This is a genomic window from Moraxella sp. TY6, from assembly GCF_048551375.1.
Classification (GTDB): domain Bacteria; phylum Pseudomonadota; class Gammaproteobacteria; order Pseudomonadales; family Moraxellaceae; genus Faucicola.
Genome location: NZ_JBLYZJ010000004.1, coordinates 1 through 57,671, shown reverse-complemented (window position 1 = coordinate 57,671; position 57,671 = coordinate 1). Strand labels below are relative to the sequence as shown.

Sequence of the window (57,671 nt, the reverse complement as noted above, 5' to 3'; positions counted from 1 at the left end):
GTGTGATAGCTGTCTGCCCAATGGCTTGACCACCACTTCTGTTCGTGAGCCTTCAAGGGCATCCACTTGCAATGCCATTCTTTGCCCTGTTTCGGTACGAATGATGATAATCGGTACACTCACCGCATGTTGACGTACGGCCTCTAATGGGTCACTACCAAATAAGATTTGGTTGAGGTAACGTAAACGATACTCTTCACCATCAATATCTAGTGTTGTGGCTTGCAGACTATGGAATTGGTAAATCGTTTCAGCATTGATACGCACCACACGTTCAATCTGCACCAGTGGCACGGCAAAATGTTTATCGCCTGCTTTGACCAATAACGCATCAGATACCGCCACGGTTAAGGGCAAACGCATGGTAAAGCGAGAGCCTTTGCCTGCTTCGGAGTCGACCAACACCACACCACCCAGCTGTTTGACCTCACTTTGTACCACGTCCATGCCCACGCCTCGCCCTGAGATTTGCGACACGGCTTTGGCAGTCGATAAGCCTGCATTGAAGATAAATTGCATGATATCCACAGGTTTTAGTGAGGTATCATTGGCAGAAATCAGACCTTGTTCGATGGCTTTTTTACGTACCGCTTCAACATTGATACCTTTACCATCATCCGTCAAGTGAATAACAATTTCACCCCCTTCACGCACTACCTCAAGGGTAATCAAACCTGTTCTGGATTTACCTGCTTCGATACGTTCTTGGGTTTTTTCAACACCGTGGTCAACCGCATTGCGTAGCATATGCTCAAGCGGTGAGGTGATACGTTCTAAGATATTACGGTCAAGCTCGCCGTCATCATTTAAGATACGCAATTCCACCGATTTACCCAACTCGGTCGCTGTTTGACGAGCGATACGTTGTAACCGTGGGGTAATTCGAGAAAACGGAACGGTTTGTGAATTCATTAAGCCATCTTGTAATTCGGCTTGGGTACGAGAGAGTTGCAATAATAAATTTTCTGTATCACGAGTGGTATCAAGCATGGTGGTTTTGATATCCACCAAGTCCGAGGCAGACTCGGATAATGACTTAGATAATTGGTTTAGGGCAGAATATTGGTCCATTTCTAATGGGTCAAATTCTGTATCAATTTCATCACCGATTTGGGCGAGAATCTGAATCTCAAGCTCCGTTTCCATACGGCGAAGTTGGTCTACCAAACGTTGGGTCGTGCCACCCATTTCCTCAAGGTTATGGGTCAGACTGGTCATCCCCATTTCAATTCGAGCTCGGTTAATCGCTGACTCACCTGATAAGTTAATCATGCGTTCCATCAAACCTGCGGAAATCCGTAGCATCTCAGCATTGGCATTACCTTGGTCTTGTTCGTGTTCAAAGTTGCCACGCATGGAAGGAATCTGTGTCAAATCACGTACTTTTTTATCCACGCTTTCTTCATTCAAACTGCTTTTATAAATATCAATCTGCTCAATCTGATTGGCAAGCGAAGCGGTTGGAATTTCTTTTAGGCTATCAGGATTATGTGAAAAATCTTGTAACGCACGAATTAATGGGGTTGGTGTTTGTGGATTGTATTTATTTTCAAGGACATACAATGAGCTTGCCAACCAGTCGTGACAGGTTGCCAATAGATTACCAATCATCCGTGTGGCTGGCTTACGGCGACTGCCTAACTCTTCATAAATGGTTTCCATCTCGTGAGCAAGGTTTGCCAAGCCTTCTGCACCGACCATTCTTGCGCCACCCTTGATGGTATGAAGCTCACGTTGCAACGCCTGTAACGCAGACACATCGCTGTTATTATTACGGAAAGCTTGCAAATTTTGGCTACTGCTATCGACCAGCTCTTTGGCTTCTTCCAAGAATACCGCCAAAATATCCTCATCAGGCTCATGCCCATGCCATGTATCGAGTCGGCGTTCTTCAAAGTTATTGATAATCTCTTGCACATACATGGCATCAGAAACAGGCGTGACCGAATCATCACCACCACTGGCTTCTGTATTGGTATTGGCAAGCTCTTCTTGACTGGTTTCTACAATCAACGGCACAGCAGGAATAATATCTCGTGCCACCACCTTGCCTGCTAAAATCGCATCAAGCTGGGCAATCAAATCATGGGCAAAGAACGAACGTTGATTTTGGGTCACCTGTTGCAACTGAGCCAACAAGGTTTCATGGGTCTTTTGCATCACCAACGCAATGTCGGTATCACTTGGAATACGTGCGGTGGCAATCCTATCGTATAAGTATTCACCACGCTGGGCAATACTGGCAATACTATTAATACCCACCATGCTCGCCCCACCTTTTAGGGTGTGATAATGACGGCGTAGCTCACTGACGCCCTCAAGATTGGTAAGGTTGTTTTGCCATTGGTTAAAGTATTTTTGCATCTCAGGACGAACCGACTGGGTTTCATCCAAGAAAATTTCCAACAACTCGATATCCGTATAAATCGCTTCATACTCAATCGCATCCATCTCAGCATGGTATTGTTTATCTGCCAATAGTTGCTTGATTTTGCTGATACCATCGACATCCACCACCACACTCAGCCCTGCCGCAATCGCATCAAACATATTAATCAACTGTTGATGTAAAGCGGTCAATTGCTCAACTACCTGTGGGTCTTTGACAAACTGTGGATAATGAATCAGTTTGTTATACACAATTTGCAACGTTTCAGGAATCACCAAATAACTGACCCCCACACTGGCATTGGCAAGCTTTTCTGCTTGGCTTTCTAGCAATGTGGCATACTCAGCGACTTCATCATTCTGTTGGGCAAATTTATCCGCAAAATACTGGTCAGCATCTAATAAATCATCAATACCTAGCTCTAGCAAAGACTGGACAGTAGCATGGGTATTGCTTGCATAACGCTCGGCATTACTCATCAATTGTTGCGTAATATCATGGATATGCTCATCATCGTCATGTTGAGGCCGTACCGAATGTTGCGATTGATAATCCACCAAATATTGTTGTAAATCTTGCGTGGCTTCTTGCAATACCGCCATTTGCTCTTGCGTCAATGGGACTTCTTTACGCAATAACTCTGCCAAACTTTCTTCGACCGCACCACTCAATTTATAGATACGTGGCAACTCGGATAACCCTGCACCGCCTCGCAAGGTATGAAATGAACGTACCAGTTCATCAGAAATATTTACCGTATCTTCATCGTTATGCGATTCAATAAAGGTGTTAATTTTGGCAATCAATTCTTGCGATTCTTCCCAAAATACCTCATTGATTTCCTCATTGTCGGTATCTAGGCTGTCATCTGAAGACGCTTGAACGCTTGGCACATTGTCTAAAGGATTGGCTGACGCTGAACTGGCTTGAGCCTGCGTGGTAGCACTCGCCCCCATGATGGCATGATAATCAAAGCTATCGCCATGTTTTTTAGTGTAGCTATTGGCAATTGCTGACCAAATTTTTAAGGTATCTGGGTAATCGGTACGGTTTTGGGCAAAAATATCCACCAATCCCCCAAAAGCATGAATCACATCGCCAACCAATGCCACCACGCCCTCATTGGCGGTGATGGTATTATCTAGCACACGATTGAGCATACTTTCAATCGACCACGCAAGCTCGCCCAATTGGTTCGCACCCACCATTCTACCTGAGCCTTTTAGGGTATGAAAACCACGGCGAATTTCTTTTAGGGTATCAGTATCACTGGGATTGGCTTGCCATGTGTCAAATAAAGGCGTGATGGTTTCAAGGACTTCTTGGGCTTCTTCGATATAAATTTCTTGAATATCTGGATCAATCACCGAATCAGTGACTTCGGTCAATTCGTCATATTGTTGTTGCACCACCGCAGGTAACACGATGCTTTGGCCCATTGGCAAGCTAGTCTTTGCGATGCTCGTAGCTTGACTGGCAGTAGCTAACTCAGTGCTATCTGCCTTGTTAACATCGTCAGCATCTGCTTTTTTTTCGTCTACTTTGTTGCTACTTTCAGTCATGTTGGCTTCGGCAACGCTGATTTCGGCATCACTGGTTTTGGCATCTCTGACGTTATCAATACGATTTTCAACAGTTTCAACGGTTGGAAGCCCTGTATTAATTGGCTGACCTTGTAGCAGATTATTGGCTTTAAGAATGGTCACTGCAGGGTCAAGGCGTGGCTCACGTTGATTAGCAAAATCTTCCACCAAAGTAGGAATATTTTGTCGAGTTTCACTGATAAATCCAACCACCTCATCCGTGATAGGCAATGTGCCATCTAGCACACGGTTTAGCATATTTTCAACCGCCCAAGCCATTTCACCGACTTGGAATGCCCCCACCATTCTGCCAGAACCTTTTAGGGTATGGAAGTTACGGCGAATTTCTTTAAGCGAAGCGAGGTCTTGTGGGTCTTGTTGCCATGTGGGTAAATTGTCATCCATCTCACCCAACACTTCTTCGGCTTCTTCGATAAAGATTTCTCGTATCTCATCGTCCATGCTATAGTCATCAGGTTTTAATAACTGGCGAGCCGTGAGGTAGGCTTCTGACAAGATGGCTGGCTTAGGTGTCAAGGTGTGTGGGGTATCAGCATCCGTGGCAATCACGTCACGATTGGCTTCAACATCAGCTTTCGCTTCAATGTCATCCATACCCGCCACGTCTACCACGTCAACAGCCGTGATTTCATCGGTATTTTCTGTTGCTTCTGGTGACTCTGTCACCGCTTGTGATTCTGCCACAGACTCAAGCACCACTTCCCCATTGTCATCATACACCACGGTTTTGGCTGGGAAAGTTTTATGGCGAGAAGGTAATTGTGTTTTATCCAGTGGCGTGTCAATCAAGCGTTTTAGCAGTAAATTAGCACGGTTAAGCTGTGACTGCGTCACATCAAGTAACTCATCACTGACACTTTGATGGGATAGGTAATCCAAAAATAGCTCAAGTTGAGCAATCATTTCGGCAATTAAATCATTGGCTTCCCAAGACAATACATCAATTTTATTTTTGTGAATACGGTTAAATAATAGGCGTAACTGCTCCATCAATTCTTGTGGGCGTGTCAATCCTAACAACCCAAATACTTGAATAATCGCCACCATATCATCATTGACTTGCAAGGCTTGATGGTCATGGCTTTGACTATAGTTATTATAGGCTAATTTAATATTTTCTAGATGCACACGGGTGGTTCTCACCGCCTCTTGCTCAGGGTTCACCGCATACGCAAAATGGGCAATCCCAATCTGGGATTCCAAAGTCGACAAGGTTTCGAGCAATTGGCTATACAAATCTTGTAATTGACGCTCCACTTGCCAAGCAAGGCTACTTGCCATCATGTCATCAGCCAGCATAAACTGTGTATCAGCAATCACTTGCTCCAATTGTTGCTGATAAAACGCCCAGCCACGGCTTGCCAATGTCGCTTTGATGCTTTCTAAAACAGGCAAAATCACCGCAGGCTGTTGTATTTGATAAATTGCACGTTCAAGTTTGGCTAACAATTGGCTAAACAAAGTATCGTCATTGGCATTTTTGATAAAATCCAAATCATTGAGCAGGTTTTTGGTATCGTCCGTTTGATGAGTCAATTGGCTAAGATTTAACAAAATATCCATTGCCAAACGACCTGTCGCCAAATCAGGCTCATCATAGGTGTCATCCATCAACAATCGTTCTAAATGCTCCAATAGCATCACATACTGACTGGGCGTGGGTTTTTCATTGCGAGCCAAGCTATCTAGCCATAAACTAACCAAATGCCAAATTTGACGCATCGCACTATTTAGGGGGGAACTGGCAAGGTATTTCGCCACCTTCGCAAGGTGTGCGAGCATATCAGGGTTGTTTTGGTCTTGCTTTAATAGCTCAAGCGTGGAATAACGCCATAAAATCAACAGTTTACTCAGATAAGCCACAGCGGAAGGTTGTGTCACCAAAGGAATGGGAATATTGGGTAACAAAGGCAATGTGGGAGTGATAGCCCCATCGACACCCTGATTGGCTGAATGGTCAGTCGCTGTCGCCAATACATAAGGTGGCTCACCGACCATCGCCCCAAAATAATTGATACGGTCAACCAACCATGTATCATGCAATTGTTGTTTGCTTTGCAACTGGGTAATTTCATGCTGTAACAGCAACACCGCTTGTTTTAGTTCAAACAGCTCAAGCCCTGTCAGCGATTGCTGTTCAAGCCCTAACACCACCTGCTCTAAGATGTCCGAAAACTTCGCAAGCAACGCTTGATTACTAAGCTTTAATGCCCCTGTAATTTGGTGCAACGCTTGCCCTATCTCAGCCCAAGGCATTGGTTTTTCATCGTGTTGCAACAAACGGTTTAGTTCATCAAACACGTCTTGCAACACTGGCATCAACCAATCTAAAGCGATTAAGGTGCGTTGTTTACTCATACCCTGTTCCTAGTAATCTAACGGCTCATATTATTGTGAAAATTATTCTGTGATTTGGTGCTATTTTTTTAAGCTGATTGACGCATTGCCCTTGCCTCAACACCCACCTATCATAACATTCAATGCTTAACTTGTGTAGCATTCAGCCATATTTTGTTTGTTAGTCACGAAAGCTCATTGGCTTATGTATATTTTGTTGTATATCTTGTTTTAAACGTTGCTTTAACCACGCTGGGGCATTGACCTTGCGATAGCCATTGATGTGTGATAACGGTAATTTCACCAACTGAGGATGGTTGAATTGCGGTAACTCCCCCACCCCTAACAACAAAATCCCATCATCCGCCAAATATTCAAGCAAAAATTGTACCACATCACGTTGTTCAAATTGTCGAAAATAAATTAACACATTATTACACAGGATTAACTGGCACTGCTTGGGTAGCACAGGCATGGTTTGCTCATAATCCACCAAATTTTTACTAAAAAACTGCAATTTAGCACGCACACTATCAACGACCTGCACCTTACCAAGGGTCACAAACTTGAGCCACGCATGATATCGCTGTGGGATATAAGCCGACTCAGCAATCTCATATAGCCCTTGCCTAGCATAAGCCAATGCTTGCTGATTAAAATCTGAACCATATACCTTAAAGCGTCCAGACTCACCCAACTGCTTGGCAATGCTCAACGCCACTGACACCACTTCCTGCCCTGTGGCACAACCCACACTCCAAGCCGTCAAAACAGGTGAAATCGGTAAATTGGACTTTGGCGGTTCATCATTTGCCAACGCCCCATGCCCCCAATATTGCTCTCGCCAATTGGCAACATAATGTTCAACAAAGTCAAAGGTGGGCAAATGCCGAAAAAATTGCGTATGTGGAATTAAGATATCATCAAATAGTTGATGGTAAAGCTGATTGTCATTGGTAATTTGCTGTAAAAACTCGGTACTGGTTACTTGCTGTGCCAATAAATAACGCTCAATAATCCCTTTCACCCAACTCACTTGCTGACTGGGTAAAATAAACCCCACTTGGTGTTCGATATATTTGAGCCACAAGCTAAGTTCGTTAGCCGTCAGCGAATATTTTTTCATAAATAATCTCAACGCTTTACACAGCCAAACAAGCCACAAAAACAGATAAAACGAAGGGTGGTTAAACCACCCTTGATTATCATGCTTGTATCTTTGAAGCAAATCCTAAAATTTTGAACAGACCCCAAAACATTGGTCAACATATTAGGCATGATGGAAGGCTTCATCAGGTAACTTAAAGCCAGATACCGACTCTTGTAACGCTGCCGCCATCTCATTGAGCTGTCCAATCGAACGAGCAGCTGCCAATGTACCAGAGGTCGTCTGTGAGGTAATATCTTGAATAATGTTCATGGTATTCGAGATATGACCTGCGGAAGCTGCCTGTTGACGAGCAGCATTCGAGATGCTCTGAATCAGCTCTGCAAGGTTATTTGATACTGATTGTACTTCTTCGAGTGCCTCACCTGCGTCTTTGGCAAGTTTTGCACCACGCACAACCTCAGCGGTGGTAGATTCCATCGACATAACCGCTTCGTTGGTATCCGCCTGAATGGTCTTAACCAGTGTTTCAATCTGTTTGGTCGCTGTGGCTGAACGTTCTGCAAGGCGTTGTACCTCGTCCGCAACCACCGCAAAACCACGACCTGCTTCCCCTGCCATCGATGCTTGAATGGCAGCGTTTAGTGCTAGAATGTTGGTTTGGTCAGCAATGTCATTAATCAATCCAACGATATCACCAATTTCTTGTGATGACTCACCCAAACGTTTGATACGTTTTGAGGTTTCTTGAATCTGGTCACGAATGGTATTCATACCGTCAATGGTACGCTGTACCACCGTTGCCCCGTTATAGGCAATGGCTACCGAACGGTCAGCAACCGAGGCTGATTCAGACGCATTTGATGATACTTGGTCAATCGACACTGCCATCTCATTAATCGCAGCCGAAGCCCCAGCAATCTCTTGGGCTTGGCTTTCAGAAGCCTCCGCAAGCTCAACTGCAGTCGCCTGTGTTTGGTCAGATGCACGAGCGACTCGCTCTGCGGTGACGTTAATTGCCGATACTAACTGACGTAATTGGTCAATCGCAAAGTTCACTGAGTCGGCAATCGCCCCTGTAAAGTCTTCTGATACAGTAGCATTGACGGTCAAGTCACCCTCTGCCAAGTCACCCAACTCATCGAGCAATCGCAAAATCGCCATCTGGTTACGTTCATTTTCTTCTTGAATCTTTTTGGCACGGTCAGATTCAAGCTCCATCTCGTGGCGTTGGCGTTGGGTTTCACGCTCACCCAATTTGCGTTCGGCTTCGGTTCTGGCTTTGAGCTGACGATTCAAGAAGTAAATGGCGAATAAAAAGCCCAACAAAATCGCTACCGCAGGTAACCACACATACAATAAATTATTTTGACCACTGGCTTGGGCAGTCGCCACAACGTTTGAATGCTGTTTGGCAAAATTATCGACCGCAGTCGCTTGTTGGCGAATTTGGCTATTCAAATCACTGGCTTGACTGAGTTTATCGACCGTTGGCTTGATACTGGTATCATAGGTTTTCTTGATTTCACTCAAGTCTTGTAATAACGCCCCATTACTCACTCGTTCAATCGCCTGCGTGCCTGTCTGCTCGGCATCTAAGGTCGCACCCATCAATTGGGCATCTTGCACCAGTTGTTTTAGGTCAGTGGCTTGCCCTGCTTTTAATTGGGTGATAGTGTGGCTAATTTTTTCACTGAGCCAAACTTGGTTATTGGCAATGGCAACTTGATTAACACTGGCACGATTGACCAGCATCTTTTCGGCTAACTGGCGATATTGGCGTTGAATGGTATCCAAATTGGTATCTAAGTCATTCAATGATGTACCGACTTCCACCAATTGTTGTTTGTTTTTTAGGATAAAGTCGATTTTTTGTTTGTTTTCCGCCCAGCCTGATACCAATTCTGGGGCTTGGCTAGCGACACTGGCATCTTTGATGGCATCATCAATGGCAGTCGCATTGCTTTGTAGGCTTGTCAGCCCTTGCTCAATACTGGCTTTATCTTTGCCTGCCAATGATTTATTCAAATCTTGGCTAATCCCTTGGGTTAATGCACCAATATTACTGCTAGTCCCTGTAATGGGGGCTTGATTTAACAAATGATAAACTAAGAAAATAAACGCACTTAATGCAATGACGGCACTCAAAATCGCCCAATTCATCCACTTTTTGGATTCACGATTGGCTTGATCAAGGGTATTTTTTTCTGATGAAATAATCACAGGAGAATTCGTACTGGTGTTGATACTCGTAGTTTTGGTATCCATGGACGATCATTCCTCTACTTATAAATTACGGATTAAATTGGTTATTGTTTATAGTGCCGCTTCTAAATAATGGGGGTCTTCCGCCAAAAGACTTGGCATAAAAATATACCATTCTTGGTTATTGTGCCGAAAACGTCCATGCGTATAAGCAGAAAATGGCGAATCCTCGGGCATTGCCACTGCTTCATAGTGGCGTTCATTGAACGTCTGAATGCCTAATACCTCATCGACCAATAGCCCACTAAACACCTTGGGCTGGTCAATGACTAATAATTTATGCTCTAAACTGTGCGTCTTGGCTTGCGATACCCCAATAAATCGCCCTAAATCGGTAATCGGTAACAAGCGTCCACGCACGTTGGCAATCCCCATCAGCCACGGTTTGGCAAGGGGTACAGGGGTAATCTCAGGTACAGCTAACACCTCGGCAATATCACCCAATGGGGCTACGAGTTGTTGCCCATTAACAATAAACGCCACGCCCAGCCATTGCATTTTACCTGAGATATGCTGACCTTTTTGGCGTTTGATGGCTCTATCAGATAGGCGTAAGAGTTCGATAAATCCATTAGAGGCCACAGGTGTATTACTCCATCACTGAATGGATAACTTGGATCAGCTCATCTTCGGTAACAGGCTTGGTTAGGTAGTCTTTTGCCCCTTGACGTTTGCCCCATACTCGGTCGGTTTCTTGATTTTTGGTACTAATAATCACCACAGGAATGTGGCTAGTGGCGGGATCACGGGTAATTTTACGTGTGGCTTGAAAGCCATTCATTTCAGGCATCACCACATCCATCAAAATCACATCAGGTAGAAGTTGAATGGCTTTTTCAATACCTTCTTCACCTGTGTGTGCTTCAATGATTTCGTGTTGGTTACGAGTTAATATGTCACGGAACTTCGCCATTTCTGAGGGCGAGTCATCAACGACTAAAATTCTTGCCATAATTTTATCCCTTAATTGTTGTTTGAACGATTTGTGTCGCTAAGGCTCGCTTGGTTTAGATGGGCTGAATTTAACCCAGCCTAACTTTAGCTGACCTAAACTTAGCTTATTTAGTTAGGACGATAGCGATTAATCGCATCAAACAATTCTTCTTTACTAAAAGGCTTGGTAAGATACTCATCAGAACCTACAATACGTCCACGAGCTTTATCAAATAGACCGTCTTTTGAGGATAGCATGATGACTGGTTTATTGGCGAAATCGGCATTGTTTTTGATTAAGGCACAAGTTTGGTAGCCATCTAGACGTGGCATCATAATGTCAACGAAAATCAAATCAGGGTTAGAATCTGCAATTTTAGCAAGGGCATCAAAGCCATCGACAGCAGTAATCACTTGGCAACCTGCTTTTTCGAGCAAGGTTTCTGCAGTACGGCGAATGGTTTTTGAGTCATCAATAATCATGACTTTTAGACCGTCAAAATTGGCATCCATATATGTATCCTAATTTTTTTTGTTAAAACTTTTTTGTTAAAAGCTATTGGCTATTGTTAGGTTATGTTTATCAACGTAAACTGTATTGCACAATTGTTAGCATACCTAAAGTAAGGCATGCGGTCAATACTGACATTATGAACTATGAGTATTAGGCGACAAACAACCACTTAAATTTTTACCCAATCTGAGTGTTGTGTGGCTTTTTTGATAAACAAGGGTTTTATTTACAGCTAAAAAAATATTAGCACATTTTTGGTGACTAAAGAACCTTTATCAGAACTATTTTGTGCTTTGATAGAATAAAAGGTATCATAAGCATTATTTATGTTGAATTAAACCAGATAATGATACGTTGCGATTTTTGGCGTAGACATTACGCCCCTACTAAACTGTCTTATTTTAAAATTTAAACGACTCTATTGAAACTGACGCTATACTCGACAGCCAATGACAGGACTTCTGATATGGATTTTTGTGCCGATACCACTTCGCCATGTGCGATGTTAACCAACAAAGCAACCCCTTCATTACGCCCCATGCGACTGTTGATTTGTGCCATTGGTTCAATACTTTGGTTGACCGCTTGCCAACAAAAACCTGATAATGCCTCAAATTCGAATGCTTCCAATACCGCCAAATCAAGCCAATCCGCCTCTGCCAGTGCCACCGCACCGCTTGCCAATGATGAAATTCAGCTACTTGCCAGTGATGTGATGACTGCCAAAGCCGAACGCTATCAGCCCAAAGTCCCTGTCACAGGCACATTACAAGTGGTCAACCAAACCACCGTGCAAGCCACGGTCAATGCTCAAGTCAAGCAAGTATTGGTCAAAATCGGCGAGCGTGTGACCAAAGGACAGCCTTTGGTACTGTTGGACATTCAAGACAGCCAAAACCAACTGGCTCAAGCCCAAGCCGACCTTGCCTCCACCCAAGCCCAAGCGGTGATTAGCAAAAAACTCGCCTCGAAAAACAAAATCTTACTCGACCAAGGTTTTGTATCGCAAATTGAATATGAACGCAGTGTTGCGGAAGCCACTGCCCAACAGGAAGCCATCAAAGCCAAACAAGCCCAAGTCAATATCGCCAAAAAAATGTTTGGCGACACCACCATTACCGCCCCCAGTACAGGCATTGTCAATGCTCGCAGTGTCGAAGTCGGTCAAATGGTCAATCCCAATCAACCATTAATGGAAATTGTTGACCCCAATAGCTTGCAGTTTGTCGCCAATGTACCAAGCGAAGCCCAAACCCAGCTCCGAGTGGGACAATCCGTCCCCTTTACCGTGGGCAATAATCCGACCCAGTTTGTCGGACAAATCAGCCGAATCGCCCCCCAAGTTGACCCTGTCACTCGTCAATTAGCCATGTATGTCGATGTCACCCCCAACCAAAACAACAGCCAACTCAAATCTGGTATGTTTGCCACAGGTCAGCTAAATTATGGGCAAATCCAAGTCGGCGTGCTTGTGCCGATGTCTGCGGTGACGTTAGACAGCACCACCTCGCCTGCCAGTAGTATCACAGCCACCAATCCTGCCAGCCCAAAAATTGATGCACCAAGTCGCCAAATGGATGCGTCACAAACCTTACCCTCAGCCAAAGTATGGGTAATTGGGGCAGACCATCGTTTACGCCAAATGCCTGTGCAAGTGGTACATCGTTATGATGATTCGAGCCAATATTTATTGACTGGCATTGAGCAAGGGACAGTGGTAGTCGTGACCAATTTAAATGAACAAGATGCCAATAAAAAAGTGGTGTTGAAATAAACCTATTTTTTAGTGTTTAGGTAGCATAGATTAGCATCTTGCTTGAACAAGTGAGTTGGGAAAGTGCTATAAGTACCGAAACAAAATCATCTTATAACATTCAATATCGTAGGGTGGGTTAGCGAAGCGTAACCCACGGAAAATTAGGTTATAATTTAAATTTATTCAGCTACTTAGTAGCAAGTTTTAGAGTTAGAAAAGTTTTAAGTCAATTGAGGAATATATGATTACACAACAAAATTTTATCAATGTATTAACACTATTAGATTTTCAACAAAATGGTAAAAAGTGGACGAAAACTTTTTCTAATCACGCCCAACTCCAAGTGGATTTTGATAAACAGCTACTTATCTATCCTGAAAACCTCGGTATGGTAGTTAATGGTCGACAAACATGTAATTTTTCGAGCAATGAAAACTTTGTCGTCTTTGAATGTGTCCACCGACTACTAGAAAAGGGCTATCAACCCAAACATATCGAACTCGAAAAACTGTGGTCACTGGGGCATTCCCAAAAAAGTGGGCGAGCCGATATCTGCGTATTTGCCGATGATGCCAAAACGCAAATGCTATTCATCATTGAGTGCAAGACTTATGGCAAAGAATATACCTATGCAGTAAAAATTTTGCATGAGGATGGCGGTCAACTGTTTAGCTACTGGCAACAAGACCGTAGTACCAAATGGATTGCCTTATATGCCTCTGATATTATTGACGATAAAATCAGCTATAAAAATGACATCATCCACTGCCTTGACGATAATAACTTAATTGAAGTTGCCAAGACAGATACCAGCGTTCGGCTATATCGTGACGCTCACACCAAACAAAACTTGCACCAAATTTGGCAAGAAACCTATGGTTCTCATCTACATGACAATTTATTGTTTGGTGAAGATAGCACCGCCTACCACATTGGCATACCGCCATTACGCAAAAAAGCCCTCAAAGACTTCGCCCCCGATGACCGAATCATCAACCAATTTGAAGAAATTTTACGCCACAATGCGGTATCCGATAAAGAAAATGCCTTTAACCGATTGATTGCGTTATTTATTTGTAAATTGGTGGACGAAAAAAACACCGATGAGCATGATGAAGTCAAATTTCAATACAAGGTGGGGCAAGACACCTATGAAAGCTTGCAAGACCGTTTGCAACAGCTTTATAAAGACGGCATGGAAAAATTTATGAAAGAAGAAATTTTTTATGTGCCAAATGGCTATGCTCAAGATATTTTTTCACGCTATCAAGGCGGTGACCGCAAACACGCCATCAATGAGCTTGAAGATACCATTCGCCAACTCAAGTTCTATACCAACAATGATTTTGCGTTCAAAGATGTTCACAACAAAGAGCTATTTTTACAAAATGGCAAAATCTTGGTGGAGATGGTGCAGTTGTTTGAAAAATACCGCATTATCTACCCAGCCAAACATCAATTTTTGGGTGATTTATTTGAGCAACTACTTAATAAAGGCTTCAAGCAAAACGAAGGTCAATTTTTTACCCCCAGTCCGATTACTCGTTTTATTTGGGATTGTTTACCCTTACAACAGCGACTAGCTGAACAAGATGACTTTCCAAAAGTGATTGATTATGCCTGTGGCTCTGGACACTTTTTGACAGAGGCAGTCGAAGCCATTAATGCGGTCAAAAAACCTGCTAATAACGACTGGGTGAGAGACCATATTTTTGGGGTTGAAAAAGATTATCGCCTTGCTCGGGTATCGCAAGTATCCATGTTTATGAATGGGGCGGGTGATAGCAATATCGTGTTTGGTGATGGCTTAGACAACCACGAACGTATCAAAAATGAACAATTTGATATCTTAGTCGCCAATCCCCCCTACTCGGTATCGGCTTTCAAATCTCACCTAAAACTCAAAGACAACCATCTTAATTTACTCAATTTTATCAGCAATAATGGCGGTGAAATTGAAGTGTTATTTTGTGAGCGTATCGCCCAGTTGCTCAAGTCTGGCGGTATTGGGGCGGTGATTTTACCCTCCAGTATTTTGAGTAATGAAAGCAATAGCTATACCGCCGTTCGCTCACTGATATTATCTGAGTTTTTGATTCGTGCGATTGTGACCCTTGGTAGTAAGACATTCGGAGCGACAGGCACAAACACGGTGGTGTTATTTTTAGAAAAAATGAATTATCCACCAAAAGCCAGCAGTTTTGCCAAAGATTGTAGCGAAGCGATTTTTAGCCAAGCGGATTTGACACACTGGCAAGATAATGCGGTGTATGAGGCATATTGCAGTTTTGCCAAAGATTGTAGCGAAGCGATTTTTAGCCAAGCAGATTTGACACACTGGCAAGATAATGCGGTGTATGAGGCGTATTTACGACAAATTGCCGTACCGATGGCGTTGTACGATAAGCTACGTCTAAAGCAAGTGTCTTGGGACGAGTTACAAGCCATTGATAATGAGTATGTCAGCTTACACCGTACAGCGATTGTTGCTAAGGTCAGCTTTAGCAAAACGCAGGCAGATAAACTAACAGATGATGAGAAAAATGCCATCCGCTTGAGCGAATTTTTGGATAAATTTGCGGTAATGGAGCAAGAAAAGCTGTATTTCTTCTTTTTGACCTATCGCCAAACTACCCTTGTCATCAATGCCCCTAGCGATAATGCCAAACAAAAAGTGTTTTTGGGTTATGATTGGAGTAACCGCAAGGGGGCGGAGGGGATTCAGATTATCAAGGCAGGTGGGGTGTTGTATGATGATAATGACCGTTTTGCCAAGAATACGTTGGCGAGTTATGTGCGTGGGATGTATGAGCAGGTGGGATTTGAGATTAGCGATACGTTAAAAGAATATGCGTATCAAGTTAATACGGCTGATATGTTGGATTTTAGTTTGGTAAATTTTAACAAGGCTATTCGCACCTCGGTGCAAAAGAAAGTTGATATTGTTAGTAAATTTAATTTGGTTCGTTTGAATACTATCATTAATATTACTCGTGGTGTGACTTATGCTAAAGATGAACAAGTAAATTATCCTACCAAAAATATTATTTTACCTGCGGATAATATTTCATTAGATGGTCGACTTGATATCTCCAAGATGATTTATCTTAATGAAAACACAGAAATAGACATCAATAAAAACTTAAAGGCAAATGATATTTTCATTTGTTTTTCAAGTGGTAGTGAGAAACATCTTGGTAAACTGTGTTTAATTGCCAATGATACAAACTATTATGCTGGTGGATTCATGGGCATTTTAAGAGTTAGTAATAAGGCTATTAATCCTAAATATCTATATAATATCTTAAACCAAGAACATATGAGAAATATTATTCGTCAATTAAGTAATGGTTCTAATATCAAAAACTTATCCAACTCTATCGGAGAAGTCAAAATTCCCTTACCGCCATTAGACATCCAACAAAAAATCATTGATGAATGTCAAAAAATTGATGACGACTGTAAAAATAGCCGAGTCGCAATTGAAACGTATCGTAACAATATCGCCCAAATTTTTGATAACCTAGAATCAAACAAAAATTTAACAAATCCAAGCTATCAACTATCCAAACTCAACTCATTGTGCCTTACCAATCCTTCAAAGGCTGAAATTCGTCACCTACCAAATGAATTATTAGTTTCTTTTGTCGAGATGTCTTCCGTCAGTAATGATGGCTATATTGCAAATAAAGTGGACAAACCCTTAGGGGAATTAAAAGGTAGCTATACATACTTTGCTGAGAACGACATTATTCTTGCTAAAATTACCCCCTGTATGGAAAACGGCAAATGTGCATTAGCAACTGGTCTAACAAACCACGTTGGACTTGGTAGCTCTGAATTTCATGTTTTTCGAGTAAATAGCCAACAAACTAGCCCTGCATTTTTATTCTATTTTCTAAATCGTGAAAAAATTCGTAAAGAAGCTGAAAAAAATATGACGGGAGCAAGTGGTCATAGACGAGTACCTATTGGTTATTATGAAAATCTAACTATTCCCTTACCATCTATAGATGAACAAAAGCGAATCATACAACAGATTGAAGCTTTAGAGGCGAAAATCATCCAAGCCCAAGCCATCATCGACCAAACGGCTGAACGCAAACAAGCCATCTTACAAAAATACCTGTAAACTTTATGACCTAAGAGAGAACCCCCCTCATGTGGCTGACACGAATTAGCATTAACAACCCTGTCTTTGCGACCATGCTGATGCTTGCCTTGATGGTAGTCGGCTTGCTTGCCACCCAACGTATGCAAATCGAAGAATTTCCAGATGTGGATTTCCCCTTTGTGGTGGTCAGTACCGTGTATGCAGGGGCTTCGCCTGAAGTGGTCGAAAGCGATATTACCAAAAAAATCGAAGACCAAGTCAATACCATCGCTGGGGTGAAAGAAGTCACCTCGATTTCACAGCAAGGTTTATCGCAAGTCATCGTTCAGTTTGACCTCAATGTATCATCCGATGTCGCCGCCCAAAACGTGCGAGATAAACTCGCCATGGTCACACCCACCCTACGAGATGAGGTGCAAGACCCTGTGGTCGCTCAATACAATCCTGCTGATACGCCTGTGGTATCGGTGACTTTTCAGTCCGACCGCTTGTCGATGCGTGAGCTATCGACCTACCTTGACAATACCGTTAGCAAGCAATTACAAACCGTGACTGGCGTGGGGCGTGTCGATATGTTGGGCGACCAACAACGCCAAATTCGCATTGTGCTAAACCCCACGCAAATGAATGCTTATCGTGTGTCAGTCAATCAAATTATTAACGCCTTGCGTAGCGAAAATGTCGAGCTACCTGTCGGCACGCTGAATAACCAAAATCAAGAAATGGTGGTACAAATCAATGGTTTGGTAAAATCGCCCAATGAATTTAACCAACTTATCGTTGCCCAAAACCGTGGAGCAACAGGCAGTGTCCCTGTATATCTCTCACAGGTGGCTCAAGTGGTTGATGGGCAAGTTCCCCTTGAATCCATCGCCCTACAAAACGGCAAACCTGCCATCGCCATGGATATTGTCAAAACCTCGGATGCCAATGTCATTGATGTGGTGGATAATACCAAAGCTCGCCTTGAAGAAATCAAAGCCACCCTACCCACAGGCGTGACCATGACCGTGGTGGCGGACAGTGCCAAAAGCATTCGTGGCTCGCTCAATAACGTGGTACGCACCTTGATTGAAGGGGCGATTTTGGCGGTGTTTATCGTGTGGTTGTTTTTGGGGTCGTGGCGTTCGACCATCATCACAGGTTTAACTTTGCCGATTTCGTTGCTTGGTACATTGGCAGTAATATGGACGCTGGGCTTTTCGATTAACATGATGACCTTGTTAGCATTGGCATTGTGTATTGGGCTATTGATTGATGATGCCATCGTGGTGCGTGAAAATATCGTGCGTCATGTGGCGATGGGTAAGCACCATCGACAATCCGCCCTTGATGGCACAAAAGAAATCGGCTTGGCAGTGTTAGCAACCACCTTGGTGATTGTGGCGGTATTTTTGCCTGTTGCCTTTATGGGTGGGATTATTGGGCGATTTTTTTATCAATTTGGTGTGACCGTATCGGTGGCGGTATTATTGTCGATGTTTGTCAGTTTCACCCTTGACCCCATGTTGTCTTCCATTTGGTATGACCCAGAAGCCTCGCATCAGCATGATAGATTGAGCGAAAAAGTCCAATTCACTCGCCGTCCGATTGCGTGGATTTTGGATGGGTTTCAGCGACTGTTGGATAAACTCACTCGGCTATATGGCAAGATTTTGGCATGGGCATTACGCTTGCGTTGGTTGACCATGCTGATTGCGGTGGGGTCGTTGGTGTTGGCATTTTTTGCCGTGAGCCTTGTCGGTAAAGAGTTTGTACCACAAGCGGATTTGGGTAATATTAATGTCAAATTTGAAACACCTGTCAACGCAAGCCTTGATTACACCCAACAGAAAGCCACGCAAGTCAATGCGATTATTCAGCAGTTTGCCGAAGTCACGAATACTTACGCCACCATTAACACCATGGCATACAGTGGCAAAAACCGTGTGCAAATCGGTGTCACCCTCAAGCCCAAAGACCAACGTGGCAAAGGGCTAAACGAACTGACCCAAGCCATGCGTCAAGCGGTGCAAAAGGTTGGCGGTATTCAAATCACCTCAGTTTCCACTGCCGATGTGGCGGTGAGTGGTGGGCTAAAGCCGATTTTAATTTCGATTAAAGGCAATGATTTAAAAGAATTACAACGCATTTCCAATGACTTTATGCAACGCTTGAGCAAAGTCAATGGTTTGGTGGATATCGAAAGCACGCTAAAACAACCCAAAGCCATGGTGGCAGTACATATCGACCGTCAAGCCAGTAATGACGCTGGGCTGTCATTGGGACAAATTGGGCAAGCATTGCGTCCGCTGTTGGCAGGGGATAATGTCACCACCTTTAAGGATGAGCAAGGCAATAACATTGATGTCAACGTGCGACTGGCTGACCAAGACCGCACCAATATCGCCAAATTACAAGCCATGTATTTGCCATCCAATAAACTCGATGCCAACGGTCAGCCGATTTTGATTCCATTATCGCAAGTGGCAAGTTTTAGCGAAGACATGGGAGCGCCGCAAATCAATCGCCGAAACCTATTCCGTGAAGTGATGGTACAAGCCAACACCGAAGGGCGACCTGCGGGCGACATTGGCGAAGATATTGCCAAAATTCAAAATGACATGAAAAAAGACTTACCTGCAGGCTATAGCTTTGAGGTACAAGGCTCAAACAAGGACATGGCAGAATCCATCGGCTATGCGGTGACGGCATTGGGCTTGGCAATTATTTTTATTTATATGCTACTTGGCTCACAATTTAACAGCTTTTTATACCCTGTGGCGATTATGGCTTCCTTGCCGTTGTCGCTGATTGGGGTGTTTTTTGCGTTATTTTTATTTGGCTCAACACTGAATATGTTTTCCATCATTGGTATCATCATGCTGATGGGGTTGGTGTGTAAAAACGCCATTTTGCTGATTGACTTTATCAAAGAATCGCTACACAAAGGGCTGTCACGGCATGACGCTATCATGTTAGCAGGGCAAACTCGCTTACGTCCGATTTTGATGACCACAGCAGCGATGGTGATGGGTATGATACCGTTGGCACTTGGCATTGGCGAGGGAGCAGAGCAACAAGCCCCCATGGCTCATGCCATCATCGGTGGGGTGATTACCTCAACTTTACTGACACTCATTGTCGTACCTGTGATTTATACCTATTTGGATGACATGAAACGTCTCGTGTTTGGATTGTTTGCCAAAAAAGTGGTTTAAGAAATAATTTATTACAATTATCAACAGGCTAAAAAAACTTAAGAATCAGTTGGTCGTTACAATGCCACTATCAGACAAGCAAGGATGAATTGATTCAGATTCCTGTTTGATTTAATTTGATTTAAACAACGTTATTGGGATGACACACATGAACTTATTTACCAAATCTACCTTAGCAATTTCAACCAGTATTTTAGGCTTAACCCTTGCCACGGCTAGTTTCGCAGACAACTCAGTAAACACCAAAACTGTGGCAAATACCGCCGTTCAACAAGCCAAAACCTCTGCCCCTCAAGGTAAAGCATTTGGCTGGAAACAGGGTAAAGGCGATATGAATAAAACTGAAAAAGGCGTAAAAGGTGGTAAAGGCAATATGATGGCTCGCCACATGGATGAGCTTGGCTTGACAGATGCCCAAAAAACCCAACTAGAACAGCTTCGCACCCAAAACCAAACCAAAATGCAACAGCTACATACCACGCTTCAACAGTATGATGACAACATCGCCAAACAAAAGCAAGCAGGGGCAAGTACCGCTACCCTATTGGCATTGCATAAACAAAAACAAGCCGTGATGGAGCAGTTTTTTAGCCTACATCAACAACAACAGCAACAATTCTTGAACATTCTTACGCCTGAACAACAGTTAAAATTGTATGAAAGCCAAGGCATGAGAAAAGGTATGGCACAAGGTCGCTAATTGACCGTTAAACCACACCATCATTGATACGGCTTACCTTGATAATCAAATGATTATGAGGGTATAGCCGTTTTGTTGTATAAAAAAATAAAATATCTAATTTTTGGAGACCACAATGGACGACAGTAGCACCAAACGCATTTTACTCATTGAAGATGACCCAGATTTGGCAGAATTAATCAGTGAATACTTGAGCATGAATTATTATGAAGTGGTACACGCCCCCACCGCTACCGAAGGGCTAGAGCGTCTAAACGGTCAAACCCATGACATTGATTTATTGATTCTTGACTTAATGCTTCCTGATATGGATGGTATGCAGGTCTGTCAAAAAATCCGCCAAAACAAAGACAGCCGTTTGGCACAGCTTCCCATTATCATGCTCACCGCCAAAGGCGATACCACTGACCGTGTATTGGGCTTAGAAATGGGAGCGGATGACTATATCGCCAAGCCATTTGAACCTCGTGAGCTATTGGCTCGGATTCGTGCGGTACTACGCCGTCACGACTTACCATTACACCAATCTAAAGAAGATAATTTGGTATTTGGTCGCCTGAAAGTCTATCCAGATAGCCATGAAGTCACCATTGATGATGAAGCGGTACGCTTGACCACGCACCAGTTCCAGCTATTGCATTATTTTGCCACCCATTCTGGTAAGGTATTAAGCCGTGAACAACTGTGGCACGCCATGCCCAATGATGACAGCAGTGACAATATCGACCGAGCGATTGACGTGCATATTTCACGTTTGCGAGCCTTGATTGAGGACAACCCTCGCCAACCCAAACGCATTATTACCGTGCGTGGGGTGGGTTATCAATTCGCTACCGACCAAGTATAATAGAGTCGTTTAAATTAGAATTAAGAAAAATTTGCAGGGGCGTATTGCATACGCCCAAAATCTCAACGTATTATTTCTGATTTAATTCACTATGGTAATGATAAAAACAACTTGCCTCGGATAATTTGTGAAAAATCGTTTGTTAAAATTTGACAGTGTGTTTATCAAACTCTTTGCCAGTGTGATGCTGGCATTGATTTTATTTGCCTTTGCGATGGTGATTTTGACCCATCTTGTGCATGACACCTCTGCCAATACTCGCCATCAGGTCATCGCCAGTCAAGTCACTCAGCAAATTGAGCCGTTATTACAAGAACTGCGAGAAAGCCAACAAACGGGGCAAAACCTAGAAAGTCGTTATCTCTTGGCGTTGATACGGCGTAGCTTTGGTGTATATAGTGAATCGCTGAATGCCAAATTTGGCTTATATGATGCCAACACTCAGCAAGCGATTTTGCTGATGCACGGTTTACCGCCAACATTACCGCCAAAACCGCCTTTCCTGTCTACCCTACTCCCCCATGATGACCCCAATTTACCCACGCAAGTTCAAATCAATAGTCAATCTGGCTATGTGCTGTTTTACCAATCCAATCTCAGCAAAAAACACCCTATTTCGCCTACCATTAATCTGATTACAGGCACATTATTATTATTGCTAATTATGTCAGGGATGCTGTGGGTGATTGCTCGTACTATGACATGGCGGATTAACCAGCTCAGTAAACAAATTACCCAACTGGGCAATGGGGATTTTTCGGTGCGTGTGACCCCTGTCGGCAATGATGAAATCACCATTTTAGCCAGAGGCTTTAACCAAACTGCAGAACGTATCGAAACCTTGATGAATGCCAATAAACTGCTATTGGCTCACGCCTCACATGAAATTCGCACGCCCATCACTCGCATTCGGCTACAAGTGGAAATGATGAGTATGCTTGCCCATCAACTTGACCCCAAAGCCCAAGAAAAGTTTGACAAACGTGCCACCGCCATCAACCGTGACTTGACAGGCTTAAATGATTTGGTCGAAAGTATCTTGCTAGTCAGCCGTATGGACGCAGGTCACGCCATCGAAAAAATGGCACAAGTCGATTTATACCAACTGATTAAAAATGAAGTACAGCATTACCCACAAGCCAGTTTTAATGGCTCGCATCTACGCATTGAAGGACAATCTGGGCTACTCACCCACATGATTCGCAATTTATTAGACAATGCCCATCTGCACGGTGTCCCACCTGTGGCGGTTGAATTATATGCCATTGATGAGGCAGGCAATATCCTTGACTTACCAATGATGACGTATGACAAAGGGGCGGATGAAGATAAAGCTGATGAGGATAAAACTTATGAAGAGAATGACACCACCCTTACCCAGTCTGAGCCTGTATCATCGACAGATATTGAACTGGTAAACTCTGAGCCAACTGTGCCAACTGCCACGGATATCACAGACTCAACAGACAACACCGAGTCAGAACCATCTCAAGACCCAACACTGCAACAAGATAAAGCAGATAAACATACAGAAACTGACACACTAAATCTGCCCACAACCACCAAATCCACCAAAGAAACTCGGCTGGATAAACTATTGCCCAAAAGCAAACCCATCCGATTTTCTCGTAAAAAAGTCGACACGCCGACCCCACCCAATTATCAACGCATTCGTATTGCGATTATTGACCAAGGCACAGGCATTCCGCTCGAAAAACGCCGTGAGATTTTTAGCCCATTTGTGCGATTGCAACAGGAGAAAAAAGGCTCTGGTTTGGGATTATCGTTGGTATCACAGATTGTCACTGCCCATAACGGTACGATTATCACCGATACCTTAAACGGTCATACTCGGTTTTTGATTACCCTACCTGTCAAACAACAACAGATGGTAAAAAAAGGTGGCTAATTAAAATCAAGGTTGGGATAACCCCAACCAATCACTAACTTAATCGCACCACCAAATAAAACAACATCAGCGGACACGCCATACTTAACGCCCAAATCACCGAGCGAAAGGTTGACCAATTGGCAATATACGCCAAGCCATAGATGACACGCAGTACCACATATAGCCACGCCAACTTCGCTACCACTGCCAACGGTACAAAAAACAACAACGCCACCACCACCGATGCTAAAAATATTGGCAAACTTTCATAGCTGTTTTGTTGGACGGCATTGGCACGAGCGGATGCCCCTGTCAAATTTGCCATAAATACCCTTGGATTGGTATTATCTGCTGGCTTAAAACCGCCCAAACTTTTGGCAATAATGGCAAATACAATTGGTAAAAGACACGCCACCACCATCGCCAAAATCACGCTACTATTCGTTGCAGGCAACCATGAAAACATAATGTATCCTTACGCTTCGACAATTTCATAATCATGGGTAATCTTGACACCGCCTGCCTCCAGCATTTTGCTTGCCGAGCAGTATTTTTCGGCAGATAGCTCAATGGCTTTTTTGACTTTGGCTTCATCAAGGTTTGAGCCTTTAACGATAAAGTGCAAATGAATATCGGTAAACACCGCAGGAATCGCATCGGCACGTTGGGCGGTGAGTTCGCATTGTACATCAGTAATCGCTTGACGACCTTTTTTGAGGATGCTCACCACATCATAACTGGTGCAACCGCCCACGCCCATCAAAATCAGCTCCATCGGTTTTGCCCCAAGTTTCTGCTCGGCGTCCATGATGACGGTATTGCCTGTTTCATTCACGGCTTCAAAATTAATTGCCTCATTATTTAACCATTTGACATGGGCTTTCATAATTTTCCTTAAAATTTAGATAAAATTTTAGCCCTATTATGCCTTTTTTATCGCTGTGAAACAATTTATCGCAAATAAACATTACACTTTTGGGCAAAAAACTGGTTTAATAGACAGCAATAACGACAGTGAAAACATTGTCCCTGTTTTTTCGTATAATAATAAAAGCATGTAGGTTCGTAGATGATTTTTATGATGCAACTTAACTAAACTTAAATAATGTTGGGAAACTCCCAACCAAAAAACTTAGATAATGTGATTACCTGTCTTTTTTAACATTAAAAAAGGTAATCGTCATGATTGATGCAGAAGGCTTTCGAGCCAATGTCGGTATCATCTTGGCAAATACACAAGGGCAAGTGCTATGGGCAAAGCGTGTCGGACACGATGCTTGGCAGTTTCCGCAAGGTGGCATTGACTATGGCGAAACGCCAGTCGATGCAATGTATCGTGAGCTGTGGGAAGAGGTTGGCTTGTATCCAGAACATGTCAAACTGTTATCACAAACCCAAAATTGGCTACGTTATCGCTTGCCAAAGCGATTCGTGCGTCAAGGTCAACAGCCGTTGTGTATTGGGCAAAAACAAAAGTGGTTTTTGCTTCAGCTAGATGAGAAAAATGTGCAGTATATCCGTTTTGATACGGCAAAACCCGAGTTTGACCATTGGGAGTGGGTCAGTTATTGGTATCCGCTCAATCAAGTGGTGGCGTTCAAACGCAATGTGTATCGGCGAGCATTGCTTGAGTTATCGCCTCAGTTACCGTTGAAACGAGAATTGTTATTGCCAAAAACGGCGTTGATTTATTAAATATGGACTTACGCATTTAACCAAATCGTAGGTTGGGTAGAGCTTGCGATACCCAACAATTTGAATGGTTTATGTTGGGTGTCATTCTTCCACCCAACCTACAAATGGTATTGTTGCGTAAGCCCTAAAATAAAAACCCCACTAGCAGTGATGTTAGTGGGGTTTTTATTGTGGCTAGTATTTTGCCAAAGCCGAGGCTTATTTTTTTGCACGACCTGCAAACGCACCAAAGCGTTTGTTGAAGCTGGCAACACGACCTTCGTTTTGGGTTTTGCGTTGTTCACCTGTGTAGAAAGGGTGTGACGCACTTGAAATATCAAGGGCAATGTATGGGTATTCTTTGCCTTGGTATTCACGAGTGGTTTTCGCTTTGATGGTAGAACGGGTTAGGAAGTATACATCAGCGTTGGTGTCGTGGAATAATACTTCATGGTAATCTGGGTGGATATCTGCACGCATGGTCATCATCTCGGTTAGTATCCTGCCAATTAGACTGCGGTTTTTGGTGAGCGATTTGGGTTAGCTATAAACAATTTAATTAAAAATAAGACTTCGATGCTTGATAATAGGATGTATGCAATACGCCCCTACAAACGCTATCTTATTTTTATTTGCTATAAAACTCAAAACTACCAGTTTAACCGATTAAGCCAACACAGGATTAAGGAATAAAAAGTAACGGATAAAATAGAAGCAAAATTTTACCCAGTTATGCTCAAAAAAGCAAGGTGATTTTTTGATAATAGTTACTTAAACAACTTAAACTCGCAATAACAGGCATACTACTTACGCCCAAAATTCTAGCATTTCAATTTTGGATTTAATTTGGATTTAAGTCACTCAAGTTAAAAAATAAACTTGGCAATTAAAAACTATTATCGAATAAATGGCGTTTTCATACCGTTTTTTTGCCCTATTTATCAAAAAAGGCTTTATTTTTCTTAAAAAATCGGTATGATGCCCCCATATAAAAAACGTTATATCAGCAACTGACAAATGCAAGTTTGAGAAGTGGGGATATAACGTTTTTCTTTGAGCGTCAAAAAATCTGCCTAGCGGTATTTTTTGACAATTAATTAACAATGTTCGAGAAAGATAGCCCAAAAACTAACTTATTCAACGCTTATCTGAGATGGTAATCCGATATGAGCCAAATGCTTGCCAAATTAGCAACCCCTGTTAATCCTATTTCTTCTGCCACGAACGACTACTACTTGAGCCGTCAAAACTCGATGGAATCCAATGTCCGTAGTTATCCTCGTAAACTTCCCCTAGCGATTGCCAAAGCCCATGGTTGTATTGTGACCGATGTTGAGGGCAATGAGTATCTTGACTGCCTTGCAGGTGCAGGTACACTGGCACTGGGGCATAACCACCCTGATGTGATTGGTGCGATTCAAGACGTATTGACCAGTGGCTTACCACTGCATACGCTGGATATCACCACGCCTTTAAAAGATGCTTTTACTGAGCAGTTATTGTCATTTTTTCCTAAAGACCAGTATGTCTTACAGTTTTGTGGCCCAACAGGTGCGGACGGCACAGAGGCAGCGGTGAAACTTGCCAAGACTTATACAGGTCGTGATAATGTGATTGCCTTTAGCGGTGGTTATCATGGTATGACACATGGTTCGCTGGCGATGACAGGTAATTTATCTGCCAAGGAAAAAGTCGGTAATTTGATGGCAGGCGTGCAGTTTATGCCGTATCCGCATGAGTACCGTTGTCCGCTTGGATTGGGTGGTGAAGCAGGTGTGGAGGCTTTGACCTATTACTTTGAGAACTTTATCGAAGATGTCGAAAGTGGCGTGGTCAAGCCTGCGTGTGTGATTTTGGAGGCGATTCAAGGCGAAGGTGGCGTGGTATCTGCCCCTGTCAAATGGCTACAAAAAGTGCGTGAAGTCACTGCCAAACATGGTATCGTGCTGATTGTCGATGAAGTGCAAGCAGGGATTGGTCGCTCTGGCGATATGTTTGCCTTTGAGCAAGCAGGGATTTTGCCTGATATCGTGGTGATGAGTAAAGCGATTGGTGGTAGCTTGCCGTTGGCGGTGCTTGCGGTGAATAAGCAATTTGACGCATGGCAACCTGCAGGACATACAGGCACGTTCCGTGGCAACCAAATGGCGATGGCGACTGGGCTTGTGGTGATGAATGCCATCAAAAATGGCGGTGTGCTTGATAATGTCAAAGCTCGTGGCGAACAGCTAAAAACTGCCTTTAATGAGCTTGCCAAAGCGTTCCCATGTATCGGCAATGTGCGTGGACGTGGCTTGATGCTTGGGATTGAGATTGTCGATGAACGTCAGCCAAAAGACCGTATCGGCTCGTATCCTGCGGATTCTGCGTTGGCGGCGGCGATTCAAACGGCGTGCTTTAAGCATAAATTATTGCTTGAAAAAGGCGGTCGTGGTGGTACGGTGATTCGTTTGTTAGCCCCATTGGTGATTTCTGAGGCGGAATGTGATGAGGCGGTGAAACGCTTTAAATTGGCGTTGGTGGATGCTCTGAAAGCCACAAGGGGTTAAGAGATAATTGCTGAGGGGTGTATGCTAGTTTTTTAGATTAGAAATAAAACCGTTTGGTAGGGGCGTATTCAATACGCCCCTACATTTGCAATTTTTAAAATTTAAAATGAACACACGCAATACACCCCTACCATTATCCCATTTACCAAATTCAAAATAGGCAGATGCAATATTCCCCTTACATGGGATTTACCATAGATATTTTTTTGGATAGGTCATCATGGCATACAATCCAGAGATTCATCACCGCCAAAGTGTCCGTTTAAAGGGCTACGATTATGCGTCAGTCGGATATTACTTTATCACGATTTGTTGTGTTGAACGTATGCCGTTATTTGGTAATATTCGCAATGGTCAAATGTGTTTAAACCATCATGGTTTAGTTGCTCATCAAGAGTGGCTAAATACCATTGAAAAACGCAAAGACTTATTGCTTGATGAATTTGTGGTAATGCCAAATCATATGCACGCTATTGTTCATATTCAGCAAAACCTAACATCAACAACCCCCAATACCTTACAATCCCCTTCCAATAACCTAGGAGCAATTGTTCGAGGCTATAAATCTGCGGTGACAAGTCAGTTAAAATCCACGTTAGGGTTTTCACCTTGGCAACGAAATTATCACGAACACATTATTCGTAATGAAACCGCCTATCAAACAATAGCCCAATACATTGTCAATAATCCCTTAACTTGGCAAGATGATTGTTTTTATACTGAATGTTAAATTGGGCATGGCGACTTTACCCTTATACCAAACCCAAAAGTTAAAGCCGTAGGGGCGTAATGCTTACGCCCTATTTAAGATTCTAAATATTGGGCTTATGCAATAAGTCCCTACAATACGAGATTTATTGGGTTTGGTATTATATTTGTTGTTGAAAAAAAGGCAGACTGTAGGGGCGTATTGAATACGCCCAATGTTTAATGTGTTATTCCTAATTGATTGTCAATGAAATTTAAACTAGATTATTTGTACTAGGGCGTATGCAATACGCCCCTACGATTACCACCATTTATCAAATAATTAAAGGGAAAAAGATGTCAAATTTATCAAACCACCAACAAGCCTTACTATGTCGTGATGACAAATCTATCAACGACTACCAAACCGCCATGAATCAAGCGGTGCAAGCCGTCAGCAACTGGCTAAAAAACGACAAAATGTACACAGGTGGCTCAATCCGTGAATTGCGTCAAGCGATTAACTTTGAACCATCAAAAGACGGCATGGGCATGGATAAAGCCCTTGAACGCATGACTGAGCTGTTTTTAAATAAAAGCCTAAAAGTCCATCACCCATACTCACTGGCTCATTTGCACTGTCCGACCCTTGTCACCAGTCAAATCGCCGAAGTGATGATTAACGCCACCAATCAATCGATGGACTCATGGGACCAAAGCCCAGCAGGGTCATTGATGGAAGTGCAACTTATCGACTGGTTACGCCAAAAAGTCGGCTACGGCAAAGGGCAAGCAGGCGTGTTTACATCGGGCGGTACGCAGTCGAATCTGATGGGCGTGTTATTGGCTCGTGATGCTTGTATTTCAAAAAACTGGAAAGATGATAATGGTCAAGCATGGTCGGTACAGCGTGACGGTATCCCAAGCGATGCGATGAAAAAAGTCAAAGTGCTATGCTCTGCCAATGCTCATTTTAGCGTGCAAAAAAACATGGCGATGATGGGCATGGGCTTTCAATCGGTGATTGCCGTACCTGTCAATGACAACGCCCAAATGGACGTTGCCGAGCTTGAGCGTATCATGCAGGAGCAAACCGCCAAAGGCAATATCATCGCTTGTGTGGTGGCGACTGCTGGCACGACTGATGCAGGGGCGATTGACCCACTCAAACAAATCCGTGAATTGACCAACCAATACAACACTTGGATGCACGTTGATGCGGCGTGGGGCGGTGCGTTGCTATTGTCAAATGACTATCGCAACTGGCTTGATGGCATTGAATTGACCGATTCGGTGACGCTTGATTTTCATAAACATTATTTCCAAAGTATCTCGTGTGGGGCATTTTTGCTCAAAGACGAAGCCAACTACCGCTTTATGCACTATGAAGCGGAATACCTCAACTCGGCGTATGATGAAGAACATGGCGTGCCGAATTTGGTGTCAAAATCCCTGCAAACCACTCGCCGTTTTGATGCGTTAAAATTATGGTTTACGGTAGAGGCATTGGGCGAAAGCCTGTACGGCTCGATGATTGACCACGGTGTCAAACTCACTCGTGAAGTGGCGGACTATATCAAGGCAACCGATGGCTTGGAGTTGTTAATTGAGCCACAATTTGCCTCAGTGTTATTCCGTGTCGTGCCAAACGGCTATCCAACGGAGTTTATTGACAGTCTAAACCAAAACGTAGCCGATGAGTTGTTTGCCGAAGGCGAGGCGAATATTGGGGTTACTCGTGTGGTGGATAGTCAGCGTGATGTACAATCGCTCAAAATGACCACGTTAAGCCCAATTGCGACTTTGGATAGCGTTAAAGCCTTGCTTGCTCAAGTGTTGGCAAAAGCCGATAGCATTAAAGACAGCATTGCCAAAGGTGATTATCAACCTGCGATTGCGTAATCAATCATGGTGTCTTGGTAAGTTGGGTTGAGCATGCCAGCCCAACACTTTTGCTAATCAGCTCGCCAATACACCTTAACAACCATATTTTCACGGTGCATCTGCAAAACATCACACAGCATAGGGCGTAGTTTTTTGGTGGTTTGTGCTTCCAATCCGCCCCATACGCTGTCGATTTTTAATGAGTGACTGGCTAAAAAATCATTAAGCGTGGCAAAAATCTGCTCGTGGGCTGTTTGAGCATGATTGGCTATGACAGGCAAAATCACTGGCGATACCTTAGCGGACTGTTGGTTTATCACTTCGTCCAAATATGCCAAATCCTTTTCATCCTGTAAATAAACCATCACCACGGGTGGTAATGGCTGTTGCCAAAGTTCCAATAAGCGTGCCACGGTGGGCAATGAGGTTTCATCGGCAATCAATAGGCTTTGCCCCATCAGATGCTCAAGCTTTTCGGGAAATTCTCTTTCACTCAGAATTACATCATCCGCTTGTAGTGATTTTACCCATGTTTCACCAAGACTGATTTCAGCGTTTTTTTCACCATGACAATACACGTCTAGCCATGCCAAATATTGCGTTTCGCCTTGTGGGTTGACTTGTTGCCAAGCCTTGCGGAGCGTGTAGTAGCGGTAAGGTCGAGGGTATTTGGTCAAATCGGTATTAGATAATCTTACGTCAAATAAAAACGCATAGCCAGCAGGCAAGGTGGATAAATCACTGGTGGATTGTACAGTCAAACGGTATATATTTTGGCTGACTTGGCTGACCGATTGTAAGACAAATTGGCGTTGTTGGATTTCGATGGTTTGTTTGCCTTGCTTGCGGTCGCTACGTTGCAACAAAATGACGTATTGTTCATTGAGCAGTTCAAGGGATTCGATGGTTTGGTCAAATGCCAAAAATTGACTTTGTTGACTGTGTTGGCTGTGTTGGTTTTTGTCGCCCTGTTCAAATTGCAAATCCAACAACAAGCCTTGTTGATAAATCTGCTGTAACATCACTTTTTGCAGGCTTTTTTGTTGGGCTTTACTTAAGCCGAGCAACCCCATTGCCATATTTTTCATATCATCAAGATGGTCTTCGTTGATATGCTCAATGATTTCAGCGATTTCTAGGGCATTAAATGGGGTCAGGTTTTGCGTGTGCATCATTTTGTCAAATCACCCCAATCGCATCGTGACTGGCTTGTTCCCGTGCCATGCCTGTCAGTTCGCTGAGTTCGCCATTTTTCATCAAAAGCAACCTATCCGCTCGTTCAAAATAACTATCGTCATGGCTGATAATCAACAAGGTTTTGCCCATCTGCTGTAGCATCGGAATAATATCGTGATAAAATACACGGCGATACGCAGGGTCTTGGTCTGCCGCCCATTCATCCAGTAGCAAAATAGATTTTTCTTCCGCTATCGCCAACAACATGGCAAGGCGTTTGCGTTGCCCTTGCGACAGCTCTGTGGTACTTAATTGGTGATTGGTAAGCGTGACTTTTTGTTTGATGGCAAGAATGTTTAGCCAGTTATCAATCAGCTCATCATTGGGGGCATTGTCGCCTTGCCCCATCACGGTTTTGAACAGATGAAAATCACTATAAATTGCCGAAAACAACTGGCGATAGCCGTCATAATCTGTGGCAGTGATTAGCTGATTGTCCACATAAATGCCACTGTTTTGCTCATCAACATTCGGTTGATATAGCCCTGTTATCAGTTTGGCAAAGGTGGATTTTCCGCTACCATTTGCCCCAATCAAAAACACCACTTCGCCACGTTTGAGCGAAAAATTGATATTTTTTAGGCTAAAGTTTGACGCATTATCATAATGATAGCGGGCATTTTTCATCTCAATCATTTGCCAATTTGGGTGGGTGAGTTGGGTGTTAAATTCGGCTTGATAGTCGGCAAGCTGTAGTGATTGGATTTTTTCTAGGGCGACTTTGGCAGTTTGCACGGTGGGAAACGCCCCAATCGCCATCAGCAATGGCGATTGGATAAAGAGTACAGTTAGAGCAAAAGTTGTTGCTGTAGCGGTATCAACCCAATGGTAAATATTTGCCAACGCATAAATCACCCCAATAATGGCGAACATCATAATATTTGACCAACTCACCGCTGATAGATGAAAGGTATCGGCTTTGACAATATGGTCATAATAGTCATTGGCATGACGTTGGTAGTCTTGCTCAAACAAGCGTTTGGCACGTTCACGGTTTAATGCCAATTCCTTGCGACCTTCGATAACACTTTGATAATCTTCGTATAATTCGTCATTGATATCTCGTATGTTGGCTAAATGCACATACACATGACGCACAAGCTGACTGCTAATCAGCACGGTCACCGCAATACAGCCGATAACCACCAGTAACATCGGCACGGACAAAAACCCCAAATATACCGCAGTGGCGACACAGATAATCACACCTTGCACCAGCTCTGGCAATCGCACAAATGCCACGGTAATCGACTGAATATCGGTGGATAAACTGGCTAACAGTTTGGCACTGCCGATTTTTTCGACTTGGGCAATCGAGGTATCCAGTATGCGTTTGATAAGCTGTGAGCGTAACTCAAACACAAAGCGATGACCGAGCTTAGTTAAAGCAAGTTGGGAAATAAAAGTCGTGGTCAACAACCCAACTATCGCTAACAGAAAAATCCCCAAAATTTGCCAACTGCCAGACGATTCACTCACTTTGGCAATCAAGTAACGATTGATAAAAGCGATGATAGCGACATTGACCAAGGCATTGAGCAGGTTAAGCAAAATGACTTTGATAAAGGCGAAACGGTGCTGTTGCCAAATTAGGGTGATGAGGGACATGGGTTTCCTTCTATGGTTTATAGTCTTCGAAAACAGAAAATGCTACTGCGTTAGGTTCGCTCACCTGCCTTGTCCCATTTTTCTGTTTCTATGACTATATCATCTTGGTAAATAAAAATCGGACAAAGCCAGCTTTATCCGATTGTTAGATAGTTGTTTTTTACAGTGAACCCTTAAAATTTAAAGCTTGCCGATAGTTTCACTGTGCGTGGTTGTCCTGCATTCAGATAACCTTGCCCTGGGTAGCCACCCACGGACGACCAGTAGTTTTTGTCGGTGACATTTTCGATATCACCACGCAAGGTCACAGGGGTTGTGCCAAATTTGGTTTGGTATCTTGCCCCAAGATTTAGCGTGGTTGCCCCATCGACTGCCAAGGTATTGTTGGCATCGGCATAGCGTTTGCCAGTGTGTAGCACATCGCCTGTCAGTGTTAGACCATCAATTTGGCTCACATCATATTCTAAGCCGATATTGCCTTGCAGTTTTGGCACGCCAATCACATCTTTACCATTGGATGCGGTGTCGCCTGTGTCTTTTTGTTCGGCATTGATATAGCTCAAGCCACCAAGCAGACGAGTGTTATGCGTTGGGCTACCATACACATTCAGCTCAACGCCTTGATGTTGGTTTTCACCATACGTACCGAAGGTTTTTGTGCCATTACCATTGTCATGCAGATAGGCACGAGGTTGTTTGGTGTTAAATAGGGCAATGCCACCACCAATCACACCACTGTCATATTTTGCACCGATTTCGGTTTGTTTAGATACTTTTGGGGCAAGCGGAATGCCATAGTTGGTAGCAGTTTGGTCATAAGAACGGTCGCCCTCTGCCAAGCCTTCGGTATAATTGGCGTACAAGGACACGCTCGGATTGAGTTTGTATAAAACCCCTGCCATTGGCGTGATTTTGCTTTCGTCATAATGGGCGGTTTCGGCTTGGGTATCGGCATTGTAACTGGTCGATTCTAGCGACTGGTGTCTTGCCCCCAAGGTCACTTGTAGTTTATCCTGCATAAAGCCCATAGTATCAACCACGCCCACGCTTTGGAGTTTGGTTTCGCCTGTGCGTTGTGGATTTTTCATATCGCCACTGGCAAACGCCGACAAAAATGGGTAGTTGGCATATTGGGTCGGCTGATACAGATTTGACGGTGAGGTTTTTAAATCAAATAGGTACGCCCCTTTTTCGGTGTGTTTAAAGGCATTGGCAGAAACCGCCCACTGATGGCTGACATTAGCGGTGTTAAACTTGCCTTTGACACCGATTTCACCTGTATTGACTTGGTCTTTACGCTCATTGTCAAAACGGTAAATTGTGCCATCGCCATTATTTTGATTGACGGTGAGGTTTGCCGTGGCGTTGGATTCTTTACCATTTCTAAAGCCATACGCCATATAAGTGGTGAGATTTGGCTTCACATCATATTCAGCTCGCAATGTGCCAAACACGTCTTTTTCATTCGAGAAAGTCCACGGCTGTGCCCAGTTTTTATCGCCATTTGGGGCTTTGGGTACGGTGGTTGTCCCTGCTAACGTCACGCTTGGGCGAGGGCGGTCAAGCTCGTTATTTTGATAGCCCAAATCACTAGACACACGCAGATTGTCTTGACGATAATCTACACCAACCGATGCCATGCCCAAACTTGACGCTTCATCATCCACTGCGGTTTTGTCACCACCATACAAGGCATTGACACGCACGCCAAAGGCATCATCTTCACCAAAACGGCGAGCGATATCGGTGGCGATTTGTCCACGATTGCCTGCCCCATAGCTGACAGTGACTTCATTGAGGGGTTCGTTACCTGCACGTTTTGGCAATAGGCTCACCGTACCGCCAACATTGCCACCCCCAGGCGTTGCCCCATTTGCCATCGCTGATGCCCCACGCAATACTTCTACTCGCTCAAATAGCGGTGTCGCAATCTGCTGACGAGGTAAAATCCCATACAAGCCATTGAACATGGTTTGGTCAGCGTAGGTGATGAAGCCACGCATAAAATAAGTATCTTGGAAATTGCCAAAACCACGAGCCACACGCACGCCACTATCACGTTTTAGGGCATCGCCCAGCGTGGTGGTTTGTTTATCTTTGAGGTAATCATTGGTATAAGCCGTGGTCGCAAATGGTGTTTCCATGGTCGATTGATTACCCAAAATCCCCACTCGGCTACCAGTCGCCACTTGACCGCCTTGATAGGCAGAAGACAAGCCTGTTTTTGAGGCATCCGCACTGGCAGTGACTACGATTTCATCGAGCGTTGCTTCGGGCATCGGCTCAGTGTTGGCAAAAACATGGCTAGAAAACAACCCAAGACCACTGATGGCTAAAGAATATCGTACGGCAGAAGATAACACAGATAAACGCATAATAATCAAACCCTATAAGTAACTGAAAATTTTAAATTAAAATTTAATCAACCCCCTCTAACTCCCCCTTTTCAGGGGGAGAACCGCTCCCTCCTCTGTTAAGGGGAGGGTTGGGGTGGGGTCATAAGTATTGGTATTTAATTTTGTTTCATTGCTTAACAGAAATAAACCACAAGTAAAACGATAAATATGTTACGAATGATAACAATTATTATTAATATTTACAACTTTTAAATGTGTGGTTGTTTAGCCAAACTAAAGTTTATGCTTTCACCCCTTTCATCAACCATAAAAAATACCCGCCACCAATCACAGACACAATCGCCCCTGCAGGGATTTCATACGGAAACATCGCATAGCGACCGAGCCAATCCGCCACCATCATCAGTCCTGCCCCCAGTAGGGCGGACAATGCCAACTGCTGAGGCAATCGCACCGCCCCAAGTGTCATCGCCAAATGGGGCATCATCAAGCCAATAAAGCTCAATGGTCCAACCGCAAGCGTAGAAGCGGTACTCAGCAAAGCGACAAGGGTTAAGATGCCAATTTCGGTGCGTTTAATCGACACACCCAAACTGCGAGCGATGCTGTCGTTTAGGCTCATCACTCGAAGCGGTTTTAGGGTCAAAAAACTCACCAAAAACAACACCACAGCCACACTCACCAACCACCATGCCGAGCTTGGATTGGCATGATAAGTCGTGCCAGATAACCAACTGAGCATGGCTTGTAATCTAGGGTCGCCCGACACCTTGATTAGGGTCAAAACCCCTGTCATCAATGCCGAAATCGCTACCCCAACCAACAATAGATACGAGGGTGATAGCTTGCGAGCCAACCACAAAATCAACCCAAGCACCAATCCTGCCCCTACCAAACCTGCCAGTAGTAACAAACCCATTTCGGCATTTGAGCCAGTTTCTAAACCAAAGACTTTTAATAAAACAGGCATAGACACAAATGCCAACACCACGCCTAATGCACTCCCAGAGCTAATTCCCATCACCTCTGGGCTTGCCATAGGGTTGCGAGTGAGGCTTTGCAACAACACACCTGCGGTGGCAAGCATCACACCTGTCGCCATTGCCGATAGGGTACGAGGTAAGCGAAATTGCTCAATCACGCCTATGTCTGCTTGCCATGTCAACTGCCACGACGCACCAAGGGCATTGGGAGCGACACACAAGGCGACACCAGCGACCACCCCCAACACTGCCACCATACCGAGCCAAAACGACAGGGTTTTTTCTTTGGCTTTTACGGTTAAAAAATTTGCCGACTCATCATGGGCGATATGCTGTTTGCTTTGGCGAAGCACCAACCAAATAATCAAACCTGCCCCTAAGATGCCTGTAAACGCCCCCACTGGTAAATTTAAGGGCGTGGGTGCAAGCCATACCATTAACAAGCTAACCAAATTATGCGTCAGCCATAACAACATCGCCCCAAAGCCAAACCCTGCCAACAGTCGCCATCCGACATGGCGTATCGCCAAGACATTGACCATACTTGCCGAAGCCAACCCAACAAAGCTTAACATCCCAACACGGCTGACCACACTGGCAGTCACCACTGCCACGATTGCCACCACCATCAAGCGTACCGCTGTGACAGGCACGCCAAGGCTTTTGGCTTGACGGTCATCAAGGCTCATCAAGGTCAAAGGCTTGAGCAATAACACCAACACCAACGGCAACACCACACTGACCGCCAATAAAAACTGGCTTGTTTGCCAACTCGACTGGGTAAGATTGCCACTACTCCACACCATCACGCCCATCGCCGTTTCAGAAAAAAACACCAGCAATAATGCAGACAGGGATGCAAGCAAAATATTCACTACCAAGCCACTTAAAATCAGCACCACAGGATTCATACGACTATTGGCAGAAATGGCAAACACCAACCCCATGCTCATCAATGAACCAATAAATGCCACCGAAAAACTGCCATACAAACCAAAACTTGGAATAAACAGCGTCACCAACAACAATGCCAACTCCGCCCCAGTACCGACCGCAAGCGTGGTATCCGAAGCCAAAGTATTTTTGACCAATTGCTGTAACAGTACGCTGACCACACCCAACAAGCCCCCTGCCAAAATCGCCACCAACATGGTCGGTATAATCTGCAACTGGGCGACCATTTGGGTCAAGTCCAGTGATTGTGATGGGGAAAATAAGCTGGCAAACGGATATTGCCAAGTTTTTTGCACCACCAAACTAGCGGTGAATAGTGCTAAACCAACCAACAACAGCAAGCAAAAAACGGCAGGATTTTTCACAAAGGTTAATTTGTTTGGCATGGGCTGTTCAGCCGTTAGTGAAAGAGCAGAAACAGCATTTGCAACCGTTTTTTTAACAGCAAGCTTATTTAACATTGGCAATGCCTCCTTGAAACTCTGCCTTATTTAGCCGTTCGCCAAAGGTCAACATAGATGACACACCCCCATACAGCCAAATCGGTGGCAATACGGTCATACATTGGGTGCGACCATAGCCCAAGCGTTGCCACAGCAAATTGTCGGTTAACTGCTGACGAAGCATGGGGCTAAACGGCTCAACCACCGCAATACAGGTATCTTGTTGCGAATTGTCTAACTTTGCCAAATCGCCCAAAGTAATGGGTAAAAACCCCCACAGATTGCCTTTACCCAGTTGATTTTCAAGGGTAATCAAATTTAGCCCCATGATATCAAAGGTGGGTTTAAACAAACTATTATTGGTATAAATGCGTAGATTATTGGCATCCGCAAACTGCACGATAGCGATGTTTTTGATATTTGGGTGTTTTTGCTTAAATGCTTTACCCAGCTCGCCAAGACGTTGTTTAGATTGGGTCAAAAACTGCTCGGCTTGTTGCGGTTGATGAATGACATCGCCCAGCTGTTGCGTGGGTTTGGCATAATCCTGCCAAGTGGCAACCTCACCTTTTGGCACAAAACTAATCGCCGTATGCGGTGTGTCGCCATATAGCGGACGTAGATGGGCGTAGAAGTCATTATCAATAATCACATCAGGTTTGAGCTGTGCCAAGCGTTCTGGATTAGGGGCAAATCGCTCACCCAAATCAATAACTTGACTCGGCAACTCGGGTTTCCCCACCCACTCTGGGTAAGTCTTCACATCGCCCACTGCCAACGGTGGATAGCCCATTGCCGTCAGCGTGGAAGCAATCGCCCAATCAGGCGTCACCACTTTAACGGCTTGATGCGGTGCATTAGCTGATACGTTTGGCTGAGTCGGCTGTTGGGTTTGTGTCGGTTGCTGTTGTTGTGTCTGCTGTGGCTGACAAGCAGTTAAGGCGACTAATAGGGCAGGCATAAATAAGGACAAGGCTTTCATCACACCACCGCCACTTTTTTGCCCGTGCTAGGATGCTCTAACAAATGCAAATTGATGCCAAAAATCCGCTCCAATACTTGTGGTTGCATGGTGCTAGCGACATCCCCAATATGACAAAGCTCGCCATTTTTTAGGGCAATAAATTCATCACAAAACTGCGAAGCAAGGTTGATATCGTGAATAATCATCACGATGGCTTTGTTTTTTTGTTTTGCCAAGTCATTGATTAAACGTAGCACTTCGACTTGATACACGATATCTAGGGGTGCAAGTGGCTCATCTAGCAATAGATAAGGCGTATCTTGAGCGATACACAACGCAAGCCACGCCCTTGCTCGCTCGCCCCCAGACAGCGTTGCTACCGACTGCTCGGCAAACTGGGTGACTTGGGTCATCGCCATCGCTTCCTGCACCATCGCATGGTCTTGGGTGGTGGGTTTTTGTAGCCATTTTTGGTAAGGATATCGCCCTAGCATGACCAACTCAACCACGGTAAAATGACTGGCATCAGGCAGTTTTTGTGGTAAATGGGCGATGTGTTGGGCAAGGGTTTTTGGCGGTAAATCAAAGGTCGATTGTTCAGCAAAATTATCTAATACAATCTTACCACTGGTGGGCGTGGTTTCGCCTGCGAGTGCCTTCATCAGCGTGGATTTGCCCGAGCCGTTATGCCCGATAAGGGCGTAGATTTTGCCTTTTTCTAGGGTTGCATTGATGTTTTGCAGTAGGTTTTTATGTTGGCGAGTGACGGTAAGTGATTGGATAGTAAGCATAATTTGGCTAATTTTAAATAGATTTTAAAAATAGCAAATAATAACATTAATAGTAATTATTATCATTAAAATTTAGATTGATAGCTTAAAAATTAGGCTGTTGTTATTTAGATTATTATGATGTTTAAAATCCCCTATATGCTTGATAAGCAACCCACCGAAAGCTATTTTACCAATATTATTTCTAAGCCACCTGTGAGCTGGTGAATATACTGCCACTAACGCCCTCCAAAAACGCATTTTTCTAAGCCACCTATGCGGTGGTGAATCGTGGTTTTTTCGGATTGCATAAATTCTTACTTTTCTAAGCCACCTATGCGGTGGTGAATTGACCGTGCCTAACCAAGTTGGTACGCTTAACTTTCTAAGCCACCTATGCGGTGGTGAATGTTGAGCAGACAGGACGATATCCTGCCCTACATTTCTAAGCCACCTATGCGGTGGTGAATTGAGTAGGTGGCAAAGATGGGAATAGCTAGGCTTTCTAAGCCACCTATGCGGTGGTGAATTCTGGAGTCACATTGGTGGGAGCGGACGCTAATTTCTAAGCCACCTATGCGGTGGTGAATTTTTCATACAGTACGTCACCACGACTATTTTTTTTCTAAGCCACCTATGCGGTGGTGAATTTGACATGGATAAACCCAATATTTTGCTGTATTTTCTAAGCCACCTATGCGGTGGTGAATTGACTGGGTTTGGGATAAATCACAAGTGACGGTTTCTAAGCCACCTATGCGGTGGTGAATAGTCTGCCAAATATAAAAGTCTAAAATTTGGCTTTCTAAGCCACCTATGCGGTGGTGAATCAGTTATCAGCAAAAACAGTGTAAAAATTTGCTTTCTAAGCCACCTATGCGGTGGTGAATCATCCTTATTTCATGCCGTAGCCTGTGAGTCATTTCTAAGCCACCTATGCGGTGGTGAATTTGGTTCAGTCGTGGGCTTAGGCGTACTAGCATTTCTAAGCCACCTATGCGGTGGTGAATTTCCAACCGCCAGCAACAGTTTTATCCCAACTTTTCTAAGCCACCTATGCGGTGGTGAATTATGGCTAAGAAAGCTATGGATACTGCAAATTTTTCTAAGCCACCTATGCGGTGGTGAATGTTGAGTTTTGCAACTTGATAAAAGTGATTGATTTCTAAGCCACCTATGCGGTGGTGAATACTAAAAGCAAAACAGGCGACAATAAAAATAATTTCTAAGCCACCTATGCGGTGGTGAATAAGTTAAGCCGTCCACCGTCAAGCGTGAGTTTTTTCTAAGCCACCTATGCGGTGGTGAATTCAGTAGGTCTTAAAAAAATCCAGCACTTGACTTTCTAAGCCACCTATGCGGTGGTGAATTCCAAATGCTCCCCAAGAGCGTATCAGCACAGTTTCTAAGCCACCTATGCGGTGGTGAATAATGGTGGCGTAGTCGCCTCGGACTTTATAGATTTCTAAGCCACCTATGCGGTGGTGAATAGAGAAAACACGATGAGCATACATGACGAAGTTTTCTAAGCCACCTATGCGGTGGTGAATAAGGTGCAAAAATGGATAATGCAAATTTGTTATTTCTAAGCCACCTATGCGGTGGTGAATTTGACCAGTGAGCTTGCTAAATCAGATAAAACATTTCTAAGCCGCCTATGTGGCGGTGAATCGTTTAGGTCAATCGCAGGGTCTTGTTGCTGTTTTCTAAGCCGCCTATGTGGCGGTGAATTAAAATTTACTTGAGGTGTTTGTATGACACAATTTCTAAGCCGCCTATGTGGCGGTGAATCAACAGACGGCACACCAATCAATCCAGTTTCATTTCTAAGCCGCCTATGTGGCGGTGAATGTCTTTGTAGGGGCGTAATGCTTACGCCCAAATTTCTAAGCCGCCTATGTGGCGGTGAATTACATGGTAAAAAATATAGCGGTGATTTATATTTTCTAAGCCGCCTATGTGGCGGTGAATTGTGGATTTGGCAAGTTTTATTCAGATGATGATTTCTAAGCCGCCTATGTGGCGGTGAATCCCATGACAGCAAAATCGCACTATTCACATCTTTTCTAAGCCGCCTATGTGGCGGTGAATAAACACCCAGTTAAAGGACGGAAAAAACTACATTTCTAAGCCGCCTATGTGGCGGTGAATTTCGCATTGCTCAATGACTTCATCCACGGTTGTTTCTAAGCCACCTATGCGGTGGTGAATTATAAGAGCCGTAGTAATTATTTGGCACAGTTTTTCTAAGCCACCTATGCGGTGGTGAATTGACCATCCATTTTCGGATAAATACGATAAACTTTCTAAGCCACCTATGCGGTGGTGAATAATTCACCCTTCAAAGTACAAAACTGGGTATTTTTCTAAGCCACCTATGCGGTGGTGAATACAACATTTGTGGCAGTCCCTGCAACCGTACTTTTCTAAGCCACCTATGCGGTGGTGAATATTTTATCAAAGATTTCGGATAATACTTTATATTTCTAAGCCACCTATGCGGTGGTGAATTCATAAACACCCAATTACCTTGACTTTGGCTTTTTTCTAAGCCACCTATGCGGTGGTGAATTTTTTGGTTATATTTCTATTAACCATTGTGACTTTCTAAGCCACCTATGCGGTGGTGAATTTGTTTTGCTGATTCGTGCAAATCTCTAAACATTTCTAAGCCACCTATGCGGTGGTGAATTAGCCAAGGCATTATCAAAACATCGTCATAGGTTTCTAAGCCACCTATGCGGTGGTGAATCATTTTGTAATGACTTTGCATAAGATTTAGCATTTCTAAGCCACCTATGCGGTGGTGAATGACATACTTACGCCAGTTGGTTAGTACAAAAATTTCTAAGCCACCTATGCGGTGGTGAATAGAATCGCCAAAACCAAAAACCACAACTTGGTTTTCTAAGCCACCTATGCGGTGGTGAATACCATCATAAGACGATGGCAGGCTTTCAAAGTTTTCTAAGCCACCTATGCGGTGGTGAATACAACAACAGCCTATATCAACTGCCCACACTGTTTTCTAAGCCACCTATGCGGTGGTGAATCTCAACACCGTGAACATGAAGTAAGCCTTGACTTTCTAAGCCACCTATGCGGTGGTGAATGACAAAACCGCTCAATACGCTCAATCACGTTGTTTCTAAGCCACCTATGCGGTGGTGAATCATGGTCGTGTGTGACAGCGTGTCCTCGCTACTTTCTAAGCCACCTATGCGGTGGTGAATTATGTGCGTGAATGGCTTCGCTCACACGGACTTTTCTAAGCCACCTATGCGGTGGTGAATAGCAGGCAACAACAACAAAAAGAAGATAGATTTTTCTAAGCCACCTATGCGGTGGTGAATAATAATGCCCCGTGTGTTGAAATGATACACGGTTTCTAAGCCACCTATGCGGTGGTGAATTTGGACTGGTGGCAGTGGTGCAGGCGGTGATTTTTCTAAGCCACCTATGCGGTGGTGAATACCAACTAACTTTTGACCAGCAGGACAAGTTTTTTTCTAAGCCACCTATGCGGTGGTGAATTACCGCCTCTTTGATACGCAGGATTTCATCAATTTCTAAGCCACCTATGCGGTGGTGAATGCGGTAGTGCAAATATCGCCAGCGGTGAAACATTTCTAAGCCACCTATGCGGTGGTGAATAAAATAGCATTTTCTTTGCCGATAGCGACACATTTCTAAGCCACCTATGCGGTGGTGAATAAAAATAAAATCAGGGCATTCAAGGGCAGATTTTTCTAAGCCACCTATGCGGTGGTGAATATCTTTTGCAAGCCTTGTGGGTTCTTACCATATTTCTAAGCCACCTATGCGGTGGTGAATTCAGGACCAGACAACCCCCTAAATTGTTGAGCTTTCTAAGCCACCTATGCGGTGGTGAATCGTTCCTGAAAATGTAATTGATGGCTTTATTGTTTCTAAGCCACCTATGCGGTGGTGAATTTGGTGCTGAAGCTGGCGTTGCTATTTTTATTTTTCTAAGCCACCTATGCGGTGGTGAATTGCCGAGCATATCAAACCTTGTGAGTTTGGTGTTTCTAAGCCACCTATGCGGTGGTGAATCAGCCTTTGTATTTGCCACTTGTGATGAAGCATTTCTAAGCCACCTATGCGGTGGTGAATCGCTTTGATAAGACATGATATAATCCTTTTGATTTCTAAGCCACCTATGCGGTGGTGAATCCAAAGTTTTGCACTTCGTTAGCGGTGTTTTTTTTCTAAGCCACCTATGCGGTGGTGAATGTATTGGCTGACTCCCTCCGTCTAACTGTTCTTTTCTAAGCCACCTATGCGGTGGTGAATTAAGGCTCGAATACAACCACATTGCAGCGGCATTTCTAAGCCACCTATGCGGTGGTGAATTTGGTGCTGAAGCTGGCGTTGCTATTTTTATTTTTCTAAGCCACCTATGCGGTGGTGAATCTATACTGGCAAGCGGTGCAGGGTGACAAACTTTTCTAAGCCACCTATGCGGTGGTGAATCTTTGGTGGATATTGATATGTCGGCTTTTTTGTTTCTAAGCCACCTATGCGGTGGTGAATTTTGTCGATTGACAAGCCTCTGCCTTCTTTGATTTCTAAGCCACCTATGCGGTGGTGAATGGCTAATTTTGCCCCATAGGGGCGTTCTAGGTTTTCTAAGCCACCTATGCGGTGGTGAATGAGTCGTCAAATGCGGACGACTGGCAAAATGTTTTCTAAGCCACCTATGCGGTGGTGAATTAAAGATATCGTTAAGCGTTTGCGACCATACATTTCTAAGCCACCTATGCGGTGGTGAATAACCTAATGGAGCTTACCTCTAGCATTATCCGTTTCTAAGCCACCTATGCGGTGGTGAATTCTGATTTATGCGTGTCGCAATGGTGAATTAATTTCTAAGCCACCTATGCGGTGGTGAATTGAATCTTTAAATAGTGCGTTAGGCATTGCGGATTTCTAAGCCACCTATGCGGTGGTGAATAGGGAACATGGATTATTACGGTATCGTGCATTTTTCTAAGCCACCTATGCGGTGGTGAATGGGGTAGCTTTTACCCTATTTTTAATTTGTGATTTCTAAGCCACCTATGCGGTGGTGAATCAAGCTCCTCATCTGTAATATAAGACTTGCCATTTCTAAGCCACCTATGCGGTGGTGAATGAGTTGATACCCTTATGGATATATTCCCAAATTTTCTAAGCCACCTATGCGGTGGTGAATTCGGCATTTCAAAATTCGGCTGTTGCTCGTGTTTTCTAAGCCACCTATGCGGTGGTGAATCAAGCAACAGGGTTTTTCAACTACTTTTAAAATTTCTAAGCCACCTATGCGGTGGTGAATCCGAAATGGCAAGCGATAGATTGTTTCAAGCATTTCTAAGCCACCTATGCGGTGGTGAATAGCCATCCGTGCCTGTCGGTGGCTTCGGATTATTTCTAAGCCACCTATGCGGTGGTGAATAAAACGCCCTTATGATAACAGGCACAGCCATTTTTCTAAGCCACCTATGCGGTGGTGAATAACGCATGATTACTCAAGATATTAAATTTACATTTCTAAGCCACCTATGCGGTGGTGAATTGTGCTTTTGTAAAAATTGGTTGAATTGGGTTTTTCTAAGCCACCTATGCGGTGGTGAATTTTGCTCAATCACAGGTTGGCTAACCGTTTCATTTCTAAGCCACCTATGCGGTGGTGAATTACAAGGCTGATTTAGCCGAACAACAAAACAATTTCTAAGCCACCTATGCGGTGGTGAATCCAAGTGATTTACGCTTGGCTTTAGGGTTGTTGTTTCTAAGCCACCTATGCGGTGGTGAATCTGCCCTTTGATGGACGGATATTCTTTCTTACTTTCTAAGCCACCTATGCGGTGGTGAATAAAGGTTTTGCGTGAATTTGCTTCATCTTCATTTTCTAAGCCACCTATGCGGTGGTGAATATCTGGTCGCCTATGTTGTGCCAATTGTGGACTTTCTAAGCCACCTATGCGGTGGTGAATTATCTCGTATGCGTAGCTTGAGTGTTTTCATATTTCTAAGCCACCTATGCGGTGGTGAATGTAGCCAGCCAAGTGATTTACGCTTGGCTTTATTTCTAAGCCACCTATGCGGTGGTGAATAGCATAAAAAAGTCTTCAAAACCTCCCTCTTTTTTCTAAGCCACCTATGCGGTGGTGAATATCACTAAAATCAGTATGGTCGCCGTTTACGTTTTCTAAGCCACCTATGCGGTGGTGAATAGGAATTTTATCCTAAAAAAATCAGTTATAGCAAGGGCTAGAGAGTAAAAAACCCTTTTTTACCCTCCATTTTTAGTCTTACTATAACTTATTGATATTTATGCAAGTTTTTATAGAGTGAAAAATAAGGGTTATTCACCCCTATTTTTGGTTAAAAAGGCTTTGGTTAAAAACTTTTGATAAAACACAATTACCAATGCGGAACAGTGACATCCTTTGACTGATTATTAATGCCATAGGTGTTAAAACTGCCCACTTTTTCGCTATTGGCACTTTCCTGTACAATCGACAGCTTATAATCCGATTGGTTGGTTTCGCTCTTTAAGCTGATAAAAGGATAATGCTTAATCGGGCGTTTATGCTCACGGCAGTGGGTTAATGCGTCCTCTTGGCTAATGCCTTTAAATTCCGCGAATTCAGCGACTTTTTTGTCAAAATCTTTATAGCGGTAACGTTTTACCACCACAAACCCATGCGGTTTTGGCACGGCTTGAATGCGTTTGATGTGCACATAATCAGTCAGACGCTCTAGCCATTTATCCAAATTCAGCGTTTGAAGTTCTTGCTCAGTTGGGGCGAAAATCCGCAATTTATAGCCCAACGTGGCAAAGGTTTTGCCCTGTTTTTCGGTAAATTGATAATTGGGGAAACTTACCCCAATCGTGTCAATACCGTGGTTATTTTTGACATCCGCAAAGGCAATATGCAACTGGGTAAAAATCTTTGACCACATGACATAAGGCGGAATTTCAGGCTCGGGGATAATGGTCAGTTCTTGATAGAATTTCATCATGCCTCCTTATGATTCTTTGCCACTTTCACCAAACACACCGCCACGAATCAGCACCGCCATGACATAATGTTGTTGCTCTGGCGTTGGCACTTCGTCTTTTAACACCCAACCGTCAAACAAGCTGTAAAAATCTTGCTTTTGCTTGGGTTGGCGAAATGCTGTACCAAGCGTGGTGACTGCCCCATACGGTTCAACCGCAATCGGAAACTCGGCATCAGGATACCAGTCGTCAATGGTACGAATGGCATTGCTGACTTTTTGTGAGTGCATCCCTGCGTGGTTTTTGCTGACATCGCCAACACGGTATAGCACTTTGCTTTTTTTACTACCTGTATCCAAAATCAATTCTTGTGACGGATAGACTTCTTGTCCATAGCCAACGATAGCTTTGCTTTCGACATATAAAATCACAAACTCATCACCATTTAACCCTGCCTCAATCCACTTAGCAAGCTGTGTCAATTCGGCACTGTTTTGGTTAAAATCACGCAATGACAACTCACGAGCATTGTTAAAAGTCACACTGTTTTGACCATGTTTTACCGTTACGCTTACCGATTCCGCCCCAACACGGTTACGCCATAAAAAGCGAGCATTGGCGATATTCACCGCATACCGCTTGGCAAGTTCGCTCATGCCATGAGTGGCTTTATAACCTTTTACGACTTCCAACAGTTTCTTTTGATAATCTTGGTCATTACAGACGTTTGGCTTACCGTCAAATGGCAAGACTTTACAGCTAAAATTCACCACCAAAGTATCTCTATCTTCGTCAAGGCTACTGGCATCGACACGTTGTAAGTTGGCTTTTTCGGTTTCGGCATCGAGTTTGGCAGGGTCGTTGATAATGGCATTTTTTAGGCGGTTACTGATTGTGCCACGCACCGATTTTTCTTGTACGGTGACAATCGTTTTTTCATTAGCGGTTTGTTTATCGGTGTTTTGGCTATCCATTTGCCAAAAAAACGCATCAGAAATATCAAGATTACGTTCAAAAGCAAGGACAGAAGCGGTTTTTAGAGCAGTTTTTGCCATGATAATTCTCCTTTAATCGGCAATTTGAGATTGTTGAGTGACTAGGTATAAAGATTGTTCGGCATCATAACGCTGATACCATAAGGCTTTGGATAAATCGTTGATACTATTGGGAAATTGCCATTTTCCTAGACTGTATAGACTTTCGACATATTGACTGGGGTATTCTGGGTTACGGCTATTTGCCATCTCACCTTTGGCAAATATCGGTGAAATCCCTTGAAAGCCAATCGGCATCGGCACAAGCCAACCACGCCCCGATTTGACAGATGTGTTTTGCCAATGCGTTTCGCTATTATTAGTATTTGGAATATGGTGCAAAGTGGCGGTTTCAATCAAGGCATCCAGCAGGGTTGCCTTGGGATTGGCGGTTGTTAATTCATCGGTAATGTCCAATAAATCTTGATAAGCGTCCATTAGTACAAACGCAGGATAAAGTTTGGTTTTTGAGCTGTCTAAATCATCGGTTTTGATAAAGCTGACTTGACGTAAGCGAGTGACACTACCGCCAGCCCAACGTTGTTGCTGTGCCAGTTGTTTGACGGTATCACACAGTTGTGAAATGACCGCTTCGTCCAAACCAAAACGGCTTTCACGATACACCCCAATCAATAGCGATACCTTTAGATGACAACGCCCTTCTTCGACAATCGAAGCGGTTTTGCCCGATTTTAAAATCGGATTGCGAGTTTGGATAAAGGTAAAATCTTTAAAAGGGCTTTCACGATACGCTTGTACTTGGCAATCTTGACAAGCAATCAGCACCCCGTCTAAAGCAAATTCATCAAGCCCCTCAATCGCCCCAACTTTACGGCTAAGGGCATGAACTGCCCCAGTAAAGCCAGTCACAGCAGGAAAGCCATAGGTCAATGGGCTAGAAATGGCATTGGCATTGATAACCGTCATATTTTCTAATAGCAAATAGCCGATTAATATGCGTTCTGGATATATATAACTCATCGGAATGCTCCTTGTCCTACACGTTCGCTTTGTTTGATGGCATCTTGCATTTCTCGTGTCCACTCACGGTATTCAGCATCCGAAAAATCTTGGGCGATGGCTTTAAATTTTTGTCTTAATACGCTTTGCAACCAGTCGGCAAATTGACGTTCTAAGTCCTTTTTCCAGTCACCTTTATCACGTTCAGTTTGAAAATTTTCTTCACCGTCTAATTCACCACGCTTGGGGTCAAGCCAATATTTTTGAGCCATGTTTAACGCATAATCTTTTGACCAACCTGCTGGGCGTGTTGTTTGAATACTTATCGCAATTTGAATGATTTTATATAAAATAAAGTCGATAATCGCTTTGCGACCGTCACGGATATGCACGGTGTTATGCTTGATGTTGATATTGTCAAATAAACTGTCGAGCGAGTCTTTGAGCAAGAAATTGAGTGAGCGTACATCAAATAAACTGTGGGAAGATTTTGCAATGCTTAAATCTTTCGCTCCTGCAAAAGTAGGGGGGATTGATGGTAAAAGATAATGGCGACCGCTTTGTTTGCTCACCAATTGCGACACGTTCTGTGGTTTTGTACCGCCCAGTTGTACCGTTGCCAAGTCTTTGATACTGATATAGGGAAATTGTTCAGCGGTCTTTTTGGCACGGTTATCACGAGCTTGTTTATTAGCATCAGAATAGCGTAACCCATTGATTTTTTGAAAAAACTCATGGGTTAATACGGATGGTTGTAATGGAATAATGGTGTGATAATCGTCATTTGCCACAGCCCAAAGCAGTTGTTTATTGCGTTCGTGGGTGTTACCTGTGCTGATTTGACTGCTTAAACTGTCAAAAAACGCTTGGCTGTAGCTTTCCGATAAGGTTTCATCATCGGCAAACGCACCTCTCAAAGCAGGATGATTTGCCAAAATCACATCTCGCATTTTGATGCCATTCGTTTCATCCACCCACCAATCAAAAAAACCTGCCAACGGTAACGCTGCCGCATTGCCATTGGCATCAAGTAAACTACTTTTCAAGCTGTGCGAACCGACAAACGGCACATCATGCACAGGGTCAAAGCGGATGTTATCGCCTTTGGCATCGGGGTGAATGCCCTTGGAGATATGTGTGCCAAACTTGAGCTGTCCTGCCATACGCACGGCATCGGCAAGCCAGTTAGCTTTTTGATATTTCTCTTTGAGTGGGGCAAGTTGTGCCTGTAAATCGCTGATGGCTTGGCTATCGCCTTGTTCCGTGGCTTTATCAAGGGCTTTGAGTTCCTTTTCGCCTTTTTTTTGAAATTGAAATGCCAAAAAATCGTCTATGGTTTGGCGGATTTGGTCAGGGGTAATATTGTCTATCATACGATTTCTTCCATTTCAACATTTGATTTCGTTAGAAAATTACTCACACATTCATGATAAGTATAATGAAACCCACCATCATCTTGTTGTAATACAGAATCATATAAAGTCTTACTCAAGATTGATTGTGGAATATCTTTGATACGATTATATCTAGTATGCCAACCATTCGCTCTATCATCCTCAGCTGCCTTTTGTATATTATTAGGGATAATATTAGCTGCCTGTTTTTTGGAAACTAGTCCTTTAGAGTAATACAAGATTGCATTTTTGACGGCTTTTAATATAAAAGAATATACCTGTGAAACAGGATGGCGTGTAAGTTCATCCTTTAAAATCCTTACTGTCTTATCGCCAACCTGAAAGTGTAAATTATATACATCAACTTGATATTCCAAATAAGATATACATTCTTGTAAAGCGATTTCTAAGGACATTTCTATTAAGTTTTCTAAATTTTCTTTGATAAACCCTTTATCCTTTAGACGTTTTTCAAGACAACTTATTGTATCCCACATTGGCATGATTTGATGGTTGGTAAGTAACCACTCTACCTTTAAAGGATAGTATTTAAAGTTATCGCCCTCAACGATGATATTTTTCAAATCTGATGCTGGTGAAATCACAATGATATTATGCTTATATAGGTAAGTGACTATACCCTTTGGTTTTATTGATAAGTGTTTAACAGCACTTTGAATTTCATCAATTGAATGAATAAATTGCAAGTTTTCATCAGCAGAAAATCTCAGCAGTGCTAACAGATAAATCATCTCTTTAATGGATAGCTTTTCTACATCAAAAGGGTGTTGTATCGCTTGCTCGTAGTTTTCATCAAGCATAGCTATCTTTTCTTGACTTATTTGTTGCTCTAACTTAAATTGCTGTTGGCGTTCGGATTCTTGTTCTACTTGTCTGCACTCAGTACATTGCCAATCATGAATATTTTTTTGCTGTAAATCCGTTCTTGTATGAAATAGAAAGGGTGTTTGACAAGTTCTACACAAAATATTAGTAGATTGCAAAACACTATGCTCCTTAACCACTTTTGATATTTCATAAGCTTTCATTTGAAAGTTATCAGCAAGTTCACCAATTTTATAAACAAACTTGTGATTACCATCTAACAACCAATATTGCTCACATAGTTCTTTAATCATCGAATTGTCAGTTTGAATATTTAAACTATACATATATGCCTCATGATTTATCGTGATATCCACATTAAAGCATCAAATTAGTTTTAATACAACCACTATTATAAATAAATAAAAAAAATAATTTCTTGATTTTCACTACATCATTTATAATGCAGTTTTCATCACATAGATGACTTAGCAAACTATGATAAACAAATAAGTTTATCTTTTTCCTCACCGCATAGGTGATTTAGTCTTTTTGCCAACACCCGAATCGCTCGTCAAAGTACCAAGTCGTACTTTGCTTGCGTTCGGGCAAGGTCATCCCACAAAACCACAACACCAAGGTATTGCGTGAATACTGCGGATAATAGCTTTGCAAAACTGCCAACTCATCACCAAGGCATGATGTCAGCCAAGGCGTAACCTGTGGATTTGACGTATCAATCTGCCTGGGCGTTATCATGGCATTTTGCATACCTGCCTCACGAAAGCCCTTTTCTTTCACATCATCAGCAAGATAAACCTCTAATTGCTGTGGGTCGTCATAGTGGGGGCGAATGACATAGTCCAATTGCTTTTCACCTGCCCGAAATGGGGTCAGACAACTAAGCAACACATGACTACGGTTAGAGGTTTGTGAATTTTGCCAATAGCTATTGACCACATTGGGCTTGGTATTATTCATCAAATCCGCCATGACTGCTTGCTCCAAATCTGCCAATGACGTATTTGACAGTGGGTCGCTAGATTTGCTAATGCGTGGCACGGCATCAATTTTTTGCAAAACTGTTGGTGCAATCAGTTCGCTGGTATCATGGGTTGTTAGTAAAAATTTCTCACTTTCAAAACCAGGGTGGGTGAATATGGCATCGCCCACCGCATGATTGGGCTTTTTTAATGCCTTGATGTTATATTGCATGATAGCGATATTGGGGGTATCTGCCACTTTATCCGCACGATGTCGCCACACTCGCCCTGCAAGCTGAATAATTGACCGCATGGAGCTTGGCTCGACAATCGCCCAATCATAATCATGGTCACGCCCCACTTCTGCGACTGGGGTAGCAAGCACGATAAAAATATGTTGTGTTTTATCCGAATGTTGCCTAATAGCTTTGCTGATATCCGCCTGTTGCAAAATTGCCGTGGGGTTGTCGCTATCACGTTTTAGCAAGCTATCCAGTCTTTGCTCAAGGCGACTGCGTAACGCAAGCACTTGCTGTGAGTGATAGCAAGCAACATAAAATTGATAATCCTGCAAGCCTTGTGTGCTATCGGCTTGGTGCATGGCTTGCACGATTTGCATGAGTGGGGCGATATTGGCAAGGCGAATTAAGCCGATACTCACCGATTGCCCTTGCTCATTGGTAAGATGATGACGCTCGTGAAGTTGTACGGCTTGCTCAAAAAATCGCTTGGCAATTTCCCCATAAAACTGAGCCTGTTTTTCATGGTGATAATTGGCATTTATCGGCATAATTTCGCCAAAACGCCTAACAGGTAAACTTGCCAAAAATTTCACCCGTTTACTGACAAATTTATCATGTTCTGCCATATAGTCATCGGCTTGGCTGATTGGTTTAGCAATACAATCATTTTCATCAAACCACGCACACACCACATTGGGCGTAGATAAGCCAAACTGAGCGTTATAAATGCTTCTACCTGCCAAATACGCTTGATACAGCCCTGCCAACATATCGGGCGGTAACGTTGCCGAAGACAATAGCACTCGTGAGCCAAACACTCCTGCCAAATGCACCAAACGTGATAATGCAGGTAAGTCACTTTGGTCAAAGTCATCAGGCTCATCAAAAATCAAATCACTACTAAACAGCCTTAGCATGGGGGCAATATATTTACCGCCACGTTTGCTTTCACAAGCACCCATCAAATGGTCAATGGTACAGGTCACAATAGGGGCAAAAATCAGCTTTTTGGCAGTTTCATCAGCGATAACCGTGCCGAGTTTTAGCTCATCAAAGATTGCCAAATTATCATCAATATCGCCATCAACCAACTCATCAACCAAATTTTCTGCGGACTCTGAGCCATAGTTTGCCAAGTTATTAGTGTCAGCTTTTTCCTGCTCACTCATTTCAAATAGCTGTTTTTGGGCTTGTCCACCGACCAAAATTGTCAAATCTTTATCAGTCAAAGAGAGATTGTCACGAAAGCTTTTGCCAGTTTGCAAGGTCAGCACACGCAGACCTAACGCAATGGTCAGTCTTGCTCCTTTTTTCGGATTGGCAAGGGCATACATAATGCGAGCATTCCCAATGGTTTTAACGCCTCCTGTCGATGCCATATTCACCCCAAAAAATCCGTGGGTTTCGCTATTTTCATGCTGTGACAATGCCAATTTAAAGGCTTTGTTTTGCCAAGCAAAATTGGGATGAGCGGTGTTTTTTATCAATGGATTATGGTCGATGAGCTTGGGTAATTGTTCATGCAAAATTGGCAAGGCTCGGCAAAACTGGGCAGTAAACTGCCCCACACCCAATAAATGCTCATCCAAGGCTTGATTGGTCTTGCCTGTGGTGCGGTCAGTATTGGCAATCAGTTTTTCTCTCCAATCTTTATCGCCTTGTACTTTTTGTTTGCTGTCACTTTTTAGACTGGAATAATTATGGTCGCCCACCATCAGACTTAGGCGAGACAAATGCAATAAAAATGGGTCGGTAATCGCCGTTTTTTGAGCGGACTCCGATAACCCCATCAAATACATATTTTCCGTGACTTTTTTGGCATAGCGTTTGACTTGTTTTTGCCATGTTGGGCTATAAACCACGCAATTTTCAAATTGCCAAAAGGTCGCTTGTTTGGCTTTATCCATCTCTTCCAATGAACGTGCATTTTTAACCCATTGTTGATAAGCGTTTAATTCAGAATAATAAACTTTTAGATTTAGGGTGAAAAAATCTTTAGGCGTTTTTTCAGGGTGTTTTGTATAGATTTCAAAGTAATATTTGTCTAAAGGTGGCAAACGATGATGCGTAACTACTAGCCACGCTAACCATTGGCTTAATGGGGGTAAATGATTAATGTGGGATTTTTGGATTTTTTTATCATCAAAAAGATAACTTTCTAAAGGGTTTTCGGTCAAATATTCCGACAAATGTTGCAAGCGTTCAAATACCGCTTTATCCGTTTTACAGTCGGTAAGCAGATAGCCCAATAACTGCAACGACACCCATTCATGCCGATAGGGGTCGCCCATAGGGGTGCGATGATGAAGTTTGTACTGAAAACCATCGCTTGACTTGCCAATATCATGCAGTAACCCTGCCAAGGTCGCCATGAGTTGCAAACCCTGCAAAAAATGCCAATTATTTTCCCATTCGCTATGTAAAATATTGCGTTTGGTACGATTCACCGCCACCAGTCCTTGCTCATTAAACTTATCCCTTTTACCCACCACCCACACCAATTCCGTGCGTTGCCGAGTACGCACACGATGACAACTGACAGCGGTTGATTTGGTCGCAGACGCTTTTAGCAACTTTTTGACCGTATCTAACCCATCTTCGGTAATCGCCGTTTGCCACACATTATCGCCAATCCGATTGGCAAACGCATCTAGGATTCGGCGAGTACGGTTTAACGCCTTTTTTTCACATTGTGAAATGAAGGTGACTAACATCGCCTTACTCCTTGTCTTCGCCCTTAACCCAATCTTTCCCCCAATCATTAAAAGTAGCCATGTCTTTCACCACTTCAAACATCACATCAAGGACATGATAAGTCGTAAAATAATTTAGGCAGTCCTGACGAAATTCCTGCTCTGTCGTATTTTCACTGGCACATATAAACGCCAATGGCAACACAATCGCATCTTTCACGATATCCGCAATATCAAACACCAGCGCCCCTCGCCGTGTTTTACCGTGCATCACCGCAAATCCATGTGGAATACCAAGCACCCAAGCGGTCGTCGCCCCAAGTCCATAAGCCAAATAATTGCCATGATTTAAGAAGCTATTTGCTTTATCAATGCCCTCATGTTCACGGCTAAAGCCAGAATTATTGGTATTTATCGAGGCGATTTTATACAGTTCTTTGGTCATACGAGCCTCAAGTTGTAGCAAGTGCATGACCTCGATTTGTTTGGGGATTTGTTCACGATAATTTTTGAGTAGATTGGCAATAATAGGTGACTGACTATCAAAGCCGACCGCCTTAAACTCCTTGTCCTTTTTCCACACACTCTCCAAAAAATCAATGCGAGCCAGTTGTAATTTTTTTGCCATCGTCAAGCGTTTGGCATCATCCCACCACCATGACAGCCAGCCTTGGATATACTCTGTTGGGCGGTATTCAGACTGTGGCGTGAACCATTCCACAGCGATTTCTTGTTCTGTTCCCATGAACAGGGGTGTACCGCCACCACCACAAAAGCCGACCAATACCCCTGCTTGGGCGAGCATTCGCATGGCGGCTTGGGTGATGGATGTCCCTGTACCCAGTAAAATACAAGTGGTATTGGCAATCGGAATGTTGTAGTAGAGGTTTTCTTTCTCACTTTCTGTGAGATAGAGGACACGACCATCTTTTTGCATTATCCTACAGTATTGTAGATAGTAGATATTGGCACGTTTGGAATGCAGAATGGTTTTAAGGTCGGATGAGGCGAAGCTATTATCGTTGTAGGAATTGGTGTTTAGCATAGTAGGAATAACATAAGTTGATTTATTCCCAGTTTGCCAAATGATGTGGATAAATGCAAGAATAAAAATATAAAAAGCGACACAATATGACGTTTAAAACGTCTAAATATTGTTTAGTAAAATTATGACTGATTTTTTAGACGACTTTTAATTTTCACCACCACCCAAATCACCCCAATCAACCCCACAACCGTTGCTACCATCGCCAAAATCGGTGCAAAAATTGATAATGCCGACAATCCAATCGCCGTACCTGTTTCTGCCACCGCAATCGCAGGATTTGCCACACCGCCAGTCGTTGCGGTAGAAGCCACTCGAGTAGTCGCAGTCGTACCTGCAATCGTTCCTGCCACACCACCGCCAGCCACAATCGCTAAAGCCCAAGTCATCGCAGGGCTTAAATCGGTCAAAGTTGAAGCCATCACTAGCGTACCTGCAATCCCTGCCAAAGGCACTGCAATCGTGTCGAGTAAATTATCCACATACGGTACAAGATAGCTCACCGACTCAACAATACTCGCCACGCCCAAAATCACCAACGCAGTCATCGAACCTGCCCAAGCCCATGTATCAGTTAAGGGAATAATGCCAAAATACGAAGCACAACTTAACGCAAACAATGGTACAAACACCCGAAAGCCAGAACTCGCCGCCAAGCCAATGCCTAAACAAATGCTAAAAATTAATTCCATTGACATGGTTATGCCCTCAAAGTGTTGATTATCAATTTATTATAAAGCCTAATCCATCAACAAAACCAAATTGTTAAGAAAAAAACACATATTTAATTAACATCGCAAAACACATCACCACAATCAATGGGCGGATAAACTTCACCCCACCTTTGACCGCCACATTTGCCCCAAGACTTGCCCCAATCGCTTGACCCACCATCATGGCAATCCCCACCGACCACAGCACCTTACCACCCAATATAAAAAATACCAAGGAAGCAATATTACTGGTAAAATTCAATACCTTAGCATTAGCCGTAGCAGTAATTAGGTCATAGCCCTTTAATGCCACACCACCTAAACCAAAAAACATCCCTGTCCCAGGCCCTAAATAACCATCATAAAACCCAATCGCAGGGACAACACCATACCGCCATTTAGACTCACTCAAGCGTGGTTCACGGCTCACCTCTCCTGCTTTGGGAGCAAACAAATAATAGATACCAATCATCGCAATCAAAAATGGAATGGCTTTGGTTAATAAATCAGGCGGTGACAACTGCACCGCAATCGCTCCCAACATCGCACCAACAAAACACGCAACCACAGCTTGCCAAATCTGCTTTGGGTGAATCAAGCCCTTTTTTATCATAGTCAGTGATGCTGAAAAAGACCCCGCTGTCGCTTGTAGCTTATTCGTCCCTAAGGTAAATAATGGCGGAATATTCGCCATCAACATTGCAGGAATCGTCAACAACCCACCGCCACCTGCGATTGCATCCACAAACCCTGCTACCCCTGCCACAAAAAATAGTAATAGTAACGTTTGCCAAGTTAACTCTATCATGCCTCAATCCAGCTCAATATATAGGGAGTCCGAAATCATAATAAACACGCTTGCCCTGAGCCTGTCGAAGGGTAGCGGTCGTTATAGTTCGACAAGCTCACCACGAACTACTTTGTTCAATATATAGTAAAAGAAATCAAAAACTACTACAAATCCACATAAAATAGAAGAACAGTTTATCAATATCGTCAAGTCGCC

Annotated in this window: 34 protein-coding genes and 1 CRISPR repeat array (1 of these 35 running past the window's edge); of the genes, 10 read left to right on the top strand and 24 right to left on the bottom strand. The window is 43.5% G+C overall.

Going from position 1 to position 57,671, the window contains the following annotated elements; genetic code table 11:
* From ACK1U4_RS04105 to pilG, 6 genes are all read right to left on the bottom strand, one after another.
* Positions 1 to 6,351 carry the 5' portion of an Hpt domain-containing protein gene (locus ACK1U4_RS04105; protein ID WP_419400377.1) on the bottom strand. 534 nt of this gene lie to the left of the window's left edge, so only the first 6,351 of its 6,885 coding nucleotides appear in the window; its start codon is at positions 6,349 to 6,351; its stop codon lies off the left edge, out of view.
* A 160-nt stretch (positions 6,352 to 6,511) separates the two neighbouring features.
* Positions 6,512 to 7,456 carry a CheR family methyltransferase gene (locus ACK1U4_RS04100; RefSeq protein ID WP_419400378.1) on the bottom strand — a complete coding sequence of 315 codons (945 nt, stop codon included), beginning with the start codon at positions 7,454 to 7,456 and terminating at the stop codon, positions 6,512 to 6,514.
* Positions 7,457 to 7,600: 144 nt separating this feature from the next.
* On the bottom strand, positions 7,601 to 9,706 hold the full coding sequence (locus ACK1U4_RS04095; RefSeq protein WP_419400379.1) for a methyl-accepting chemotaxis protein: 2,106 nt from the start codon (positions 9,704 to 9,706) through the stop codon (positions 7,601 to 7,603).
* A 48-nt stretch (positions 9,707 to 9,754) separates the two neighbouring features.
* Positions 9,755 to 10,285: a chemotaxis protein CheW gene (locus tag ACK1U4_RS04090; protein WP_419400380.1), complete on the bottom strand. Its 531-nt coding sequence runs from the start codon at positions 10,283 to 10,285 to the stop codon at positions 9,755 to 9,757.
* Positions 10,286 to 10,292: 7 nt separating this feature from the next.
* Positions 10,293 to 10,655 (bottom strand): response regulator, encoded by a 363-nt coding sequence (locus tag ACK1U4_RS04085; RefSeq protein WP_419400381.1) that lies wholly within the window; start codon positions 10,653 to 10,655, stop codon positions 10,293 to 10,295.
* Between the two features lie 110 nt (positions 10,656 to 10,765).
* On the bottom strand, positions 10,766 to 11,149 hold the full coding sequence (gene pilG, locus ACK1U4_RS04080) for a twitching motility response regulator PilG (protein WP_419400382.1): 384 nt from the start codon (positions 11,147 to 11,149) through the stop codon (positions 10,766 to 10,768).
* 422 nt (positions 11,150 to 11,571) lie between these two features.
* Between pilG and ACK1U4_RS04075 the strand changes: the two genes are divergently transcribed.
* The 6 genes from ACK1U4_RS04075 to ACK1U4_RS04050 all read left to right on the top strand — a co-directional run bounded on the left by ACK1U4_RS04075 (position 11,572) and on the right by ACK1U4_RS04050 (position 23,676).
* Complete coding sequence (locus ACK1U4_RS04075; protein WP_419400383.1) at positions 11,572 to 12,924, top strand: efflux RND transporter periplasmic adaptor subunit; 1,353 nt, start codon at positions 11,572 to 11,574, stop codon at positions 12,922 to 12,924.
* A 223-nt stretch (positions 12,925 to 13,147) separates the two neighbouring features.
* On the top strand, positions 13,148 to 17,038 hold the full coding sequence (locus ACK1U4_RS04070) for an N-6 DNA methylase (protein ID WP_419400384.1): 3,891 nt from the start codon (positions 13,148 to 13,150) through the stop codon (positions 17,036 to 17,038).
* A gap of 29 nt (positions 17,039 to 17,067) precedes the next feature.
* Positions 17,068 to 20,220, top strand: coding sequence for an efflux RND transporter permease subunit (locus tag ACK1U4_RS04065; protein WP_419400385.1), 3,153 nt, complete (start codon positions 17,068 to 17,070; stop codon positions 20,218 to 20,220).
* A gap of 148 nt (positions 20,221 to 20,368) precedes the next feature.
* Positions 20,369 to 20,920 carry a Spy/CpxP family protein refolding chaperone gene (locus ACK1U4_RS04060; protein WP_419400386.1) on the top strand — a complete coding sequence of 184 codons (552 nt, stop codon included), beginning with the start codon at positions 20,369 to 20,371 and terminating at the stop codon, positions 20,918 to 20,920.
* 115 nt (positions 20,921 to 21,035) lie between these two features.
* Positions 21,036 to 21,767, top strand: a complete 732-nt coding sequence (locus ACK1U4_RS04055) for a response regulator transcription factor (protein WP_419400387.1) — start codon at positions 21,036 to 21,038, stop codon at positions 21,765 to 21,767.
* 127 nt (positions 21,768 to 21,894) lie between these two features.
* Positions 21,895 to 23,676 (top strand): sensor histidine kinase, encoded by a 1,782-nt coding sequence (locus tag ACK1U4_RS04050; protein WP_419400388.1) that lies wholly within the window; start codon positions 21,895 to 21,897, stop codon positions 23,674 to 23,676.
* A gap of 34 nt (positions 23,677 to 23,710) precedes the next feature.
* Here the strand turns inward: ACK1U4_RS04050 and ACK1U4_RS04045 are convergent, their stop codons facing one another.
* Both ACK1U4_RS04045 and ACK1U4_RS04040 read right to left on the bottom strand, forming a co-directional pair.
* Positions 23,711 to 24,124 carry an MAPEG family protein gene (locus tag ACK1U4_RS04045; RefSeq protein ID WP_419400389.1) on the bottom strand — a complete coding sequence of 138 codons (414 nt, stop codon included), beginning with the start codon at positions 24,122 to 24,124 and terminating at the stop codon, positions 23,711 to 23,713.
* Between the two features lie 9 nt (positions 24,125 to 24,133).
* The gene (locus ACK1U4_RS04040; protein WP_419400390.1) at positions 24,134 to 24,544 is read right to left on the bottom strand and encodes an OsmC family protein; all 411 of its coding nucleotides are present in this window, start codon (positions 24,542 to 24,544) and stop codon (positions 24,134 to 24,136) included.
* A gap of 296 nt (positions 24,545 to 24,840) precedes the next feature.
* On the opposite strand from ACK1U4_RS04040, the gene ACK1U4_RS04035 reads away from it, so the two are divergent.
* On the top strand, positions 24,841 to 25,353 hold the full coding sequence (locus ACK1U4_RS04035) for an RNA pyrophosphohydrolase (protein WP_419400391.1): 513 nt from the start codon (positions 24,841 to 24,843) through the stop codon (positions 25,351 to 25,353).
* 198 nt (positions 25,354 to 25,551) lie between these two features.
* Here ACK1U4_RS04035 and ACK1U4_RS04030 read toward each other — a convergent pair whose 3' ends face one another.
* The gene (locus tag ACK1U4_RS04030) at positions 25,552 to 25,812 is read right to left on the bottom strand and encodes a type B 50S ribosomal protein L31 (protein ID WP_419400413.1); all 261 of its coding nucleotides are present in this window, start codon (positions 25,810 to 25,812) and stop codon (positions 25,552 to 25,554) included.
* A 695-nt stretch (positions 25,813 to 26,507) separates the two neighbouring features.
* Here ACK1U4_RS04030 and ACK1U4_RS04025 point away from each other — a divergent pair.
* The 3 genes from ACK1U4_RS04025 to ACK1U4_RS04015 all read left to right on the top strand — a co-directional run bounded on the left by ACK1U4_RS04025 (position 26,508) and on the right by ACK1U4_RS04015 (position 30,470).
* Complete coding sequence (locus ACK1U4_RS04025) at positions 26,508 to 27,881, top strand: diaminobutyrate--2-oxoglutarate transaminase (RefSeq protein ID WP_419400414.1); 1,374 nt, start codon at positions 26,508 to 26,510, stop codon at positions 27,879 to 27,881.
* 220 nt (positions 27,882 to 28,101) lie between these two features.
* On the top strand, positions 28,102 to 28,611 hold the full coding sequence (locus ACK1U4_RS04020) for a transposase (RefSeq protein WP_419400392.1): 510 nt from the start codon (positions 28,102 to 28,104) through the stop codon (positions 28,609 to 28,611).
* Positions 28,612 to 28,925: 314 nt separating this feature from the next.
* The gene (locus ACK1U4_RS04015) at positions 28,926 to 30,470 is read left to right on the top strand and encodes a pyridoxal phosphate-dependent decarboxylase family protein (protein WP_419400393.1); all 1,545 of its coding nucleotides are present in this window, start codon (positions 28,926 to 28,928) and stop codon (positions 30,468 to 30,470) included.
* 53 nt (positions 30,471 to 30,523) lie between these two features.
* On the opposite strand, the gene ACK1U4_RS04010 is transcribed toward ACK1U4_RS04015, so the two are convergent.
* The 15 genes from ACK1U4_RS04010 to ACK1U4_RS03940 form a co-directional block, all read right to left on the bottom strand.
* Positions 30,524 to 31,624: an SIP domain-containing protein gene (locus ACK1U4_RS04010; protein WP_419400394.1), complete on the bottom strand. Its 1,101-nt coding sequence runs from the start codon at positions 31,622 to 31,624 to the stop codon at positions 30,524 to 30,526.
* A gap of 7 nt (positions 31,625 to 31,631) precedes the next feature.
* Positions 31,632 to 33,296, bottom strand: coding sequence for a multidrug ABC transporter permease/ATP-binding protein (locus tag ACK1U4_RS04005; protein ID WP_419400395.1), 1,665 nt, complete (start codon positions 33,294 to 33,296; stop codon positions 31,632 to 31,634).
* A 173-nt stretch (positions 33,297 to 33,469) separates the two neighbouring features.
* Positions 33,470 to 35,671 (bottom strand): TonB-dependent receptor, encoded by a 2,202-nt coding sequence (locus ACK1U4_RS04000; protein ID WP_419400396.1) that lies wholly within the window; start codon positions 35,669 to 35,671, stop codon positions 33,470 to 33,472.
* A gap of 262 nt (positions 35,672 to 35,933) precedes the next feature.
* Positions 35,934 to 38,051 (bottom strand): Fe(3+)-hydroxamate ABC transporter permease FhuB, encoded by a 2,118-nt coding sequence (fhuB, locus tag ACK1U4_RS03995; RefSeq protein ID WP_419400397.1) that lies wholly within the window; start codon positions 38,049 to 38,051, stop codon positions 35,934 to 35,936.
* Positions 38,041 to 39,015, bottom strand: a complete 975-nt coding sequence (locus ACK1U4_RS03990; protein WP_419400398.1) for an ABC transporter substrate-binding protein — start codon at positions 39,013 to 39,015, stop codon at positions 38,041 to 38,043. Before ACK1U4_RS03990 ends, fhuB begins: the two co-directional genes overlap by 11 nt.
* On the bottom strand, positions 39,015 to 39,788 hold the full coding sequence (locus ACK1U4_RS03985; protein WP_419400399.1) for an ABC transporter ATP-binding protein: 774 nt from the start codon (positions 39,786 to 39,788) through the stop codon (positions 39,015 to 39,017). The genes ACK1U4_RS03990 and ACK1U4_RS03985 overlap by 1 nt, the downstream gene beginning before the upstream one ends.
* A 181-nt stretch (positions 39,789 to 39,969) precedes the next feature.
* Positions 39,970 to 46,003: a CRISPR direct-repeat array (repeat unit 28 nt; unit sequence TTTCTAAGCCACCTATGCGGTGGTGAAT).
* Positions 46,004 to 46,193: 190 nt separating this feature from the next.
* Positions 46,194 to 46,793 (bottom strand): type I-F CRISPR-associated endoribonuclease Cas6/Csy4, encoded by a 600-nt coding sequence (gene cas6f / locus ACK1U4_RS03980; protein WP_419400400.1) that lies wholly within the window; start codon positions 46,791 to 46,793, stop codon positions 46,194 to 46,196.
* A 9-nt stretch (positions 46,794 to 46,802) separates the two neighbouring features.
* Positions 46,803 to 47,831 (bottom strand): type I-F CRISPR-associated protein Csy3, encoded by a 1,029-nt coding sequence (gene csy3 / locus ACK1U4_RS03975; RefSeq protein WP_419400401.1) that lies wholly within the window; start codon positions 47,829 to 47,831, stop codon positions 46,803 to 46,805.
* Between the two features lie 12 nt (positions 47,832 to 47,843).
* Positions 47,844 to 48,791 (bottom strand): type I-F CRISPR-associated protein Csy2, encoded by a 948-nt coding sequence (gene csy2 / locus ACK1U4_RS03970; RefSeq protein ID WP_419400402.1) that lies wholly within the window; start codon positions 48,789 to 48,791, stop codon positions 47,844 to 47,846.
* The gene (gene csy1, locus ACK1U4_RS03965) at positions 48,788 to 50,143 is read right to left on the bottom strand and encodes a type I-F CRISPR-associated protein Csy1 (protein WP_419400403.1); all 1,356 of its coding nucleotides are present in this window, start codon (positions 50,141 to 50,143) and stop codon (positions 48,788 to 48,790) included. Before csy1 ends, csy2 begins: the two co-directional genes overlap by 4 nt.
* Positions 50,140 to 51,303 (bottom strand): hypothetical protein, encoded by a 1,164-nt coding sequence (locus ACK1U4_RS03960; RefSeq protein ID WP_419421660.1) that lies wholly within the window; start codon positions 51,301 to 51,303, stop codon positions 50,140 to 50,142. Before ACK1U4_RS03960 ends, csy1 begins: the two co-directional genes overlap by 4 nt.
* Before the next feature lie 229 nt (positions 51,304 to 51,532).
* A complete protein-coding gene (gene cas3f, locus ACK1U4_RS03955) occupies positions 51,533 to 54,928 on the bottom strand; it encodes a type I-F CRISPR-associated helicase Cas3f (RefSeq protein ID WP_419400405.1) in 3,396 nt (1,131 codons plus the stop codon).
* Positions 54,929 to 54,932: 4 nt separating this feature from the next.
* Positions 54,933 to 55,952 (bottom strand): type I-F CRISPR-associated endonuclease Cas1f, encoded by a 1,020-nt coding sequence (cas1f, locus tag ACK1U4_RS03950; RefSeq protein WP_419400406.1) that lies wholly within the window; start codon positions 55,950 to 55,952, stop codon positions 54,933 to 54,935.
* 122 nt (positions 55,953 to 56,074) lie between these two features.
* Positions 56,075 to 56,650 (bottom strand): DUF4126 domain-containing protein, encoded by a 576-nt coding sequence (locus ACK1U4_RS03945; protein WP_419400407.1) that lies wholly within the window; start codon positions 56,648 to 56,650, stop codon positions 56,075 to 56,077.
* A gap of 67 nt (positions 56,651 to 56,717) precedes the next feature.
* Complete coding sequence (locus ACK1U4_RS03940) at positions 56,718 to 57,473, bottom strand: TSUP family transporter (protein ID WP_419400408.1); 756 nt, start codon at positions 57,471 to 57,473, stop codon at positions 56,718 to 56,720.
* Between the last annotated feature and the right edge of the window lie 198 nt (positions 57,474 to 57,671).

Excerpts from the sequence above, each read along its gene's own strand:
- ACK1U4_RS03985 (WP_419400399.1), bottom strand. The coding sequence starts at position 39,788 with ATGCTTACTATCCAATCACTTACCGTCACTCGCCAACATAAAAACCTA.
- ACK1U4_RS04070 (WP_419400384.1), top strand. The coding sequence starts at position 13,148 with ATGATTACACAACAAAATTTTATCAATGTATTAACACTATTAGATTTT.
- csy1 (WP_419400403.1), bottom strand. The coding sequence starts at position 50,143 with ATGATAGACAATATTACCCCTGACCAAATCCGCCAAACCATAGACGAT.
- csy2 (WP_419400402.1), bottom strand. The coding sequence starts at position 48,791 with ATGAGTTATATATATCCAGAACGCATATTAATCGGCTATTTGCTATTA.
- ACK1U4_RS04060 (WP_419400386.1), top strand. The coding sequence starts at position 20,369 with ATGAACTTATTTACCAAATCTACCTTAGCAATTTCAACCAGTATTTTA.
- ACK1U4_RS04030 (WP_419400413.1), bottom strand. The coding sequence starts at position 25,812 with ATGCGTGCAGATATCCACCCAGATTACCATGAAGTATTATTCCACGAC.
- ACK1U4_RS04035 (WP_419400391.1), top strand. The coding sequence starts at position 24,841 with ATGATTGATGCAGAAGGCTTTCGAGCCAATGTCGGTATCATCTTGGCA.
- cas1f (WP_419400406.1), bottom strand. The coding sequence starts at position 55,952 with ATGCTAAACACCAATTCCTACAACGATAATAGCTTCGCCTCATCCGAC.
- ACK1U4_RS04045 (WP_419400389.1), bottom strand. The coding sequence starts at position 24,124 with ATGTTTTCATGGTTGCCTGCAACGAATAGTAGCGTGATTTTGGCGATG.
- ACK1U4_RS04100 (WP_419400378.1), bottom strand. The coding sequence starts at position 7,456 with ATGAAAAAATATTCGCTGACGGCTAACGAACTTAGCTTGTGGCTCAAA.
- fhuB (WP_419400397.1), bottom strand. The coding sequence starts at position 38,051 with ATGTTAAATAAGCTTGCTGTTAAAAAAACGGTTGCAAATGCTGTTTCT.
- csy3 (WP_419400401.1), bottom strand. The coding sequence starts at position 47,831 with ATGGCAAAAACTGCTCTAAAAACCGCTTCTGTCCTTGCTTTTGAACGT.
- ACK1U4_RS03990 (WP_419400398.1), bottom strand. The coding sequence starts at position 39,015 with ATGAAAGCCTTGTCCTTATTTATGCCTGCCCTATTAGTCGCCTTAACT.
- ACK1U4_RS03945 (WP_419400407.1), bottom strand. The coding sequence starts at position 56,650 with ATGTCAATGGAATTAATTTTTAGCATTTGTTTAGGCATTGGCTTGGCG.
- cas3f (WP_419400405.1), bottom strand. The coding sequence starts at position 54,928 with ATGTTAGTCACCTTCATTTCACAATGTGAAAAAAAGGCGTTAAACCGT.
- ACK1U4_RS03940 (WP_419400408.1), bottom strand. The coding sequence starts at position 57,473 with ATGATAGAGTTAACTTGGCAAACGTTACTATTACTATTTTTTGTGGCA.
- ACK1U4_RS04095 (WP_419400379.1), bottom strand. The coding sequence starts at position 9,706 with ATGGATACCAAAACTACGAGTATCAACACCAGTACGAATTCTCCTGTG.
- ACK1U4_RS04000 (WP_419400396.1), bottom strand. The coding sequence starts at position 35,671 with ATGCGTTTATCTGTGTTATCTTCTGCCGTACGATATTCTTTAGCCATC.
- cas6f (WP_419400400.1), bottom strand. The coding sequence starts at position 46,793 with ATGAAATTCTATCAAGAACTGACCATTATCCCCGAGCCTGAAATTCCG.
- ACK1U4_RS04005 (WP_419400395.1), bottom strand. The coding sequence starts at position 33,296 with ATGTCCCTCATCACCCTAATTTGGCAACAGCACCGTTTCGCCTTTATC.
- ACK1U4_RS04025 (WP_419400414.1), top strand. The coding sequence starts at position 26,508 with ATGCTTGCCAAATTAGCAACCCCTGTTAATCCTATTTCTTCTGCCACG.
- ACK1U4_RS04010 (WP_419400394.1), bottom strand. The coding sequence starts at position 31,624 with ATGCACACGCAAAACCTGACCCCATTTAATGCCCTAGAAATCGCTGAA.
- ACK1U4_RS04055 (WP_419400387.1), top strand. The coding sequence starts at position 21,036 with ATGGACGACAGTAGCACCAAACGCATTTTACTCATTGAAGATGACCCA.
- pilG (WP_419400382.1), bottom strand. The coding sequence starts at position 11,149 with ATGGATGCCAATTTTGACGGTCTAAAAGTCATGATTATTGATGACTCA.
- ACK1U4_RS04040 (WP_419400390.1), bottom strand. The coding sequence starts at position 24,544 with ATGAAAGCCCATGTCAAATGGTTAAATAATGAGGCAATTAATTTTGAA.
- ACK1U4_RS03960 (WP_419421660.1), bottom strand. The coding sequence starts at position 51,303 with ATGATTAAAGAACTATGTGAGCAATATTGGTTGTTAGATGGTAATCAC.
- ACK1U4_RS04015 (WP_419400393.1), top strand. The coding sequence starts at position 28,926 with ATGTCAAATTTATCAAACCACCAACAAGCCTTACTATGTCGTGATGAC.
- ACK1U4_RS04020 (WP_419400392.1), top strand. The coding sequence starts at position 28,102 with ATGGCATACAATCCAGAGATTCATCACCGCCAAAGTGTCCGTTTAAAG.
- ACK1U4_RS04085 (WP_419400381.1), bottom strand. The coding sequence starts at position 10,655 with ATGGCAAGAATTTTAGTCGTTGATGACTCGCCCTCAGAAATGGCGAAG.
- ACK1U4_RS04065 (WP_419400385.1), top strand. The coding sequence starts at position 17,068 with ATGTGGCTGACACGAATTAGCATTAACAACCCTGTCTTTGCGACCATG.